The following is a 51,206-nucleotide window of genomic DNA, read 5'->3' as shown; positions in this document are numbered from 1 at the left end:
GTTGGTACCACCCCTTCCCATCCCGAACAGGACCGTGAAACGACTCCACGCCGATGATAGTGCGGATCTCCCGTGTGAAAGTAGGTAATCGTCAGGCTCTTCATGCAGCAACAAAAACCCCACCCCCAAACCAGGTGGGGTTTTTGCGTTTCTGCGGCATTGGGCTGATACGCCAGATTCGATCAGCCGTGCATGCCTTGATCGCGCGATAAAATCAGCAAAACATTGCGCAGCCGATTGCCATTCGAGTTCCCATGCTACGTTTAAGCGAAATCAAGCTTCCGCTCGATCATCCCGATTCGACCATCGAGCCTGCGGTCATCGCACGCCTTGTAGAAATCGGCGTGACGTCAAGCGAACTCGTGCGCTTCCATGTCTTTCGCCGCGCGCACGATGCACGCAAGCGCGCCGACATCAAGCTTACGTACATCATCGATGTGGAGTTGGCAGATGAAGCGTCGGTGCTCGCGCGACTAAAGGCTCGGCCGCATCCGCATGTCGGCATTACGCCGGATATGGCTTACCACTTCGTGGCCAAGGCGCCTGAAGCATCGAGCCAGCTTCGCCCCGTCGTCATCGGCATGGGGCCGTGTGGGCTGTTTGCCGGGCTAATTCTCGCGCAAATGGGTTTTCGCCCGATCATCCTCGAGCGTGGAAAAGCCGTGCGCGAGCGGACGAAAGACACTTGGGGTCTGTGGCGCCGAAACGAACTCAATCCGGAGTCCAATGTGCAGTTCGGCGAAGGCGGCGCCGGCACCTTCTCCGACGGCAAGCTCTACAGTCAAATCAAGGATCCGAAGCACTACGGCCGCAAAGTCCTCGACGAGTTCGTCAAAGCGGGCGCGCCTGAAGACATCCTGTATTTGAGCCGGCCGCATATCGGCACGTTTCGACTGGTCAGCATGGTCGAAAAGATGCGCGCGAATATTCATCAACTCGGCGGCGAAGTACGATTCGAGCAGCGCGTCGAGGATATCGACATCGACGATGGCAAAGTGCGCGGTCTACGTCTGTCGAGCGGAGAAACGCTGCGTTGCGATCACGTTGTGCTTGCCGTCGGACATAGCGCGCGCGATACCTTCCAGATGTTGCACGATCGCGGCGTTTTCATGGAGGCGAAGCCGTTTTCGCTCGGGTTTCGTATCGAGCATCCGCAGGGCATTATCGATCGGAGCCGTTTCGGCAAATTCGCCGGTCACGAACGGCTTGGCGCCGCGGACTATAAAGTCGTCCACCATTGCAGCAACGGCCGCGCTGTCTACAGCTTTTGCATGTGTCCTGGCGGAACGGTTGTCGCGGCGACGTCGGAGCCCGGCCGAGTCGTGACCAATGGCATGAGCCAGTACTCGCGCGCCGAACGTAATGCGAACGCGGGCATCGTCGTCGGCATCACGCCGGAAGATTATCCGGGCGGTCCACTCGCGGGCATCGCCTTCCAGCGCATGTGGGAAGAGCGTGCGTTCGAACTGGGCGGCGGCGATTACAGCGCGCCTGCACAGCTTGTGGGCGACTTCATCGCGAGGCGCGCTTCGACATCGCTTGGATCGGTCGTGCCTTCGTACACGCCAGGCGTCAAGCCGACCGATCTCAGCACAGCGTTGCCCGATTATGTGATCGAAGCCATCCGAGAAGCACTGCCTGAGCTCGATAAGAAGATCCCCGGCTTCGCGATGCACGACGCCGTTCTCACTGGCGTCGAGACGCGCACGTCGTCGCCGCTGCGGGTGCGCCGCAATAATGACGATTACCAAAGCGTCAATGTCGAAGGCTTGTATCCGGCGGGCGAGGGCGCGGGTTATGCGGGCGGGATCTATTCAGCGGCGATCGACGGAATCGAAGTCGCGGAGGCCGTCGCGTTGAGGATGATGGCGGAACATGAGGCGGCCGTCCGGTAACGTCGCGACTCATTTGCTGTCCATGCAAACGTCGAAGAGACATAACCACCGCCCATTGCCTCTAAAACGAAAAAGGGCGCATCGTCACCGTTGCGCCCTTTCGTCCGCATCCAAAGAACCTCAAGTAACCACGCCCACCTGCCAGGGCACGAACTCACTCTGCCCATACCCGTGCAGTTCGCTCTTCGATGCCACGCCCGACGCGCAATCCAGCATCATCTGAAAAATCTGGTCGCCGAGTTGCCCAATGCTCGCCGTTCCATCGATCACGCCGCCGCAGTTGATATCCATATCCTCTTCCTGCCGCTCCCAGAGCGCGGTGTTCGTCGCGAGCTTGAGCGATGGCGAAGGCGCGCAGCCGTAAGCCGAACCACGTCCGGTCGTGAAGCAGATGAGATTCGCGCCCGAAGCAACCTGACCCGTTGCAGACATCGGATCGTAGCCGGGTGAATCCATGAACACGAAGCCCTTGGCGTCGACGCGCTGCGCGTACTCATAAACCTCGACGAGATTGGTCGTGCCGCCCTTGGCCACCGCGCCAAGCGACTTTTCGAGAATCGTGGTCAGCCCGCCGACCTTGTTGCCCGCCGATGGATTGTTGTCCATCGCCGCACCGTTGCGCGCGCAATAGTCCTCCCACCACTTGATACGCGTCAGCAGTTTCTCGCCGACTTCACGGCTGACCGCGCGCCGCGTCAGCAAATGTTCCGCGCCATACACTTCCGGCGTCTCGGAGAGAATCGCCGTGCCGCCATGCGCGACGAGTTTGTCGACGGCCGCGCCGAGCGCCGGATTCGCCGAAATGCCCGAGTAGCCATCCGACCCGCCGCATTGCAAACCGACGATCAGATGGGACGCCGGCACCGGCTCGCGCTTGACGCGATTCGCTTCCGTGAGCATCTCCTTGACCAATGCGATGCCGTGCTCGATCGTCTTTCTCGTCCCGCCGCTGTCCTGAATCGTAAAGCTGCGCAGACGCTCGCCGTCTTTCAGTCCGCTTGCTTCGAGCACGCCGGAAATCTGATTGGTCTCGCATCCCAGGCCGACGAAAAGCACCGAATAGAAATTCGGATGCACCGCGTATCCGGCCAGCGTGCGACGCAAGATGGCAAGGCCATCGCCCTGCATGTCGATGCCGCATCCCAAGCCATGTGTGAGCGCAATCACGCCGTCGACGTTCGGGTAGTCCGCCAGCGCTTCCGGATGAACGTCGCGCCGAAAGTGATCAGCAATCGCGCGCGCGACGGTCGCCGAGCAATTGACGCTCGTCAGCACGCCGACGAAATTGCGCGTCGCCACGCGGCCGTCGTCGCGGCGAATGCCCATGAACGTCGCAGGTTCATCGACGAAAGGCGTCGGATGCTTGTCGATGCCGAACTCGTGCTCGCGCGCGAACTCGGCCATCGACAGATTTTGCGTATGGACATGCTGGCCGCGTGCGATGGCGTCCTTCGCCACGCCGATGATCTGGTTGTAGCGCTTGACGGGCTCGCCCGCGGCGATGGCGCGCGTCGCGATCTTGTGGCCCGGCGGAATCAGGCCTATGACGACGAGATCCTCCGACGCGATGCGCGCGCCGGAGAGCAGCTGACGTGTCGCGATGACGACATCGTCTTTGGGATGCAGCCGGATGACCGCATGGTCGGTGGATGTGGTGGACATGATGTTTTCTTAGATCGTGGAGGGAGCGCGCTTGTTGGCGAGGGCTTCCGTTTCGGCGCGGTTGAGCGGTTCGATCTTGCCGACAATTACAAGATAGCTGAACGCGCCGAGAAAGCAGAAGCCGCCTGCAACACACAGCGGAATGGTGAACGAGCCTTTCGTCATTTCGACCATGACGCCCGTGAACGTCGTGATGACGATACCCGCCAGATTCGACGCGAAGTTCTGAATGCCACCGATGGACGCGACGTGTCCCGGCGTCGGTGCAACATCGCCCGGCAGCGACCAGATGCTGGCCGCGGCGAACGCGAGGCTGCCGTACGCAACGCCGAAAAAGCCGAGCATCAGATAGATGTTCGTGGTGAACGCCGAAAGCGTGATGACCGACGACAGCAGCATGCCGCCGACCATGCAGGTCTTGCGCGCCGCCGTGAGGCTCCAGCCGCGCTTGAAGAGCGAGTCGGACACGACGCCGCCGAGCCAGCCGCCGGGGATCGACATCAGCGCCGGAATCATGCCGAGCGTGCCGAGCGACTTGAGCGAGAAGCCATGCGTCTGCACGAGATAGCTCGGGAACCAGGTGATGAAGAAATAGATCACGAAGTTCAGGCAGAAAAAGCCGAGCATCATGCCCCACAGCGTGCGGTACTTGAAGAGCGAGCCCCACGAGACCTTGTTCTTCGGCGCGACCGGTTGCGGCGGGACATCCACGGGACCGGTGAGGTCGCCGAGCGACTTATTACGGTAAATGAGGAACCAGCCCAAGATCCACACCGCGCCGAGTGCGCCAGTAATGACGAACGACGCTTCCCAGCCCACCGAGCTGATGATGAGCGCAACGACGGGAATCGACAGCGCGGAACCGACACGCGAGCCGCTATCGAAGATGCTGGTGGCAAACGCGCGCTGCTGCGGCTTGAACCACTGCGCGACGAGCTTCGCGCACGACGGATACGCACCCGCTTCGCCGACGCCCAGCATCAGCCGGCAGCCGAACATGCCCGCGACGCTCGTCGCGGTGGCGGTGAGCGCCGTGAACACCGACCACCAGCCCACCGCAAGCGGCAGTGCGATTCGCGCGCCCACGCGGTCAACGAACCAACCGAAAGGCATCTGCATGAGCGCGTAGGTCCAGAAGAAGCCGCTCAGGATGAAGCCCATTTCCGCCGGCCCGATGCCGAGCGCCTTCTCAATCTGCGGTGCAGCCACGGCCAGATTCGCGCGATCGATGTAATTGATCGCGATGGCCAGAAAGGCCAGAAATATCACTACCCAACGCATTTTGCGCATCGTTTGTCTCCTCGGGATGATGGCATTTCATTTCTGCCGGCCCGAACCGCCATGCCGACGCGGTGAGCCGTGATTCAAAAACGGTGTGACGGGAGTCCGCGTTCTTTGGCGGATCTCAATGCGCGTTCAATGCATCGCGCAGGCGCTTTTGTTCGATATCGAGTTCGAGTTCGGCGGCGAAATCGATCACAGGTTGAAAACGCCGCGCTTTCTTCTCGTCGTGATTGCGCGCGATATCCGCGAGCTTGTGCACGAGAAACGGGTTCTCGAAGCGGTCGCGCACGCTCGCGAGGTAGTCGCTTGCCACGTCGCCCTTGCCGAGTGCGACAAACACCGGCAGCACTTCGTCGCGCCAGGTGGCTTCGAGCGGCTCGCGGTACGCGGAATCGCGCATCGCGTCGAGCACGGTCATGTCGGGCGCGCCGCCGCGCGTGCGCCAGATTTCCGCGAGCATCGTGTGGCCGAGGTTGAGCAGCAGCAGTTTCAGGCGCTCGTAGTGCGCGAGGTCGTCGGTGACGACGATGTCTTCGTGTTCGCACGGCAAGGTCATGCCCGCTTGCCGCTCGATTGCCCACAACGCGTAAGGCTCGGCAATCGCGCCGACCGGCAGGATCGGCTCCGACACGATGCGGTCCACGAGCGAATTCACCCAGACGCAATCGTTCGACAAGTAAGCGATGAACGCGTCGTCCGCATTCCATTTGCGCGCCAAGTCGAGCACGAGGTCGCGCAAGGTGTCGCCGTTACGCGAGACGAGTTCGCACGGCAACAGCGTGATCGGCGCTGCGCTCGCCTTGAAGCGTGCGTGCAGCAGCACGGCGAGCTTGGCCGCGAATCCGCGCGGCGTACGCGCGCCATCGAGCAGGTCGGCCGTGTCTTCGTCGAAAAGGGCGTAACCCGTGTCGGCCGTGTTCGAGACGATCACCTTCACGTCGCGTTCCATGCGTTTTAGCAACAGGGGCCAGTCGTCGTTTGCGTGCAGCGCTTCGGTGATCGAATCGCATTCGATGGTGGTGTCGACGGTCGCGTCGCGCTCGCGTCCGCGAATGCGTACCGGATAGCGGCCCGTGGCGCGCAGCGCATCGACGCGCGCGCGGCTGTCGGGACTCGACGTGGTCTGCACGACGGTGATCTTGCCGAGCGCTTTCGCAGGATCGCGCCGCGCGGCTTCGGCCACGAAGAAGTCGACGTGCGCTTGCAGAAAACGGCTCGTGCCGAACTGGAGAATCGGATTGGTCATGTCGGGCGGCTATCGCGCCATCGCTCGATGCGACGGCGAAGTACATGGGGTTTTGTCGTTGGGAACGGTTCCAGACAGCCGTAAAAAATATGGCCCATCTGGCCTTACCGAAATGCATACTAGTGGCTTGAATTGGAATTGGTCAAGCCACTTGTAAGCGTATGAAAACCGTCGAACGCGCTTCGTACGGTGCGTCAACCCTTCCGCTGATTACAATCCACGTTTTCCCCGAGACATGCAGGAGTGTGCACGTGAGTGTCAAACCAGTCGAAACGCGTCGCCTCTACCTTCAGATCGCCGACAAACTGCGCGCTCTGATCGAACAGCAGGACTTTGCGCCGAACGGCCGGTTGCCCTCCGAGCGCGAACTCGCGCAGACGTTGGGCGTGTCGCGGCCTTCGGTGCGCGAGGCGCTGGTTGCGCTGGAACTGGAAGGGCGAGTCGAGATTCGCATGGGCTCGGGCGTCTATATCTGCGCGACGCCCGTGGCGAAGCCGCCCGCCACCGAGGCGGAACTGGGCGAGAGCCCGATCGAGATCATGAATGCGCGCAGCGTGATCGAAGGCGCGATTGCCGCGAATGTCGCGCCGTTTGCCAAGCCAAAGGCATTGAAGACGCTACGCGCCGTCTACGAGACCATGGCGCGCGAAGTCGAAGCGGGACAAGTGCCGATGAGCGCCGACCGCGCGTTTCACGTTGCGATCGCGCAGATGTCGGGCAACGACGTGCTGGTCAGGACAGTGGGCAGTCTCTATGACGAACGGCATAGTCCGCTGTCATCCACGTTACGCGGACATTTCGAGGGGGAGGAAACCTGGGCGGCCGCGCTTGGCGAACATCTCGAGATTCTCGAGGCGCTCGAAGCGCGGGACGCGGTGCAGGCTCAAGCCGCGATGCAGCGGCACATGCGCAAGTCGGCCGAGCGTCTGATGACACGGCGCAAAGGCTGAAACCGGCGCGCCTTCAAAGACGAACCGGTTCTCTCGAAAGTTAGCCCGCGTTAGCCGGGATACGCTTCATCGACCTTCAGGCCAGCCAGCTTGAAGATCACGCGCAGTGTCTGCGGCGCGATCTCGCGGCGCGAGGCGAGCGTGGTCAGGACGAAGTCCATCACCTTGGCGTACTTCAGCATGGTCAGACACGATTCGATATCCGTGGAGCCGTCGCGCATCGATTCGGCGAGACGCAGCATCTCCACCGAAATCTCTCGAGCCATTTCGAGTTCGAGTTGTTGCTTCTCGCTCCAGGCGGGCATCGTGGTCAGCGCCGCGAGCATCTCCTGAAACTGCTTTTCTGCTTTCTTGTCGGGGATCGCGTCCATCGCCGTCCTCTCCATGTTCATGGCGCCGGCGAGTCGCAATCGCCGCGCTGAGTGTTAGGTGTTACGTAACGAAAGCCGCTCGCGGGTGACGACGCGTACTGCGTTGTCGAGGCGTGGCTTTGCTACCTGCTTGTTGCTCTTCCTTGCTGCATTGGCGCGCCGGGCTTCTTCCCCACGCTGTGCATCGTCCCGGCCAGATCCGCATACCGGACAATGCACGAAGTGTTCCAAGCGTTTTCTAGCCGTCTTGCATCGCCGGTCGGCTTGGGCGGGACAAGAGCGTCTTCGCGCTTTTGGGTAAACTTCTCCTTTCGAGTCGGCAGAACCAGCGGTTAGCGCACATTCGGCGCAAACTAGCCTCGTTTTTTAATTACCACGTCACTTTCACGATGGCCAAGAAGTCCTCCGCGTCGGCTCCGGGCACCCCCGACCCCACTACGAAGCACGAAATCCGTCCAGGTCAGTCGATCGAACTGCTGAAGGAACTTCATATCCTCACGCGCGACGGCAAGATGAATCAGGACAGCCGCCGCAAACTGAAACAGGTCTATCACCTCTATCAGTTCATCGAACCGCTGCTTGCCGACGTTCACGAACGCCAGGGTTCGGTGTCGCTTGTCGACCATGGCGCGGGGAAGTCTTACCTTGGGTTTATTCTCTACGATCTGTTCTTCAAGACTCTGCGCGATCGGTCACACATCTACGGTATTGAGACGCGTGAGGATCTTGTTCAAAAATCGGAGGAATTGGCGAAGCGGCTGGATTTCGAGGGAATGTCGTTTCTGAATCTGTCGGTGGCCGAATCGATTGAATCGAATCTGCTGCCGGATTCCATCGATATCGTGACCGCGCTGCACGCCTGCAATACCGCGACGGACGACGCCATCCAGTTCGCTCTGCAGAAGAACGCGAAGTACATCGTCGTGGTGCCGTGTTGTCAGGCGGAAGTCGCGTCAGTGCTGCGCAAGAACAAGGGGCATGCGCTGTCGAAGAACGTGCTGACGGAGATGTGGCGGCATCCGCTGCATACGCGCGAATTCGGCAGCCAGATTACGAATGTACTGCGCTGCCTGCAGCTCGAATCGCACGGATATCAGGTCAGCGTGACGGAACTCGTAGGCTGGGAACATTCGATGAAAAACGAGCTCATCATCGCTCAGTTCAAGGACTTGCCGCGCGCCCGGCCCGCGCAACGGCTGTCGGATGTGCTCGAAACGCTCGGGCTGGACGAGTTGCGCGAGCGCTTCTTCGCGCACTGATCAGTCACTTTTCATCCACGCCGCGAAACCTTCGTGGCCGAGGCGACGCAGCGTTTCCATGTTGCGTTCGTAGATTTCGGCGGCGTCGGGAAAGGCATCCACTGCGCGGTCGATGCTCGCTTCGCGCAGCAAATGAAAGATGGGATACGGCGCCCGATTCGTATAGTTCTCGATGTCGTCGGGCTCGCTGCCTTCGAATCGATATTGCGGATGAAAGCTCGCGATCTGCAGTTCTCCGGCAAGGCCCATGTCGTTCAACAAGCGGTCGGCGAAGAACAGCGCGTCGTTGTAATCGGTGAAGTGCGCAAAGGCGTGCGGCGTGATGAAAAGCGTCGTGTCGATGTCTTTTGCATCGCTTTCGCGCAAAAGGCGCAGTTCGTCCGCGAGTTCCGCGACGACATCTTCCACGCCGCGCGCGTCGCTCACGACATAGCGAATCTGTCCCTTCACATGCACGCTCTTGGCAAAAGGACACAGGTTCAAGCCGATGACAGCGCGGGTGAGCCAGTGGCGCGTGGCCGCGATCACTTCTTCTTCGCGGGTGCTACGGTCGTTCATGGTGCATCCTGATAAGCGGCTTGCAGGCCGCGTCGATCAAAGTGCGCGCAATGCGAGGCGCCGCGCGCATCGGCCCCGAACCGGGACCGTAAGTCTGGCTCGTCGCGTAGACGCCATCGACGAGCAACGCCAGCGATTCTGCCAGTTCGACGGGATCAGCGGCGCCCGCAGCAACCGAAATCTCGGTGAGCCGCGTGATCAGATAGTGCTTGTTGCGCTCGACGGATTGCCGCGCGGGATGCGCTGGATCGCCGAATTCGCACGCGATGTTGAGAAACGGACAGCCGCGATAATCCGGCGCCGACGCGCGCCCGACGAGATCCTCGAGCGATTGAACGAGTTGCTCGGCCGGCGCGCCCGGATGCTTCTCGACGCTTGCCTCGAAGCGCTTGCGGAATCTTTCGTCCATGCGCTGCAGATACGCGGTGACGAGTTCGTCTTTCGAAGCGAAGCGCCGGTACAGGCTCATCTTGTTGACGCCCGCGCGTTCGACGACGGCATCGACGCCAATCGCGCGGATGCCATCGCGATAAAACAGTTCCTGCGCGGCATCGAGCAATTGTTCCCGAGCCTGCACGCCGTCGGTTCGCACACTGCGGCGAGCAGGGGTTTTCGGCTGGTCGGCGGGAGTTCGTGTCACAGTCGCATCCTTGAATATTGCTTGGGTCTTGACATGTTACCGATCGGTAACTAAGCTCGCAACTCTGATGTGACAGGTCGGTAACGTCACGGCGCGTAAAACACGAAATTCACGGAACGGAGCAGCGATGAATTGGGTAGCGAGACGGCTTGGCGGCCGCGTGCATTATGGCTGGATCGCAGTGGGCGTCGTTTTCCTGGTGTTGCTGGCGGCGGCCGGCACGCGCGCGACGCCGAGCGTGATGATGTTGCCGCTCGAAAAACAGTTCGGCTGGTCGCGCGGAACCATTTCGCTCGCCATCTCGATCAACCTTGCGCTTTACGGCCTGACCGGACCGTTCGCCGCTGCCGCCATGCAGCGCTTCGGCGTGCGTCCGACCTTGCTCGCCGCGCTTGCGACCTTGGCCGCGGGCGTCGGCCTCTCCTCGATGATGACCGCGCCCTGGCAGATGATCGTGATCTGGGGCGTGATGGTCGGCGGCTCTACGGGCGTTGCGGCGCTCACGCTTTCGGCGACGGTGGTGAATCGCTGGTTCACGACGCATCGCGGGCTTGCAATGGGCATTCTCACCGCTAGTTCGGCGACCGGGCAGCTCGTGTTTCTGCCGTTTCTCGCGGCGTTGTCGGAGCATCACGGCTGGCGGCCGGTGGTTTTCGTCGTGGCTATAGCAGCCGCAGTCGTCGTGCCGCTCGTCGCGTGGCTGCTGCCGGAGCGTCCGTCGGATGTCGCGCTGCGACCCGTCGGCGAAAGCCCGGACGCGCCGCCCGCCGTCATTCCGCCGCCGAAAAATCCGATCAAGGTCGCATTCGGCACGCTCGGCATGGCGAGCAAGACGCGCGATTTTTGGCTGTTGTTCTTCAGCTTTTTCGTGTGCGGCGCGAGCACGAACGGTTATGTCGGCACGCATCTGATCGCGATGTGCTCCGACTACGGCATGACGCAGGTGCAAGGCGCGACCTTGCTCGCGGCGATGGGCATTTTCGATTTGTTCGGCACGACGCTTTCCGGATGGCTTTCGGATCGCTTCAACGCGCGCTTGCTGCTGTTTTGGTACTACGGCCTGCGCGGGTTGTCGTTGATCTATCTGCCGTATGCGTTTGGCATCGACTTCTTCGGCTTGCCGCTTTTCGCGGTGTTTTACGGGCTCGACTGGATCGCAACCGTGCCGCCGACGGTGCGCCTCGCCACCGATGTCTACGGCAAGGAGTCGGCGCCGATCGTCTTCGGCTGGATCGTGGCGGGGCACCAGCTCGGCGCGGCGTTCGCGGCGCTGGGCGGCGGCATGCTGCGGTCGAGCCTCGGCAGCTACACCGTGGCGACGATGATCTCCGGCGGTCTTTGCCTCGTCGCAGCCGTTACGGTGCTGCGGATCAATCGCGCGGGGCGGTCGATGGGCGTCGCCGCCACTTGAGCACTTTTGCGGACGTGTGAGTCCGTGACTTATCCTTGTCGTTCGATACCTGAACGGCGCGCATTGGGCCGATGCGCGCCGTTTGCCCTTTTGAGGGCGGCGCGAGGCAACGGTGCTGTATTGAAGTGGTAGCGTTGTGCGGTTGACTGCTGCAAACCGTTATCGTGATGGGCAGGCCTCGCTTCTTCCAATCGCTGAAGGATTTCAATGATGACCGCCAAACCCGCCGCAACCGAAGTCGATATCCACGAACTACTCGCAGGCCGCTGGAGCCCGCGCGCGTTCGCCGACGCGCCGCTGAGCCGCGAGCATCTGCATAGCCTGCTCGAAGCGGCGCGCTGGGCGCCTTCATCGAGCAATTTGCAGCCTTGGCGTTTCATCGCGTTCGATCGGCATCGCGACGAAGCCGCGTTCCAGCGCGCGTTCGAAACGCTCGCGCCGTCCAATCGGACATGGAATGTTCGCGTGCCCGTGCTGGTCTGCGTGACTGCGTCGACGCTCACGCCGAAGGGCGATGTCAGCCGCACCGCGCTCTACGACACCGGCGCGGCCGCGATGGCGCTCGTGCTCCAGGCACACGCTCTCGGGCTCGCGACGCATCAGATGGGCGGCTTCGATCGCGACGCGTTCCGCGCGGCGTTCGAGATTCCGCCGGAGGTGGAGATCATCGCGATGATCGCAATCGGTCATCACGGCGACGCGAATCTTCTCGACGACGCGCTTCGCGAACGCGAGGCCGCGCCGCGAGCACGCAAGGCGCTGGGCGAGACCTCGTTCGACGGCGCGTGGGGAAAGGGTTTCGAGTAAATCCAGGTTTACGCGGCGCGGGTGCGCTTAAATGCGGATGTGTACGACATCACCCCTCATCCGCCGATGACAGCGGCCGCGCAACATCTTCCAGAGACTTGCGCTCCGCCGCCACGCCCCAGATGCCGGCCACGACGGCGGCCGCGATCATCAGCCCCGAGCCGATCAGATAGCCGACGAACACCGCGCCGCGCTGATGCGTATCGATGAGTTGCCCGAACAGCGCCGGCCCGATGATCCCGCCGAGCGCCGTACCGAACGCATAAAACACGGCGATGGCAAGCGCGCGAATCTCAAGCGGAAACGTCTCGCTGACCGTCAGATAGGCCGAACTCGCCGCCGCCGACGCGAAGAAGAAAATCACCATCCACGCTATGGTCTGCGTGGTCACGGAAAGCATTCCGTGCATGAACATCCATCCGCTGATCGTGAGCAGCACGCCCGAGATCGCGTAAGTGAAGGCGATCATCCGGCGTCGGCCGAGCACGTCGAATAGCTTGCCGAGCAGAACGGGGCCGAGGAAGTTGCCTGCCGCGAACGGCAGCACGTACCAGCCGATGTGATCGCCCGGCACGTGATAGAAGTCCGTCAGCACAAGCGCGTAAGTGAAAAAGATTGCGTTGTAGAAGAACGCCTGCGCGGTCATCAACATGAGGCCGACCAGCGATCGGCTCCGATGCACATGAAACAGCGTGTGCGCGACTTCCGAAAGTGGCGTGTGCTCGCGCATCTTTAGGCGCAGCGGCTTGATCGGCGTGTTCGGTATTTCGACGCCGTGCTTGCGAAAATGCGCTTCGATGTCCTCGACAATCTGCTTCGCTTCATCGACGCGGTTATGCGTGATGAGCCAGCGCGGACTTTCCGGCACCCACATCCGCATGAAGAGAATGGTGAGACCGAGCGCTGCGCCGATCAGAAAGCACCCGCGCCAGCCCCAATCGGGCGGCATCAGGCCCGGATCGAGCAAAACGAGCGAACCGGCCGCGCCAATGCCCGCGCCGATCCAGAACGTGCCGTTGATGGCGAGATCGGTCCAGCCGCGCAAACGTGCGGGCGTGAATTCCTGGATCGTGGAATTGATGGCCGTGTATTCGCCGCCGATGCCCGCGCCCGTCAGAAAGCGGAACAGCACGAAACTTGCGAGATCCCATGAGAACGCGGTTGCGGCGGTCGCGGCCACATAGAGAAAGAGCGTGATGAAGAAGAGCTTGCGTCTTCCGAGCCGGTCGGTGAGCCAGCCGAAGCCAAGCGCGCCGACCACCGCGCCCGCAATATATGCGCTGCCGGCGATGCCGACATCCGTGTTGTTGAAGTGCAGCGCCGGGCTCGACTTCAATGCGCTCGCCACCGCGCCCGCGAGTGTGACTTCGAGCCCATCGAGCAGCCACGTGATGCCGAGCGCGAATACGATCAACGTATGAAACCGTCCCCAGGGCAGACGGTCGAGCCGTCCCGGTAAATCGGTTTCTATGATGTCGGATCGATCGCTGGCGCTCGCAGTCGAACGATTTTCCTGCGGTAAGGTAGTGTCGTTCATTAGCTCGTGCCCGCCGCATCCGCGCGCGCAACAGTGAATAAATTGCCGCTTTGGCGAGCAAGTTGCATTCCGCGCCGGTTGAAGCGTCGTGGCGGTTCCAGACGGGTTCGAATGCGGTTGATGCATGCCGCCGAACATGCTACAAACCCTGTCCACTTTTGAATGCGGCGTTGCCTCGTAACGCTGCCTCGATGTCCATGACCTACTGTGCGATCGATTTTGGCACGTCGAATTCCGCCGTCGCCGTGCCTGCCGCGATTCAGGCGCAGACGCAGGGTGGCCATTCGATCCGGCTGGCTCCCGTCGAGGGCGAGGCAACCACGCTTCCGACGGCCGTCTTCTTCAACACGGACGAAAACAGCCAGTCCTATGGCCGCGCCGCGCTCGAAGCGTATATAGACGGCTTCGACGGCCGCCTCATGCGTTCGATGAAAAGCATTCTCGGCTCGCCTCTCGCCGACACTAGCACCGATCTCGGCGACGGCTCCGCCATCAAGTACACGGACGTCATCACGCTTTTTCTGCAGCATCTGAAGCAGAAAGCACAGGCGGTCTCGCCAAGTCCGCTCGATCGCGCGGTTCTCGGCCGTCCGGTCTTTTTCGTCGATGACGATCCGCGCGCCGACCGCCTCGCGCAGTCGCAACTCGAAGCGTGCGCGCACGCCATCGGCTTGCGCGAGATTCACTTTCAATACGAACCGATCGCCGCCGCATTCGATTACGAAGCGCGCCTGACACAGGAAGGGCTCGTGCTGGTCGCGGATATCGGCGGCGGTACGTCCGACTTCTCACTCGTTCGCGTGGGGCCCGAGCGCGCTCGCCAGCTAGACCGAAAAAGCGATGTCCTCGCGCATCACGGTGTGCACGTGGCCGGCACGGATTTCGACCGGCGCGTCGAGCTGACGACCGTTTTGCGCGAACTCGGTTATCAGACGCTCGATCCGCAAGGGCGCGAAGTGCCAAACCGCGTGTATTTCGATCTGGCGACGTGGCATCTGATCAATACCGTCTACACGCCCAAGCGCGTGAGCGAATTGCAACTGATGCGCCACCTTTACACCGAACCGCGTCTGCATGACCGGCTAATGCGCGTCGTCGATCGCAGGCTCGGGCATGCGCTGACCGCGCACGCTGAGGAAGCGAAGATCGACGTGGCGGCGGGCGGCGTAACCGAGATCGACATGGAAGAGGTGGAGGAAGCGCTGCGCGTCGCATTCGACGAAGCGCAGCTGATCGAAGCGGGCGCGGACGAGACGCGGCGTATCGTCGAAGCGGCGCTGGAAACGGTGAAACGCGCGGGCGTGGCGAACGCGGATGTCGGCGCCGTGTACTTCACGGGCGGCACCACCGGTTTGCGCTTTCTGTCCGATGCGCTCGCGGCGGCTTTTCCCGGCGCACGAGCCGTATTCGGCGATCGACTTGCCAGCGTGGCGACGGGCCTCGGTATTTACGCGCAACGCGTCTTTACCTGATCGCGCTCGTTCCAGATGCAAAAAACCCCGCCGAGGCGGGGTTTTCTTTAAGCCGGATAAAAACTTACGCCGGCTTGATGTTCGCTGCTTGCTTGCCCTTGGGGCCAGTCTTCACTTCGTAGGTAACCTTTTGATTTTCTTGAAGTGTCTTGAAACCCTCAATGCGGATTTCCGAGAAGTGTGCGAACAGATCTTCGCCGCCGCCATCCGGGGTGATGAAGCCAAAGCCCTTTGCGTCATTAAACCACTTGACGGTACCGGTTTCCATGTTACTTATTCCAAAAAATTGATGAATGAGGCCGAAGCCAAGGGTGCATGAAGATCAAGGAAGGGGCAATGGGACCAACCGGAGCACCGCGATGGCGAACTACGAAAGAACCACAAGTCACTCGCCACTTGAAATCCTGCAAGAAGGTTTATACGGCTAATCGTTTTCGCGGTCAAATAATATCCGACTGCCGCGCAGGGACTTTTTGAGATATCGCAACGTATCTTACGAATCTTTCATAATTTCACTGCCAACTGTCTATCACCGCCGTGTGGTAGCTTTCATCGCGCAAAAACTGATGAAAGCTGACAATCCTTCGCTGCATTCGAAAGGTGCAACCGTTACACTACGCGCCAACCTGCCAAGGTTGCACCAAAATCGCCCTATCACCGGACCGTAGGCCGGCATCGCGCGCGGCTGATGTGCATTCGTGCGCCTGACCTCCAAGCGCAAGGCGAGAGACACTGGAGAACAATGTGAAGAGTTCGATACAACGAAATATCGGGCCGATAGCACTCATGCTTACCGGCCTCGGTTCCATCATCGGTTCAGGCTGGTTGTTCGGCGCGTGGAAAGCGGCCAAGATCGCCGGTCCCGCAGCCATGGTCGCGTGGGTGATCGGCGCGGTCGTCATCATGGCGATCGCTCTTACTTACGCGGAGTTGGGCGCGACGTTTCCCGAATCCGGCGGCATGGTGCGTTACGCGCGCTATTCGCATGGCGCGCTCGTCGGTTTCATCAGCGCGTGGGCGAACTGGATTGCCATCGTCTCGGTCATTCCGATCGAGGCCGAGGCATCCATTCAATATATGAGCACGTGGCCTTATGAATGGGCGCATGCGCTCTTCGTGAACGAAACGCTCACGACTTCAGGGCTGATCCTCTCGGCGCTGCTCGTGGTCGTGTACTTCATGCTCAACTACTGGGGCGTGAAGGTGTTCGCGCGCGCCAACTCGACAATCACTGTTTTCAAGTTCCTGATTCCCGGCCTGACCATCGCGGGCCTCATCTATACAGGGTTCCATTCCGAGAACTTCGGCACGGCGTCGAGCTTCGCGCCCTATGGCTGGCCGGCCGTGCTGACGGCAGTGGCGACGAGCGGCATCGTATTCAGCTTCAACGGCTTTCAGAGCCCGGTCAATCTCGCGGGCGAGGCGCGCAATCCGTCGCGGAGCATCCCGTCCGCTGTGATCGGCTCGATTCTGATCGCGCTCGTGATCTATGTATTGCTGCAAGTGGCCTACATCGGCGCGGTCAATCCCGCCGATGTCGCGAAGGGCTGGTCGCATTTCAACTTCGCGTCGCCGTTCGCGGAACTGGCGCTGGCGCTGAATTTGAACTGGCTCGCTGTGCTTCTTTATGTCGATGCTTTCGTGAGCCCGAGCGGCACCGGCACCACCTACATGGCGACGACCACGCGCATGATCTACGCGATGGAGCGCAACAACACGATGCCGAAGATATTCGGCAACGTGCATCCGTTCTACGGCGTGCCGCGTCCCGCGATGTGGTTTAACCTGTTCGTCGCGTTCGTGTTCCTGTTCTTCTTCCGGGGTTGGGGCACGCTGGCGGCGGTGATTTCGGTGGCGACGGTCATTTCGTATCTCACCGGGCCTGTGAGCCTGATGGCGCTGCGCCGCGCCGCGCCGGATCTGGAACGGCCGGTCCGCTTGCCCTTAATGGGCTTGGTCGCGCCGTTCGCGTTCGTTTGCGCGTCGCTCGTCCTGTACTGGGCAAAGTGGCCGCTGACCGGCGAAATCATCCTGTTGATGGTCGTCGCGCTGCCCGTGTACTTCTACTTCCAGGGCAAGACCGGCTTCGCGGGATGGGGCCGCGATCTGAAAGCCGCGTGGTGGCTGGTGGCGTATCTGCCGACGATGGCCGTCATGTCGCTCATCGGCAGCAAGGAATTCGGCGGAAGTGGCGTGTTGCCGTATGGCTGGGACATGGCGCTCGTCGCCGTGCTCGCGCTCGTGTTTTACTTCTGGGGCGTGCACACCGGTTATAGGACGGACTATCTGGATGAACGCGAAGCGCACGAAGACATTCAGCACGAAGTCGGCGCGTAAACAGATCGTCGACGAGAAGCGGTAAAACGAAGCCCGCCTGAGCAATCAGGCGGGCTTCGTTCTTTCCTGCGCGGCTCGTGCGTTCAGGCCTCAGGCGTCCGCGAACACGTAGTTCGTCATTGCGAGCGCGCGCTGGAAAGTGCCGAGCGACTGTATGCGCAACTGATAGTCATCCGCCGCAGCGCCTAGTGCGCCAAATACTGGCAGCAGATGCTCGTCGGTCGGATGCATCAGCGCGGCGTGCGGCGCGCGGGCGCGATAGTCGAGCAGCGCGTCGATGTCGCGATCGGCAAGACGCGCCTCGAACCATTGCGTGAACTCATCGACGCGCGGATCGGCATCTTCAGGACGCGCGCCGAAATCCGCCATGCGCAGGTTATGCGTGATCTGCCCGGAACCGACGATCATCACGCCGTCACGCCGCAAATCGCGCAGCGCCCGGCCGATACCAAAGTGATGCGCGGCATCGAGGCGCGGTTGAATGGAAAGTTGCGCGACTGGGATGTCGGCGTTGGGAAACATGAGCAGAAGCGGCACCCACGCGCCGTGATCGAGGCCGTGCTCCGTCGTGCTCGCAGCAATGCCGTGCTCGCCGAGCAGCGCGGCGGCGTTGCGGGCGAGATCGGGCGCGCCGGGCGCGGGATAGCGCAGTTCATAGAGCGCGCGCGGAAAACCGTAGAAATCGTGGATGGTTTGCGGCCGCTCGGCGATGCTCGCAACGGGTTGCGTCGTGCCCCAATGAGCCGAAAGCATGAGGATGGCGCGTGGGCGCGGCAGCGTTTCAGCGAGCGAGGCGAATTCGCCGGAAGGCATCGACGGGTCGATAGGCAGCGTCGGCGCGCCGTGAGAAATGAAAACGGAGGGAAGGGAAGTCATGGCGTCGCGTATTGAGTTGGATGCCACCAATGTACGGCCGGTATTAGCGGAAATAAACGGCCGGTGAAGCAATGAATTGTGTCGTCGGAGTTTGCAATCGAATCGACGCTCAGTCCGCTTCGCCGCGCATTCCTTCCCATGCAGCGGCGGCCGGCGATGCGATCTGGAACAGATCGATCACCCGCGCGACGGTGTGATCCACCATCTCGTCGATGCTCGCCGGCTTCTGATAAAACGCCGGCAGCGGCGGAAAAATTACGCCGCCCATTTCCGTCACGGCGGTCATATTGCGCAGATGCGCGAGGTTGAGCGGCGTTTCGCGCACCAGCAGCACCAGACGGCGACGCTCCTTGAGCACGACATCCGCCGCGCGCGTGATGAGATTGTCGGAGAGTCCGTGTGCGATGCTTGCCAGCGATCGCATGGAGCACGGCGCGACGATCATGCCTTCCGTGGAAAACGAGCCGGACGCGATGCTCGCGCCGACATCGCGCACGTTATGAACAACGTCCGCGAGCGCGTGAACCGTGGATTTATCGAGTTCCAGCTCGTGCTGGATATTGAGCCAGCCGGCGCTGGAAACGAGCAAATGCGTTTCCACGCCGGAAACATGGCGCAACGTTTCAAGCAGACGCACGCCGTAAATCGCGCCCGTGGCGCCCGTGATGGCGACGATGAGCCGTCGTCGGGCGGCAGGCGCGTTCACTTCGAAGATGACTTCAGGCAGCGGCGAAGAGCTGTTGCAGTTCGCCGGATTCGTACATCTCCATCATGATGTCCGAGCCGCCGATGAACTCGCCCTTCACGTAAAGCTGCGGAATGGTCGGCCAGTTCGAGAATTGCTTGATGCCCTGACGAATTTCGTTGTCTTCGAGCACGTTCACGGTCGTGATCTGATCGACGCCACACGCCTTCAGCACCTGGATGGCGCGGCCGGAGAAACCGCACATCGGGAACTGCGCCGTGCCCTTCATGAAGAGGACGACCGCGTTTTGATCGACGAGTTGCTTGATGCGTTCTTGCGTTTCCATGATGTTCCTGCGCTTTGATGTCGGTGGGGACTAAGTGTTGAAATGATAGCGGATTTCGCTATTCCGGGCTGACCGCTGCCTCGCTCGCCCGCCGCGCTCAGGCATTGAAAACGCCGCCGCTGATGCGCTTGATTCCCGCCAGATCGCGCAGCGAATGCACATCGGTGAAACCGCGCGCCGTGAGCAGTCGGCGTACGGCGTCGGACTGATCGTAGCCGTGTTCGAGCCACAGCACGCCACGGCGCGCAAGCAGAAACGGCGCTCGCTCGATAATGGTCCGGATGCAGGACAAACCGTCGGCGTCATCGGTGAGCGCGTCGCGCGGCTCGAAGCGCAGATCGCCTTGCTGCAAATGCGGATCGTCGCTTGCGATATACGGCGGATTGCTCACGATGGCTTCGAAGAGCAGCGAAGGATCGACCTTCGCGGTCCAGTCGCTTTCGACGAACGCGAGCGGCCCGCCCGCGCGCGCCGGATCGAGCAGCCGTTCTGCATTGCGACGCGCGACATCCAGCGCGGCGCCTGAGCGGTCCACGGCCCACACGCGCGCGTCGGGCCGTGCATGCGCAAGCGAAACCGCAATGGCGCCGGTTCCCGTGCCGAGATCGAGCACGCGCGCGTTCGGCGTATTCGCGATGGCGTCGAGCGCCGTTTCCACCAGCAATTCGGTTTCCGGGCGCGGAATCAGCACATCGGGCGTCACGTCGAATTCGAGCCCGAAAAATTCACGCGTTCCAGTCAGCTGCGCGATCGGTTCTCCCGCGACACGGCGCGCGACGAGCGCCTCGAAGCGGCTAACCGCGATGGCGCCAAGCGCTTCGCGGTCGCGCGTGATGAGCTGCGTGCGTCGCCAGCCGAGCACGTGCATCAGCAAGACGCGCGCTTCGAGCGCGGGCAGCGCACACGCACGCAGCAGATCGACTGCGGTCGTCACTCGGTTTCCCCGAGCGCCGCGAGCAATTCCGCCTGATGCTCGCTCACGAGCGCGCCGATCAGTTCGTCGATATCGCCGTCCATGATGTATTCGAGCTTGTAGAGCGTCAGATTGATGCGGTGATCCGTCATGCGCCCTTGCGGAAAATTGTAGGTGCGAATGCGCTCGGAGCGGTCGCCCGAACCGATCAGACTCTTGCGCGTCGCCGCTTCCTTCGCGTGTTGCTCGTGATACTGCTTGTCCTTGATGCGCGCGGCGAGCACCTTCAGCGCGCGATCCTTGTTCTTGTGCTGCGAGCGGTCGTCCTGACATTCGACGACGATTCCGGTCGGCAAGTGCGTGACGCGCACGGCCGAATCGGTCTTGTTGATGTGCTGCCCGCCCGCGCCCGACGCGCGGAAGGTATCGATACGCAGATCCGCCGGATTGATCACCACTTCGCTGATTTCATCGGCTTCCGGCATGACCGCGACCGTGCACGCAGACGTATGGATGCGCCCCTGCGTTTCCGTCGCCGGCACACGTTGAACGCGATGCCCGCCCGACTCGAACTTGAGCCGCGAGAAGGCGCCGTGGCCCGCAATCCGCACGATCACTTCCTTGTAGCCGCCCAAGTCGGACACGCTCTCGGACATGGTTTCGGCGGTCCAGCGGTTGCGCTCCGCATAGCGCAGATACATGCGCAGCAGGTCGCCCGCGAACAGCGCGGATTCGTCGCCGCCCGTGCCCGCGCGAATTTCGATGAAGATATTGCGCTCGTCGTTGGGATCGGTCGGCAGCAGCATGGTCTGCAGATCGCTTTCGATCGTCGCCATGCGTTCGCGCGCTTCGCCGATTTCCTCTTCGGCGAAATCTCGCATCGACGGATCGGACAGCAATTCCTGCGCGGTCGCTTCGTCGTTGAGCGCCTGACGCCAGAGCGCGTACTGCTCGACGACCGGACTGATTTCCGCATGTTCGCGCGTGAGTTTCCGATACTGATCCATATCGGCGGTCACGTCTTCGCGGCTCAACAATTCGTTGAGTTCGACCTGCCGTTTTGCAAGCTGGTCGAGCTTGCTTTGCATGCTCGTTTTCATCGGGCGGAGTTGGAGCGATGCTCCGGAGAATTGTGGAATCAGAAATGCCTGCGCGTCAGCGCCGCGCGGCATTGGAGAACAGCAAGGAAAGCCGCTAACGGTCCGGAGACTGCGACGATTCAGGCGCCGAAGGCGTGTCGTCTTGCGGCTTGTCGGACGAACCGTGGCGGTAGAAGCCGCTCATCAGGTCGATGAGCTGGGCGCGCTCTTCCGTGGTCGCGCGATTGAGCGCGTGCGTCGGACCATGAATGAGCTTGTTGGTGAGCGATTGCGACAATGCTTCGAGCACGGCGGCGGGATCGTCGCCGCGCGCGAGCAGCTTGCGCGCGCGTTCGACTTCGGCGCGGCGCAGCGCGTCGGCTTGTGTATGCATGTGGCGGATGACCGGCACGATACTGCGCGCATCCAGCCACTGCATGAAATTCTGCACACGCGTTTCGATGATCGCTTCGGCTTGCGCGACGGCAGCTTGCCGCGACGCATTGCCTTCGCGCACGATCGCGCCGAGGTCGTCGACGGTATAGAGGAACACGTCCTGCAGATTGCCGACTTCCGGCTCGATATCGCGCGGCACGGCGAGATCGACCATGAAGATTGGCCGATGCCGGCGCGCGCGCACCGCGCGTTCGACCGCGCCCAGCCCGATGATAGGCAGCGTCGACGCCGTGCACGACACGATGATGTCGAACTCGTGCATGCGCGTGGGCAGCTCGGAAAGCGGAATAGCGCGGCCGTTGAAACGTTCGGCGAGCTTTTCGCCGCGTTCGGCCGTGCGGTTTGCGACCACCAGTTCGCGCGGATTTTGCGCGGCGAAGTGCGTGGCGCAGAGTTCGATCATTTCGCCCGCGCCGATGAAAAGCACGCGCTGACTCGAAATGTTTTCGAAGATGCGCTGGGCGAGTCGCACGGCGGCGGCGGCCATGGAAACGGACTGCGCGCCGATCTCGGTCGTCGAGCGCACTTCTTTGGCCACCGCGAAGGTGCGCTGAAACAACTGGTTGAGATAAGTACCGAGCGCGCCCGCTTCCGACGCGGTGCGCACGGCATCCTTCATTTGTCCGACGATCTGCGTTTCGCCGAGCACCATGGAATCCAGCCCCGAGGCGACGCGGAAGGCGTGACGCACGGCCTCGGACTGCGGCAGCGCGTAGACGTGCGGCGCGAGTTCCGAAACCGGGAGATTGTGGTACTTCGACATCCACTGAATGGCAGCGTCGCGCGCGGCGGCGTCGTCGGTGGCGCAGTAAAGTTCGGTGCGATTGCAGGTCGAGAGGATCGCCGCTTCGGGCGAAACCTTGGCGAGCGGCCCAAGCCAGATGTCCTTCAGCGCGCCCAGAGCGGGCTTCAGCTGTTCGAGCGGAAACGCCACGCGTTCGCGCAAGGCGACAGGCGCAGTGTGGTGATTGATTCCGATCGTGAGGAGCTGCATGTAATGGGCCTAAGCCGATGGCCTTTCAGATAGCGCAATATTATAGCGTTTTACCAATCTCTTCATTTATAGGCGGCATAGGGGATGGCTGGTGTTCGCTCGCGCCGCTTGCAGCTGGCGCGAAGCCGCACGCTCGTGCGACGCCAGGACGCAGCGCCGCGCTCAATCGAAGTACTTTGCCAGCTCGGCGGCGCGCGCTTCGAGTTCCTCTTGCGACAATGCATGCGTCTCGGCAGCCGCTTCGCGATTTCGTTCGGCGGCGGCAATGGCCGCGTGCCGCGAAGTATTGTCGTGATGCAGATGGAACAGCGACGCGTTTGCATCGGGCACGGAATGCCAGCGAACGCCGAGCCGCACCGCGCGCGTGAGCAGGTCGTCATCTTCGCCGCCCCAGCCAATGAAGCGCGGATCGTAGCCGCCGACGCGCATGTAATCCGAGCGTTTTATGAGCACGATGGCGCCCGGCGTATTCGCATAGAGAATTTCCATTTCTTCGGGCCGGTCGCTTTCGAGAAACGGTTTTAGTATTGCGTAATCTCCGGAAACAATGAATGCATCGCGATAAACACCCGTAACGTTAATTACGTTCGTGAATGGGCAAAGTGCGTCGCTTGCCGTTCCATGACGAATTGCGTTGATGCAAAGCGGCAGATAATCCGGATTGGAAATCATGTCCGCGTCATGGAAACAAATGATGTCGCCGGTGCACATTCGCGCGCCCAGATTGCATAGGCGCGCCTTTGGAAAGGGGCCGTTGTCGCATACGAAGACATGCCTGATCTTTTCGTCGCCGAGGCCCGACCAGTGAAAGGTGGGCGTGGCATCGGCTTCGATGAGATAAACCGTGTAGTCGGAATAAGTCGAATCGAGATGGCGCAATATGCCGCGCAGATTTTCACGCCGCTCCAGCGTGGAACCGCGGTAGGTCATGATGAATTCCAGACCGTTTAGCGATATGAGGCTTTTCTCAAACATGGTGCTTTATTTCCGCTGTAAACCCATTAAATCGATGCCGCGAACTTGGGCAATGACTCCTTAGAGTATCGCCCTTAAATCAGCGTGGCTAAAGCGGTCATTTTACCGGCCCGGCATATTTTCATTTTTAAGCTTAGTCGCATAAATCGTTCAAGGAAACGCACTTGCCATCGCCAACCTGGCCCCCTAAACTCGACCGCTAACGGCGCGCGGCGCCGGTTCAAACGCAATCAAAGGGGCGCGGTAGCTGATGGGCTGGACGGGCTTGATCTTTTTGGGCGCGGTAATCGGCGCGACGGGTTGGTGGCTGCATCCGCTGCGGCGCGCGGGGCGCGTGGGCACAGGCGCGGCGGGGCGCATCTGGACGGCCATCGTCGCGGGCATATTGGCGATAATCGTCGCGCGCATGTTCGGCAATATCATCAACCTGTATCACGACGGCGATACGCTTGAATGGTTCGCGTGCACGGTGTTCGCGCTCGTCGTCGTGACGGTGACAGTCGGCCTTGCCGCGCGTCGCTAAACCCGCGCTCGCCGGCGCTTCCTCACGCATTCCATGCAGGTGACTTCATGAACGACCGCATCGCATATTCCGCCATTCCCGACGCAGCCGAGTTCGCCCGGCGCATTGAATCGCTGCGCGGCCAGATGGCGCTCGACAATCTTGCCGCCGTGCTGATTCCGTCGGCAGACCCGCATCTTTCCGAATATCTGCCGGAGCGCTGGCAAGGGCGGCAATGGCTGTCCGGCTTCACCGGTTCGGTCGGCACGCTCGTGGTGACGGCGGATTTCGCGGGCGTCTGGGTGGACAGCCGCTATTGGACGCAAGCCGAGGCGCAACTGGCGGGCACCGGCATCGTGCTCATGAAGATGATGGGCGGCCAGCAAACCGCGCCGCACGTCGAATGGCTGGCGGCGCATGTCGATTCGGGCGATGTCGTCGGCGTCGATGGCGCCGTGCTCGGCGTGGCGGCGGCGCGCTCGCTTGCGGATGCGCTGAAGGCACGCGGCATCGTACTGCGCACGGATGTCGATCTGCTCGATTCCATCTGGCCGACGCGTCCCGGTTTGCCTGACGCGCCCATCTACGAACATGCCGCGCCGCACGCCAGCGTGAGCCGCGCGGACAAACTCGCCCAGGTGCGCGAAGCCTTGCGCGCAAAAAACGCGCAGTGGCACTTCGTGTCCACGCTCGACGATCTCGCGTGGATCTTCAATCTGCGCGGCGGCGATGTCAGCTACAACCCCGTGTTCGTCGCGCACGCGTTGATCGGCACTGACGACGCGACGATCTTCATCGCCGATGGCAAGGTGTCGGCCGAGCTCGAGGAATGGCTCGCGCGCGACAACGTGCGCGTCGCGCCTTACGCCGATGCGCCCCGCGCACTCGCCGCGCTGCCCGCCGGCGCCACGCTCCTGATCGACCCGCGCCGCATCACGCATGGTTTGCTGGAGCAAGTGCCCTCGGCGGTGACGATCGTGGAAGGCGTGAATCCGTCCACCTTCGCGAAGTCGCAAAAGACGGCGGCGGAAGCCGAGCATATCCGCGCGACGATGGAACGGGACGGCGCGGCGCTCGCGGAATTCTTCGCCTGGTTCGAGAATGCGCTGGGCCGCGAGCGCATTACGGAACTTACCATCGACGAAAAGCTCACGGCGGCGCGCGCGCGGCGTCCGGGCTTCGTGACGCTGAGCTTCGGCACTATCGCGGGCTTCAATGCCAACGGCGCGATGCCGCACTACCGCGCAACCGAAGCGTCGCATTCGGTGATAGAAGGCAATGGCTTGCTCTTGATCGATTCGGGCGGACAGTATGTGAGCGGCACGACGGACATCACACGCGTGGTTCCCGTCGGCGAGATCACGGCTGAACACAAGCGCGATTTCACCATCGTGCTGAAAGGAACGATGGCGCTGTCGCGCGCACGCTTTCCGCGTGGTATCCGTTCGCCAATGCTCGATTCCATCGCGCGCGCGCCGATCTGGGAAGCCGGCGCGGACTACGGCCACGGGACCGGGCACGGCGTCGGCTACTTTCTGAACGTGCATGAAGGCCCGCAGGTCATCTCGCACTACGCGCCCGCCGAAAGCTGGACGGCGATGGAAGAGGGCATGATCACGTCTATCGAGCCGGGCATCTATCGGCCGGGCAAGTGGGGCATTCGCATCGAGAATCTGGTGCTGAACCGAAGCGCGGGCAAGACCGAATTCGGCGATTTCCTCGACTTCGAAACGCTCACGCTCTGCCCTATCGATACCCGCTGCATCGACCTGGCCTTGCTGCGCGAGGACGAGCGTGCGTGGCTCAACGCTTATCACGAGGAAGTGCGCCGGCGCGTGTTGCCGCATGTGTCGGGCACGGCGTTGGCGTGGCTCGAAAAACGCACGCAGGCTATCTGATCCGAAACAAGAAGGAGCAGCAAAACCATGACCATCAAGGCAGTCGTATTCGACTTCGGCGGCGTGTTGATCGACTGGGACCGCGAGTATTTGTACCGGCAACTGATTCCGGACGAAACCGAGCGCCGCTGGTTTCTCGACAACGTCTGCAAGATGGATTGGGTCGTACAACAGGACGGCGGGCAGACCATAGAAGAAGGCACCGCCGAACTGATCGCGCGCTATCCCGATCACGAAGCGCTGATTCGCGCGTTCTATGCGCGCTGGCACGAGATGGTGTCGGGCGTGCTGGAAGAGGGCGTGGCGCTCGTCGACCGGCTGGACGCGGAAGGCGTGCCGCTATTTGGCCTGACGAACTGGTCGGCGGAGACGTTCCCGTATGCGTGGGAACGCTTCGACGTGTTGCGGCGGTTTCGCGAGATCATCGTTTCGGGGCGCGTGGGAATCGTCAAGCCCGACCCGCAAATTTTCGCGTTGATGCGCGCGGAGATCGAAAAGCATCTGCCGGGCATTCAGCCGCACGAACTCGTCTTCATCGACGACAACGCGAAGAACGCGCAGGCCGCCACGGATCTCGGCTGGCACGGCATCCACTACACGGGCGCGATGGAAACCGAAACGAAGCTGCGCGCGCTCGCCGTGCCTATCTGACGCTTACTGACCGAGCAAACTCTTGAGCGCGTTGCCAATACCGCGCACGGTATCGCCCGTGCCTTTGGCCACGCCTTCGACGCTCACACCGAGCGCCTTCGCAAAACCGGCGGCGAGTTTCTTCGACAGACTTTCCTGCAGCGAAAACTTCGGATCGCGCAGATCGCCGTCGAGCACGAAGTCGAGCTTGATCTGATCCTTGCGGTCTTTCAGCGCGGCGACTGCGGCTTTCGTCGGAATGGAGAGGAAGGTGTCGAGTCCGTTGCCGGTGTCGCTGATCTGCAAGTGATTCAGCGTGAGCGTGCCGGGCGCATGAATGCGGTAATCGTGGATGTTCGCGTCCACGGTGAGGTCGATGGTCCCGCCCGTCACCGCCGCACGCGCGCCGGCCTTTTTCAGCAGATAAGGGTCGAGCGACGCGATATCCACGCCGCTCAGCACGGCGCGCGTCTGCGAATCCTTGTTGGCGATGACCATCCAGCCGCCCCACGAAACCGTTCCCGTATGCGACGGACCCTTGATCGAACCGGACATCGACAGATTGGTGCGGTCGGTGAGCGCGGGGAGATGCAGATGGTCGATGGTCGCGCGCGAATCGCTGATCAACACGCGATACGGCGGCTTTTGCACCGATGAATCGAAGAACTCCATCGAGCCGCGTTCGAACGACACGCGATCGATGAGCTTCTCTTCCTGCGAGCGCGCGTCTTCCTTCGCGTCGGGCTTGGCGTCGGCGACGCGCGCGGTTTCCTTGAGACCGGGCAGAATCTGCACGCGGCCATCGGCGGAACGCACGATCGACAAATAGTAGTTGTCCACGCTCACGCCATGCAGATGCACGCGGTTTCGCAGCGCTTCGTGCATGTCGATGTCGAGCACGATGCGCTCGGCGCGCATGGCGTCGCTCGCGGGCCAGTCCTGCGGGCCGCGCAGACGCACGCGCGACAGTGTGACGTGGCCGAAGCCGACATCGATCTCTTCGGCCGAGCCGTTCGGCCCGAGCGTTTCGAGAATGCGCTCCTTCATCTGATGCGCGACGAAGAGCCACCCGCCAACCGCCACGACGATGATCGCCACGACGATTCCGACTGCCCAAAGCGCTCCCCGTTGCGCTTTCGATCGCGCCATCTGCAATGTCTCCCGAATACTGGTTCTGCCTGAGGCTCACTCGGCGGTAAGCCGTTTCGCGTGCATCGTTTTTTTAAGTGAGCGCGTACTTTTCAGCCTCTGTCGCGCCGCTAGCGTGTTGCAAAGATGCCGTGAAGACTGGCGGCGACGTGCCTCAGACAGTCGCCGCATTCGTGTCCGATGTCGGTGCGCGCGCGCGCATAGGCACGCGCGTTCCTCGTCTCATCCGTTCACGCAAAGGATCAGCGCGTGATCGGCTTGTAGCGCAGACGCTTCGGCCTCGCGGCTTCTTCGCCGAGCCGCTTGCGCTTGTCGGCCTCGTATTCCTGATAGTTGCCGTCGAAGAACTCGACGTGCGAGTCGCCTTCGAACGCGATGATGTGTGTGGCGATACGGTCCAGGAACCAGCGATCGTGCGAGATCACCATGACCGAGCCGGCGAATTCGAGTAACGCGTCTTCGAGCGCGCGGAGCGTTTCGACGTCGAGGTCGTTGGACGGTTCGTCGAGCAGCAAGACGTTGCCGCCCGCGATCAGCGTTTTCGCCAGATGCAGACGTCCGCGTTCGCCGCCCGACAGATTGCCGACGAGCTTCTGCTGATCGCTGCCCTTGAAGTTGAAGCGGCCGATATACGCGCGCGACGGCGTTTCGTACTTGCCAACCGTGAGCACATCCGCGCCGCCGGAGATTTCCTCGAACACGGTCTTGTCGGCGCCAAGCGCGTCGCGGCTTTGATCGACATAGGCGAGCCTGACCGTCGGCCCTTGCACGATCTCGCCGGAATCCGGCTGCTCCTTGCCGGTCAGCATGCGGAACAGCGTGGACTTGCCCGCGCCGTTCGGCCCGATGATACCGACGATCGCGCCCGCCGGAATCTTCATGCTGAGGTTGTCGATCAGCAGCCGGTCGCCATACGCCTTGCTGACGTTTTTGAACTCGATGACTTCATTACCGAGACGATCGCCCACGGGAATGAAGATTTCCTGCGTTTCGTTCCGCTTCTGATATTCCTGGCTGTTGAGTTCCTCGAAGCGTGCGATGCGCGCCTTCGACTTCGCCTGACGTCCCTTCGGATTTTGGCGCACCCATTCCAGTTCCTTCTTGATGGCTTTCTGGCGGGCGGATTCGCTCGATTCTTCCTGCTTCAGGCGCTCTTCCTTCTGGTCGAGCCAGCTGCTGTAGTTGCCCTTCCACGGAATGCCGTGACCGCGGTCGAGTTCGAGAATCCATTCGGCGGCGTTGTCGAGGAAGTAGCGATCGTGCGTGACCGCGACGACGGTGCCCGGATAGCGCGTCAAGAACTGTTCGAGCCATTCGACGGATTCGGCGTCGAGGTGGTTGGTCGGTTCGTCGAGCAGGAGCATGTCGGGCTTTTGCAGCAGGAGCTTGCACAGCGCGACGCGGCGCTTTTCGCCGCCCGAAAGATGTTCGATGGTCGCGTCCCACGCGGGCAGGCGCAGCGCATCGGCGGCGACTTCGAGTTGCTGCTCGGGGCTGCCGCCGTCGCTCGTCGCGAGGATGGCTTCGTACTTCGCCTGCTCGGCGGCGAGCTTGTCGAAGTCGGCGTCGGGCTCGGCGTAAGCGGCGTAGATTTCGTCGAGCTTCTTGGTTGCCTGGAAGACATCGCCGAGACCTTCTTCGACTGCCTGACGCACGGTTTGTTGCGGATCGAGTTGCGGTTCCTGCGGCAAATAGCCGATGTTCAGATTGGGCATCGGCGTGGCGTCGCCTTCGATGTCCTTATCGACGCCCGCCATGATCCGGATGAGTGTGGACTTGCCTGAACCGTTGAGACCTAGCAGACCGATCTTCGCGCCGGGGAAGAACGAGAGTGAGATGTCTTTCAGGATCTGACGCTTCGGCGGGACGATCTTGCCGACGCGGTTCATGGTGAAGACGTATTGGGCCATGTCGATGTTGTCTGTAATGGTGTGGTGAAGAGTGCGAACGCCGGGCGCGGGCGGCTGCGTGCGGGACGCGCACGCCGCGTTATCGGCATTCGACGCGAATCGTCGGCGCGGGATGACGCGCTTCCCGGCGCGTGTGCCGCGCGGGATCGAATGTCATTGTACTTCGGGCGTGCTCAGGCTATTGCCAGCGCGCCACGCCGCCATGCCGCGAACACGTTCCGCCGTGGTGGCGGCTGAAGCTGTACGAGCCGTCGCGGCACTGCGCGGTCGCGCCTTCGGGTACCGCACCCGAACGCGAGCGAGAGGGCGCATGGATTACGTTGCCGTCGCGGTTGACGTAATGGCCATGTCTGTCGAGGTCGTTTTCGTCAGGTTGCGGGTTGAAGTTGTTCGCGTTCGCGCTGTTCGCGTACGCGTTCGCCGGTGTGCAAGGGATGACGCTCGCGGACAATGCAATGCAACACGTCGCAGCGAGCGAACGCAGAAACGCGGGTCCTTTCATCTTCTTTTTGTCTCTCTTTATTTTTATCGGGTACCGCTCATGAAAAAGCGGAGCCCCGTTTATCGGGCGCTCCGCTTTTTCATGCAAGACGATTTGACGATTCTTGACGCTTGACGGCGCTCAAACGTTGAACAAGAAGTTCATCACGTCCCCGTCGTGCACGACGTATTCCTTGCCTTCGGCCCGCATCTTCCCGGCTTCCTTTGCGCCTTGCTCGCCCTTGAACGCGACGTAGTCATCGAACGCGATGGTCTGCGCGCGAATGAAGCCGCGCTCGAAATCGGTATGGATGGCGCCAGCGGCCTGAGGCGCCGTATCGCCGATATGAATGGTCCACGCGCGCACTTCCTTCACGCCAGCCGTGAAGTACGTCTGCAAACCAAGCAACTTGAAACCCGCCCGGATCACGCGGTTCAAACCCGGCTCGTCCATGCCCATGTCGGCGAGGAAGTCCTGCTTGTCCGCGTCGTCCAGATCGGCGATTTCCGCTTCGATTGCCGCGCACACCGCGACGACCGGCGCGTTCTCCGCGTCCGCATGCTTGCGAACGGCGTCGAGATACGGGTTGTTCTCGAAACCGTCGTCCTTCACGTTCGCCACATACATGGTCGGCTTCGCCGTGATGAGGCAAAACGGCTTGATGAGCGCCTGCTCGTCTTCGTTCAACGAAAGCGCACGCACCGGCTTGGCCTCGTCGAGCTGCGCGCGCACCTTTTCGAGCACGGCGACGAGCTTGCCCGCTTCCTTGTCGTTGCCCGACTTCGCCGCCTTCGAATAACGCGTGAGCGCTTTTTCGACCGTCGACAGATCCGCAAGCGCGAGTTCCGTGTTGATGACGCCGATATCGTCCAGCGGATCGATCTTGCCCGCGACGTGGATCACGTTCTCGTCGTCGAAGCAGCGCACGACGTGCGTGATGGCATCCGTCTCGCGGATGTTCGCGAGGAACTGATTGCCGAGACCTTCGCCCTTCGACGCGCCCGCGACGAGACCCGCGATATCCACGAACTCGACGACGGCCGGCAGGATACGCTCGGGCTTCACGATTTCGGCGAGCGCGGTGAGGCGCGCGTCCGGCACTTCGACCACGCCGACATTCGGCTCGATGGTGCAGAACGGATAGTTCTCGGCGGCAATACCCGCCTTGGTCAAAGCATTGAATAGAGTGGACTTGCCGACGTTAGGCAAGCCGACGATGCCGCATTGGAGGCTCATGGAATCCTTCGAACTGGTGAGACGGCGCAGGCCGCGCGGGTTTCGTCAAAAGTCGCGCGCCGGGCAAAGGCTGAATTGGCAAAAACGCCCGCCAGCGCAACGGCCGCGTCGAGCGGCCAGGCAAACCGCCATTGTACCGCCGCGCCGGGCAGCGGCGTTTCGCGCCGCCTTCCGCGACGGCCCGCCGCAGCGCCGCGCAGGCGCCAAATACGCTGCAATCCTCACGGCTATAATGGCCGGATGACTTCGCATCCCTTGACCTTTCATGCAGTTGTCGTCGGCGGCGGGCTCGTCGGCAAGACCGCCGCGCTCGCGCTCGCGCAATCCGGCTTGCGCACCGCGTTGCTCGCGCCGCAAGCTGCCGCCTTGCCCGCGGGCGCCGCGTTCGATTCGCGCATCTACGCGCTCTCGTCGAGTTCGCAGACGCTGCTCGAACGGCTGCGCGTCTGGCAAGCGCTCGATCGCACGCGGCTCGGGCCCGTCTTCGACATGCGCGTGTTCGGCGGCACGCACGCGGAACTGCACTTCTCCGCGTTCCAGGCCTCGGTGCCGCAGCTCGCGTGGATCGTCGAGTCGAATCTGATCGAACAGTCGCTCGACGCCGCGCTGCGCTTCCAGCCGAGTCTGTCGTGGTTCGAATCGCGCGCGCAGGGCATGACGGTCGAGGACGATGCCGCGCACGTCACGCTTGCAAGCGGCGAGACGCTCGAAGCGGATCTGATCGTCGGCGCGGATGGCGCGCATTCTTGGGTGCGCGCGCAAATGGGCGCGAAGGTCGACCGGCGCGATTATCGGCAAACGGGCGTGGTCGCGAATTTCAAGGCGGAGCGGCCGCACGGCGAAACCGCCTACCAATGGTTCCGCGACTCGGAAATCATCGCGCTGCTGCCGCTGCCGGGCGATCACGTCTCACTCGTCTGGTCCGCGCGCACCGAACACGCCGACGAACTCCTCGCGCTCGATCCCGCGCAACTCGCGGCACAAGTCGAACAGGCCACGCAAAACATGCTCGGCACGCTCGAATGCGTGACGCCCGCGCAAGGCTTCCCGCTCGCGTTGCAAACGGTCGACAAGCTGATTGCGCCACGTGTCGCGCTTATCGGCGACGCCGCGCATTTAATTCATCCGCTAGCCGGGCAAGGCATGAACCTCGGTTTGCGCGATGTCGCCGCGCTCGCGGATGTCATCGCCAATAAAGAAGGTTTTCGCAATCTTGGCGATCCCATTTTGCTGCGCCGCTACGAACGCGCGCGCCGCGAAGACATACAAAAACTCATGTTGGCGACAGACGGCTTGCAACGGCTTTTCTCGGTGCCGGGCACGCTTGCGCGCGCGGTTCGCAATACCGGCATGGCGCTCGTGGGCGCGCAGCCACTCGTCAAGCGCTGGCTGGTTTCGGCCGCGCTCGGTTAAAGACACGCCAGGCACATACAGGAAAAGAACATGAAACGCACACTTCGAACGGCACTCGCAGCGGCCGCGGCACTCGCCGTGACACTTGGTCTCGGCTGTACGGCGCAGGCCGACCAGACCACCGACAAGATCAAGTCCACGCTCGAATCGCGCATGGGCGACGCGAACATCAAGAGTGTCGACAAGACGCCCATTCCAGGGCTCTATGAAGTGAACCTCGGCTCGCAGATCGTCTATACCGACGCCACCGGCAACTACGTGCTGATCGGCGATCTCGTCGATACGCGCAGCAGCAAGAATCTCACGGAAGCGCGGCTCTCCGAGACCAACAAGATCGACTTCGCGAAGCTGCCTTTCGAGAACGCGGTGAAAGTGGTGAAGGGCAACGGCAGCCGCAAGATCGCGGTGTTCTCGGACCCGAATTGCCCGTATTGCAAGCAACTCGAATCGACCTTGAAGTCCATCGATAACGTCACCGTGTACACGTTCCTGTATCCCGTGCTCTCGCCGGATTCGACCGCGAAATCGAAGTCGATCTGGTGCTCGAAAGATCGCGCGATGAGCTGGGAAGGCTGGATGCTGGACCGCAAGGCGCCGACCACGGCCGCCTCGTGCGACACCACCGCCATCGACAAGAACCTGAAGCTCGGTCACACGATGAACGTGAGCGGCACGCCGACCGTGTTCCTCGCGGACGGCCGCCGTCTGCCAGGCGCCGTTCCCGCCGACCGGCTGGAGAAGGAACTTTCGACCGCGCATTGAGGCGGCCCGAACCCCCGACGAGAGGCGCATGAGAGGCGCCTCTTTTGGTTTCAAAGGCGCACCGACCGCGCGCCCACAACAAGAACAAAGGACACGACATGGCAACGACTACGCTCGATCGACCGGTGCGCTACAGCATCGTTCCGAAGAACCCGGCCGCGCATATCTTCGAAGTCACGCTCACGGTCGCCGCGCCGGACCCGGCGGGACAACGCTTCATGCTGCCGGTGTGGATTCCGGGCAGCTACATGATTCGCGAATTCGCGCGCAATATCGTCACCTTGCAGGCGTTCAACGCGGCAGGGCGCAAGATCGGTATCGAAAAAATCGACAAGCACGCGTGGCAAGCCGCGCCGGCGGATGGCCCCATCACGCTGCGTTACGAGGTGTACGCGTGGGACATGTCGGTACGCGCCGCGCATCTGGATGACAGCGTCGGCTTCTTCAACGGCACGAGCGTGTTTCTCGCGGTGGAGGGGCAGTCGGCTGCGCCGTGTATCGTCGATATTCAAGCGCCGCAGGGCGGAGCGCTGCGCAACTGGCGCGTCGCCACGGCGCTTGCCGAAGCGCGTGGCACGAAGCGCCATGGTTTCGGCGCGTACGAGGCCGCGAATTACGACGAACTCGTCGATCATCCGGTGACGATCGGCGAATTCGCGCTCGGCGGCTTCACCGCGCATGGCGTGAAGCACGACATCGTGATCTCGGGACGCGTGATCGGGCTCGACATGAACCGGCTCGCGGCCGACCTCAAACGCGTGTGCGAAGCGCAGATCGCGCTCTTCGAACCGCGCACGAAGAAAGCGCCGGTGGATCGCTACGTGTTCATGACGGTCGCCGTCAGCGATGGTTACGGCGGGCTGGAACATCGCGCATCCACGGCGCTGATCTGCAATCGCGGCGACTTGCCGGTGCTTGGCCGACCCGAAGTCAGCGAAGGTTATCGCACGTATCTTGGCCTTTGCAGCCACGAATACTTCCATACGTGGAACGTAAAGCGCATCAAGCCGGCGGCGTTCGCGCCGTACGATCTGTCGCAGGAAAATTACACGTCGCTTTTGTGGCTCTTCGAAGGTTTCACGTCGTATTACGACGACCTGATCCTCGTGCGCACCGGCCTTATTTCCGCGAGCGATTACTTCTTGATGCTCGGCAAGACCATCGGCGGCGTGTTGCGCGGAAGCGGGCGGCTCAAGCAATCGGTGGCGCAGAGTTCGTTCGACGCATGGGTGAAGTACTACCGCGCCGACGAGAACGCATCGAACGCCATCGTCAGTTACTACCAGAAGGGTTCGCTCGTCGCGCTGGCGTTCGATTTGTCGATCCGCGCGCAGACGGACAACCGTAAGTCGCTCGACGATGTCATGCGTCTCTTGTGGCAGCGCTACGGACGCGACTTCTATCTCGGCAAGGCACGGGGCATCCGCGAGGACGAAGTGGAAGCGCTCTTCGCCGAGGCCACCGGCGCGGATCTGCGCTCGCTGTTCCGCGACGGCGTGCGCGGCACGCGCGACTTGCCGCTCGACGCGCTCCTCGAGCCGTTCGGCATAGCACTCGCGCCCGATCTGCCGACGAGCGGCACGGCCGGCAAGCCGTCGCTCGGCGTGCGCGTGCGTGGCAGCGCGGAGTGCACGCTGGCGGTCGTGCACGACGGCAGCGCCGCACAGAAGGCGGGGCTTTCGGCGGGCGATGTTCTCGTGGCCCTCGATGGTCTGCGTGTGACGGGATCGAATCTGGAGGCGCTGTTGTCGCGTTATCTGCCGGGTGCGAAGGTCGAAGTACACGCGTTTCGCCGCGACGAACTGCGTCGTACCGAAGTGAAGCTCGACGGCCCCGAAGTGTCGCGTTACGTGCTGACGGCTATCGACGGGCGCGGACCGTCGAAACAATGGCGCGAGCGCTGGTTGAAGGGCTGAAAGGCTGCGCCCACCGGGGATTGTCCTACTGGTGCAACGATCCTTCACGGCCGGACGGCTTTTTCCGGAACGCCGAACAACGAAGAATGCTTCCAACGCGGGCGCCGACGGCTCCCGCTCCTCCATCAAGGAAGCCATCATGACGACGATTCTCCAGATCAACTCCGCAGCCCGCTCGCAAGGCGCTCAATCGACGCTGCTCGCCGACGAACTCACCGCGAAGCTGCAACAAAGCAATCCGGGCGCGAACGTGGTCGTCCGCAATCTGCTCGCCGACCAGCTCACGCACCTCGACGACGCCACGCTCGGCGCGTTCTTCACGCCCGCCGAACAACGCACGCCGGAACAAGTCGCCATCAACGCGAAGAGCGAAGCGCTGATCGACGAACTGCAAGCGGCCGACATCGTGGTGATCGCGGCGCCGCTTTATAACTTCGGCGTGTCGTCGCAACTGAAGGCTTATTTCGACTGGATCGCGCGGGCCGGAATCACGTTCCGCTACACCGCGACCGGCCCCGAAGGCCTGGTGAAGGGCAAGAAGGTGTTCGTGGTGTCGGCGCGTGGCGGCAAGTACGCAGGCACGCCGAACGACTCGCAAACGCCGTATCTCAAGACGTTCCTCGGCTTCCTCGGCATGACTGACGTGAACTTCATCTACGCCGAAGGCTTGGCGATGGGGCCGGAGGCCGCGAGCGCAGCGCTCGCTTCGGCACGCGATTCGATCGCGGCGCTGTAAGGCTTAAGCTCGACGCCGAAGTAAAAGAGCCCGCCCGGTCTTCGGACTGCGGCGGGCTCTTTGCATTGCGTTGCATTGATGCGGATGCTCAGGCGAGCAACTGTGCCTCGGCGGGCAAGCGCCAGTCGATCGGCTCGCGCCCATGCCGCTTCAAATATTCGTTCGCGGCGACGAAATGCCCGCACCCCAGGAACCCGCGATGCGCCGACAACGGCGACGGATGCGGCGCTTCCAGCACGCAATGCGCCTTTCCCGTGCCGTCGATCAGCGCGCGTTTTGCCTGAGCGTGCGCGCCCCACAACATGAACACGACGCCATCGTGGCGCTCGGCAATTTCGTGGATCAGCGTGTCCGTGCACTGTTCCCAGCCCCGCTTGGCATGGCTTCCCGCTTTATCGCGCTCGACGGTCAGCGACGTGTTGAGCAAGAGCACGCCTTGTTTCGCCCACGAATCGAGGCAGCCGTGAGCGGGCGCGACGATATCCAGACTCGCGGCGATCTCCTTAAAGATGTTGCGCAATGACGGCGGCGGGCGCACGGGCGCGGGCACGGAGAACGCAAGCCCGTGCGCTTGCGGCGCGCCTTTGTCTTCACCGTGATACGGGTCCTGACCGAGAATCACCACTTTGACCTCGCCAGGACTGGTGAGGCGCAATGCGCGGAAAACATCGGCGGGATAAACGGTCTTGCCGGCGGCGCGCTCGGCATCCACGAAAGCGCACAACGACGCATAGCGCGGACTGTCGATAAATGCTCTTAGATGCCGCCGCCATTCAGCGGGCAGCGCTTCGAACTGGCTTTCGAGCGTGATGAAGCCGCTAGCGTGCGTGCGAGGCTCGTCAAAAAGAGAAGGCTGCTGGCTCATGCTTCGGCGTCGTCTACCGCGCTTTCCGGACGCTCGCGCAGCCGATAACCTCGCTCCGCCTTGCTCAAATCTTCCGGGTCGAGTTCGGGAAACGCGCCGCGCAATTCGGCGGCGAGCGTGGAGAGCGCTTTGGCGTCGCCGGACTTGATTTCGAGTTCCAGCTCGCTGATTTCCGCGTGATGGTTTTCGCCATCCACGTCCGCCGTGATCTTGCCGGCGTCGAGCGCGACTTCGATCTGCGAACCTTCACGCTCGATGTCCCACACGATGCGCCGGAAGTCCGTGCGAAACAGGGCGATCAGATTCGGCGCGGCGTCCTGCAACGCCTTGCGGGCCGCTTCGTCTTCGCAGGAAACGAGGAGCGCATCGATTTCAAGCGATTCGCCCGCCACCGGCATCTCCCATTCGTGACGACGGCTCAAGCCGGCCTTCGATTCGCCCAGCACCTTGTACGTCTGCAGCCACTGGTCGGGCGTGCGGCGCAGGCGCAATGCAGACTTCGCCTTGGCGAGCGCGCAATCCGGCGTGTCGAAATAGACGTTCGCCAGTTCCATCGGCTTGCCCGCACCGGTGCGCTCGTCGAAAAAGCGCGCCACGTCGTCGTGCTGCGAAGGCGGCAGCGCGAGCTTGATTTCCTGTTCGATGCCCAAAATTCGGTCCCGTCTTTAGAGTCAGAAGAACATTCGCGCGAGTTCCGTGCCCGGATCGTCGGCGCGCATGAACGCTTCGCCGACGAGGAACGTGTGTACGTGCATCGCTCGCAGCCGGTCCACGTCGTGGCGCGAGAGAATGCCCGATTCCGTCACCACGATACGGTCGTCCGGCACCGCTTCCAGCATGCCGATGGTCGTATCGATAGTCGTCTGGAACGTGCGCAGATTGCGATTGTTGATGCCGATGAGCGGCGTTTTCAGCGTGAGCGCGTCTCGCAGTTCGTCGGCGTCGTGCACTTCGACCAGCACCGCGAGTCCGAGCGAATGTGCATAGGCTTCGAGATCTTGCATCTGCGAAAGTTCGAGCGCGGCGGCTATCAGCAGAATGCAGTCGGCGCCCATCGCGCGCGCTTCCATGATCTGATAAGGGTCGACGATAAAGTCTTTGCGCAGCACCGGCAGGCTGCACGCGGCGCGCGCTTCTTCGAGATACGCGACGCTGCCTTTGAAGAACTGCACGTCAGTGAGCACGGAAAGGCACGCGGCGCCGCCTTGCTCGTAGGAGCGTGCAATTTCGCCCGGCACGAAGTGCTCGCGCAGCACGCCTTTGGAAGGGCTCGCCTTCTTCACTTCCGCAATGACCGCGGCCCGGCCTTCAGCATGCTTCGCACGCAGCGCGCCGACGAAATCGCGCAAGTCGCGCGCGCTCGCTTCGAGCCTGAGTTCTTCGAGCGGCGCGCTTTGTTCGGCGGCGCGGATTTCCTCGCGCTTCACCGCGATGATGCGATCCAGAATGTCGCTCATGGTGATGTCCGTTATTTGGTGAATTGCTGCGTGAAGCGCACGAGAGCTTCGACCTTTTCGCGCGCCGCGCCGCTGGCGATGGCTTCGCGCGCGGCCGCCATGCCCTCGGCGATCGAATCGACGATGTCGGCCGCGTAGAGCGCCGCGCCCGCGTTCAGCGTGACGATCTCGCGCGCTACACCCGCCTTGTTGTTCAGCGCGCCGAGCAGCATGGTTTTCGATTCCTGCGCGTCCTGCACTTTCAGCGAGCGGTTCGAGACCATTTGAAGACCGAAGTCTTCCGGATGAATCTCGTACTCGTTCACTTCGCCGTTCTTCAATTCGCCGACCTTGGTCGCGGCGCCAAGCGACACTTCGTCCATCCCGTCCTTGCCGTACACGACAAGCACGTGGTTTGCGCCGAGCCGCTGCATCACACGAACCTGGATGCCGACGAGGTCTTCATGGAACACGCCCTGCAGCTGATTCGGCGCGCCCGCCGGATTGGTCAGCGGCCCGAGAATATTGAAGATGGTCCGCACGCCGAGTTCGCGGCGCACGGGCGCGATGTTCTTCATTGCCGGATGATGGTTCGGCGCGAACATGAAGCCCATGCCGGTTTCGGCAATCGAGGCGGCGACTTGTTCCGGCGTCAGATCGATATTCACGCCGAGCGCTTCGAGCACGTCCGCGCTGCCCGACTTGCTCGACACGCCGCGATTGCCGTGCTTCGCGACCTTCGCGCCGGCGGCGGCGGAAACGAACATCGATGCCGTGGAAATGTTGAAAGTGTGCGAGCCGTCGCCGCCCGTGCCGACGATATCGACAAAATGGGAGTTGTCCGCCACCTCGACGTGATTGGCGAACTCGCGCATGACAGTCGCGGCGGCCGCGATCTCGCCGATGGTTTCCTTCTTCACGCGCAAGCCGGTGATGATCGCAGCGGCCATCACAGGCGACATCTCGCCGCGCATGATGGTGCGCATGAGATGCAGCATTTCGTCGTGGAAGATTTCGCGATGCTCGATCGTGCGTTGCAGCGCTTCTTGTGCGGTGATCGTCATGGCAGTCACGCTCGCTTTCCCGATGCCGTGTTTTTCACGAAGTTTTCGAGCAGCGCGTGACCATGCTCGGAAAGAATGGATTCCGGATGGAACTGCACACCTTCCACTTCGAGTTCCCGGTGGCGCACGCCCATGATTTCACCATCAGGCGTCCATGCGGACACTTCGAGACAGTCGGGCAAAGACTCGCGTTCAATCGCCAGCGAGTGATAGCGCGTGACGTTGAAGTGTTTTGGCAGGTCGGAGAACACGCCTTTACAGTCGGTTTCGATCGCGCTCACCTTGCCGTGCATGATGGTCTGCGCGCGCACCACGCGTCCGCCGAACGCTTCGCCAATGGCCTGATGGCCGAGGCACACGCCAAGAATGGGCAGCTTGCCGGAGAACTCGCGCAGTACGTCGAGCGTGATGCCCGCGTGCTGCGGATTGCTCGGTCCCGGCGACAGGCAGATGCGTGCAGGATTGAGCTTGGCGATTTCATCGAGCGAGATTTCGTCGTTGCGAAACGTCTGCACGTCCTCGCCGAGTTCGCCGAAGTACTGGACCAGGTTATAGGTGAACGAGTCGTAGTTGTCGATCATCAGCAGCATGGTCTTTTCTCCTCAGAAGTCGCTGTCGAGGCCATCTTGCACTTGCTCGGCGGCACGCAACACGGCGCGCGCCTTGTTCTCCGTCTCTTGCCATTCGGACTCGGGCACCGAGTCGGCAACGACACCCGCCGCTGCCTGCACATAGAGATTGCCCTTGTGAATGAGGCCGGTGCGAATGGCAATCGCCAGATCCATTTCGCCGCTGAACGACAAATAACCGACCGCGCCGCCATACAAGCCGCGCTTCACGGGTTCGAGTTCGTCGATCAATTCCATCGCGCGCACTTTCGGCGCGCCGGAAAGCGTGCCGGCGGGGAAGGTCGCGCGCAATACGTCGAAGTTGCTCATGCCGGGCTTCAACGTGCCTTCGACCGAACTCACGATGTGCTGAACGTGCGAATACTTTTCGATGATCATCTTGTCCGTCACCGAAACCGAGCCGGTCTGCGCAATACGGCCCACGTCGTTGCGCGCGAGGTCGATCAGCATCACGTGCTCGGCGACTTCCTTCGGATCGTTCAGCAGTTCGGTGGCGAGTTCGGCGTCGCGCTCGGGCGTGTTGCCGCGCGGTCGCGTGCCGGCAAGCGGACGTATGGTCACTATGCGCTCGCCCGCGCGCTGTTCCTGACGCACGAGAATTTCCGGCGATGCGCCGACCACGTGAACGTCGCCGCCAAAGTTGTAGTAGTACATGTACGGCGACGGATTGAGCGAACGCAGCGCGCGATACAGCGAGAGCGGGTTGTCGCGGAACGGCTTGACGAGCCGCTGGCCGACTTGCACCTGCATTAGTTCGCCCGCCGCGATGTATTCCTTCGCGCGTCGCACGGCGTTCAGATAATCCTCTTTAGCGAACTCGCGGAACGTTTCGGTGCGCACACTCGCCGACGTCACGGGCGGCTGGACGGTAGCACGCAGACGCGCCCGCAGTTCGCGCAGCCGATGCTTCGCCTTGGCATACGCCTCGGCCTTGGTGGGATCGGCATAGACGATCAGGTAGAGCTTGCCCGCGAGGTTGTCGATGACCGCGACTTCCTCGGTCAGCAGCAGCTGAATGTCCGGCAGGCCGAGATCGTCGTGCGGCGCCGTATGCGCGAGCTTTTTCTCGATATAGCGCACCGCGTCGTAACCGAAGTAGCCCGCCAGGCCGCCGCAGAAGCGCGGCAAACCAGGACGCATGGCAACCTTGAAACGCTTCTGGAAGCGTTCGATGAACGCGAGCGGATCGCCTTCATCGGTCTCGGTGACGTTGCCGTCGGTCACGACTTGCGACACGCCGTTCTGTACGCGCACCACCGTGCGCGCCGGCAGGCCGATGAACGAATAGCGCCCGAAGCGCTCGCCGCCCACGACGGATTCCAGCAGGAACGAGTTGGCGCCATTGCGCTCGGACTGCGCGAGCTTGAGATAAAGCGACAGGGGCGTTTCGAGATCGGCGAGCGCTTCTGCGATGAGCGGAATGCGGTTATAGCCTTCGTTCGCCAGCGATTGGAATTCGAGTTCGGTCATGTTGCGATCCTTTGCGTGCCGCGCATTCTTTTGATTGAGCGCGGCATCGGGACAAGCGGGGCACTGCGATCGGCCGGTTTTCCGTGCTGTCGAACGGTGCGCGACGACACGCGTTTTCGCGGGCGTTTCTCGCAAGGAGAGACGTCTTGAAGAACGACGCGGTTATCGTGCGTTGCGCCGGAATGGTTCCGAAGCAAGCGGTGCGACAAGTCAGAGGAAACGGCGCGGGAATGCGCAGCGAAACAAAAAACGGATGCTGAAGCGTGCTCGAACATGATGGCTTCAGCGTACCTCGGGCGAGGTTAGCGCGACCAGCGACGCCAGGGCCAGGCTCCCCGGTCGATGCTGCTCAGACTCCGTTTTCTGTTGAGAAACATGAGATGGACTATTCAGTCAGTGTGGTATTGGGCGGCGCCAGCGTAGTGGAAATGGCCATTGCGGCGGCGCGCAGCGTGGAAACTATACCATCGGATTTCACCGATTGCACATCTTTCCCGTGGTTGTAGCCGTAGGGGACGGTGAGCGTCGCCATGCCCGCGGCGCGGCCCGCGAGAGCGTCGTTTTCGGAGTCGCCGACCGCCACGGTTTCGCGCGGCAGCACGTCGAGCCGCTCGCACGCGGTGAGCATGGGAAGCGGATCGGGCTTCTTCTGCGCGACCGAATCGCCGCCGAGAATGACCTTGAAATACTCGGCAATGCCGAAGTGCGCCAGCAACTCCACGGCGAACCGATGCGGCTTGTTGGTCACGCACGCGAGCGCGATGCCGAGTTCGCGCATGGCTTCCAGGCCTTCCTTCACTTCGGGAAAGAGCGCCGAGTACTGGCCGTTGATCTTCGCGTATTCGCTTTGATAGATAGCGAGGGCGTCGTCGAATTGCGCGGCGGCTTCGGTGCGCGGCAGGCGCACGGCGAGCACGCTGCGGATCAGATTCTCCGAGCCCTTGCCGACGTAACCCACGACTTCATCGCGCGTGACCGGCTGCTGTTCCAGACCGATGCGCACGAGCATGCCGTTGATCGCGGCGACGAAGTCGTCGGCTGTATCGACCATGGTGCCGTCGAGATCGATGATGGCCGCGCGAATCGGTCGCGCGGGTCGTATCGAAAAGGTGGTGAGTTCGCTCACTGCGCGTTCCCCACTTTGGCAAGTTCGGCGCGCATGGCGTCGATTACTTGCTTGTAGTCGTGCTTGCCGAAGATGGCCGAGCCCGCGACGAAGCTGTCCGCGCCCGCCGCCGCGATCTCGCCGATGTTCTCCACCTTCACGCCGCCATCCACTTCGAGATGAATATCGCGGCCCGTTCGCTCGCGGTAAGCGTCGATACGCGTGCGCGCTTCGCGAATCTTGTTCAACGCTTCAGGAATGAACGACTGTCCGCCAAAGCCGGGGTTCACCGACATGATGAGCACGAGATCGACCTTGTCCATCACGTGATCCAGATAAATGAGCGGCGTGGCCGGATTGAACACGAGGCCCGCCTTGCAGCCGTGATCGCGAATGAGCGACAAGGTCCGGTCGATATGATCCGAACCTTCCGGATGGAAACTGATCTGATTAGCTCCGGCTTTTTCAAAGTCCGGCACGATGCGGTCGACCGGGCGCACCATCAAATGCACGTCGATGGGCACGTCCACATGCGGGCGAAGCGCCTCGCACACCACCGGGCCGATCGTCAGGTTCGGCACATAATGGTTGTCCATCACGTCGAAGTGAACCCAGTCGGCGCCGGCCGCGACGACGTTACGGACTTCTTCGCCAAGGCGCGAGAAGTCGGCGGACAGGATGCTAGGAGCGATATGGAATTGCTTCATGGACGTGTGGAGTGAGTTGGCCCGCGTTCGGCGAAAGCATTGCCGGATTAAGGCTCGATGTCTGGAACACCGATTCTAACCCGTGTTTTTTCAGCACGTTACCCGGCTGAACGGCCTAATACGTGCTACTCGGAATGAAATGGCGCGAGTTTTGGATTTGACTCGAGCACGCAATTCGTATTGCGAGTGTGAATTGCATAAAGCAGAATGCTTGACCAGTGGAAGCAAAGCGATGAAACAATGAGGCACCTGCGCGCTAAATGGCGGCGCAGCGACGAATAGAATTGGAACAACGATGAGCCAGTACGAATTCAGCGTCGCGGTCGAGACGCGCTACCTGCCGGACCAGTCAGATCCCGACAACCGTCAATACGCGTTCGCCTACACGTTGACGATCCGTAACACGGGTCAGGTCACCGCTCAACTGATCTCCCGTCACTGGATCATCACCGATAGCGACGATCACGTGCAGGAAGTAAAAGGGCTCGGCGTGGTCGGGCATCAGCCGCTTTTGCCGCCGGGCGAGCGCTTCGAATATACGAGCTGGGCCGTCATCGCGACGCCCGTGGGCACGATGCGCGGCTCGTATTTCTGCGTGGCGGAAGATGGCGAGCGCTTCGAAGCGCCGGTCGCGGAGTTCGCGCTGCACATGCCGCGCACCCTGCATTGAACGCGGAGTTTTAGTGGTAATCAGCGGCGCTTCGCAGCGTCGTTTTGGCGGTTCCGGTGTTTCTTCTTGCCCGAATTCGTCCACACGACGATAAAAATCAGCAAGCCGAGCGCAACCAGCGACTCGAGCCCGAAAACCAGCATTGGATATTCGTCGAACAGATCAGACATGGCGGTTCCCATCAAGAACGAGCATTGTATGCGTTTCACGCGGTCAGCCGCGCGCGTGGCGGCGCTGGCCGCATCGATTGCAACCGCGGTCCTCGTCGCCTCGTGCGGAGGCGGCTCTTATACGAAGCCAGGCGCGAATGCACCGACTGGCGCGCCGATCATCACGGGACAGCGCGCGGCTTCGCGTCTTTCGCCGGTGAGCTGGCAGCAAGTGCCGGGCTGGCAGGACGATTCACTCATCGGCGCGACGGCCGCGCTGCGTCAGAATTGCAGCCGTCTCGCGCGTCAGGCGCCGTGGCAGCGAGCATGCGCGGCGGCACAGCAGCTCGACGATCTGGACATGTCGGCGGCGCGCAGCTTCTTCGAGAGCTACTTCACGCCTTATCAGCTCGCGAATACCGACGGCACGCTCGACGGTCTCGTAACCGGCTACTACGAGCCGTTGTTGCGCGGCGCGCGTACGCGGCATGGCATCTATCAGAACGCGCTTTATCGATGGCCGTATCGCTATAAGCAAGGCTCCGCGTTGCCTGCGCGCGCGCAGCTCGAACGTTCGGGCGCGTTGACCGGCAACGAACTCGTCTGGGTCGACGACCCGATCGAAGCGTTCTTCCTGCAGGTTCAGGGTTCGGGACGCGTCGTCATGGAAGACGGAAGCGTGATGCGCGTTGGCTTCGGCGGCACGAACAACCAGCCGTATCGGTCGATCGGCAAGGAGTTGCTCGATCGCGGCGAAATCACGCCGGTGCAGGCGACCATGCAGGGCATCAAGGCGTGGGCGAAGGCGAACCCCGCGCGCGTCGATGCGCTCCTCGACGTGAATCCGCGCTTCGTGTTTTTCCGTGAGATGCCGTCGGCCGACGTGGTGTCCGCGAGTCTCGGCGACGGCCCGGTTGGCGCCTTGGGGGTGCCGCTGACGCCCGAACGTTCGATCGCCGTCGATCCGTCCGCGATCCCCCTCGGCACGCCCGTGTTCCTCCAGACCACGCGTCCGCTCAGCAATCAGCCGATGAACCGCCTCGTCTTCGCTCAAGACACCGGCAGCGCAATCAAGGGCGGCGTGCGCGCCGACTACTTCTGGGGCCTGGGCGACGACGCCGGCGATCTTGCCGGCCGCATGAAGCAGGGCGGCCGGATGTGGCTCTTGCTGCCGAATTCCTAGCGGGCGCGTTTGTCGACGACGCGTCGCGCCTTGCCCACCGAACGCTCGATGCCGTTCACCGCGAGCACATTCACGATAGCGCTGACGCCTATCAGCGCCTTGATGTCGTAGGTAAGCGCGTCCCTGGCGCCGTCGAGCGCGACGGTATCGGGCGCGGATTCGGGGCAAGGCTCGACGTTCAGCGTCAGGACGTCGAGCGGACCTTCCTTCGTCAGTACGATCTGGTAGTGCGGCGCGAGCACGGGGCGCTTGAGCAGCAACTCTTCTATCTGCGTGGGGAACACGTTGACGCCGCGCACGATCATCATGTCGTCCGAGCGGCCGGTGATCTTTTCCATGCGGCGCATCGTGCGCGCGGTGCCCGGCAAAAGCCGTGTGAGATCGCGCGTGCGATAGCGGATGATCGGCAGCGCTTCCTTTGTCAACGAGGTGAAGACGAGTTCGCCGAATTCGCCATCCGGTAACACTTCGCCCGTTTCCGGGTCGATGATCTCGGGATAAAAATGGTCTTCCCAGATCGTCGGGCCGTCCTTGGTTTCCGCGCACTCCGAAGCCACGCCTGGCCCCATCACTTCCGAAAGCCCGTAGATGTCGACCGCGTCGATACCCATGCGCGCCTCGATCGCGCGACGCATGTCGTTCGTCCACGGTTCCGCCCCGAAGATGCCGAGACGCAGCGAGCAACTCGCCGGGTCGACGCCTTGCCGCTCGAGTTCATCCGCGATCGAGAGCATGTAGCTCGGCGTCACCATGATGATGTCCGGACGAAAGTCCTGGATCAGTTGCACTTGCTTTTCGGTCTGACCGCCGCCGAAGGGAATTACCGTGAGTCCCGCGCGTTCGGCGCCGTAATGCGCGCCGAGGCCGCCCGTGAAGAGACCGTAGCCGTAGCTCACGTGGACCTTATCGCCGCGTCGCGCGCCGGCTGCGCGGATCGAGCGCGCCACGAGATTCGCCCAGATGTCGATATCGGACGCCGTGTAACCCACAACAGTCGGCTTCCCGGTCGTGCCGGACGAAGCGTGGATTCGCGAAATTCGCTCTTGCGGCACGGCGAACATGCCGAACGGATAACTGTCACGTAAATCTTTTTTCGTCGTGAACGGGAAGCGGGCGAGATCGGCGAGCGACTGCACGTCCTCCGGATGCACGCCGGCTGCATCGAACTTGCGCCGATACACCGGCGAGTTCTCATAGGCGTGCTTGAGCGTCCATTTCAGACGGTCGAGTTGCAGCGCCAGAAGTTCGTCGCGGCTCGCCTTTTCTATGGGCTCGAGCGGCAGCGTCGTGGTCATCGTTGTCTCCTTCATGCTCGCCATGCAGCGGGGCCATGTCTGGCGCGTCCGCCTGCTCGGGTCGGTCCAGTCAGACTGGTATGACGGTGCCGCGGATCTGCGCGGACTTGCCGCGAAACATCGCGACCGTTTCGCCTTCGCGGTTGGTCAGGCGAATATCGTAGATGCCGGCGCGGCCGCTCAAAGTCTGCTCGATCGCTTCGGCGGTCAGTCGATCGCCGCCTTGAACCGGACGCAGAAATTCGATCGAACAGCCCGCCGCGACCGTGCTGAGGTTGTACGAATTGCATGCAAAGGCGAATGCGGAATCGGCAAGCGTGAACATCAAGCCGCCATGACAGATCGCGTGGCCGTTCAGGAAGTCGGGGCGCACGTTCATCTGCAGCCGCGCATAGCCAGGCCTGATTTCGACGAGTTCGATGCCGAGCGAGCGCGTGCAGGCGTCTGCTTCATACATTGCCTTGGCGGTCGCTTCCGCCAGTTGTTGAGGCGTCACGGGTTTCTCCTTGCGGCTCTCACAGACCTTCGAAGCGCGGTGCGCGCTTTTCCTTGAACGCGGCGACGCCTTCCATGAAATCGTGGGACGCGCCCAACTCGCGTTGAACATCGCGTTCGAGGTCGAGTTGCTGATCGAACGTGTTGTTGGCGCTCGCGCGAAGCGCCTGCTTGATCGCCGCTATCGCCTTCATGGGCTGCTGCGCGAGTTGTGCGGCCAGTTGCGTCGCGGCGTCGGTCAAGTCGGCGTCTTCCACCACGCGCCAAACGATGCCCCACGCTTGCGCTTTTTCCGCGCCGAGCTTCTCACCCGTCAGCGCGAGCCCGAGCGCGCGCGCTTCGCCGACACGTCGTGGCAGAAGCCACGTTCCACCTGAGTCGGGCACGAGACCGATCTTCACGAACGCCTGAATAAAGCTGGCCGAGCGCGCGGCAATGACCAGATCGCACGCCATCGCCAGATTCGCGCCGGCGCCGGCGGCCGTGCCGTTGACAGCGGCGATGATCGGCAATGGCATTGCCTGGAGACGTCGCACGAGCGGGTTGAAGTGCGCTTCGATCAGCTCGCCGAGATCGGGTGTGGCGCCTTGCGTGAAGTCGAGATCGGCCAGATCCTGACCCGCGCAAAAGCCGCGTCCCGCGCCGGTGATGATGACCGCGCGCGCGTTGCTCGCTTCGACTTCGTTCAACGCGTCGTTCAGCTCGACATGCATCTCGCGGGTAAAGCTGTTCAGCTTGTCGGGACGATTGAGCGTCACCGTTGCCACGCGCGTCGTTGCATCGATATGAAACAGGACGGACTTCCCGGACATGGCGTCTCCTCAATCACCAATCGTTCGAATCGATACTAGCCGTGCGTCCGAGCCCTTGCCAGTCGGCCGAATGGCATAGGCCTTTTGCACCGTCGCGTTTGCCTATGCCGTTTGGCTAGCTTTCGCAGTCGCGGCCTTCGGCGCAACATGGACTCTGCTTTGCACGACACGAAAGCGATTGGCGACGTAAGCCGCGTCGGACAGCGCAGCGTTGGCCGCGGGATTCGCGCCGGTGCCATGGAAGTCCGAGTACGCCGCGGTCTGATTGACGAAAACGCCGCCCGTCAGATTGATGGACAGGGCGACGCCGCCGCGAATGGCTGCGTCATAGGCCGCTTCGATCACTGCGTCGTCCGTGCTGTACACGGCGAAGGTCAGCGCGCCGTGTTCTTGCGCGATCGAGCCGGCAAGTTCCAGCGACTGCGCGGTCGAGTCCGTCGCGACGACGAAGGAGATCGGGCCGAACCATTCCTTGGTGAAGCTGGCTTCATCGGCGCGCGCGTCGAGTTTGAGCACGAGCGGCGTATGCACTCGCGCTTCGGGAAATGCCGGGTGCGCGAGCATCTGGCTATCAAGGAGAACCGCGCCGAGTTCGCGTGCTTGGGCTACACGATTGACGACGCCATCGTTTTGAATCGCGCCGGTCAGTTCGACCGCGCGCGCCGGATCGGAGGTCAGTTTTTCGACGGAAACGGCGAGCGCCTTTGCGACATCGTCGAAGCTCACGTGTCCGTCGGCCGTGCGGATACCCTCACGCGGCACGTAGATGTTTTGAGGCGCCGTGCACATCTGGCCGGAATAGAGCGCGAGCGAAAACGCAATGTTCCGTGCCGCTGCCTTCAGATCGTCCACGGAATCGATGACGATCTGATTGACGCCCGCTTTTTCCGTATAGACCTGCGCCTGATGCGCGTTGCGTTCGAGCCAGGTGCCGTTCTGCGTGCTGCCCGTGAAGTCGATCAGCTTGATTTCGGGCCGCACGGCGAGTTCTTGTACGAGCGGGCCGTCATTCGGAGCGGTGGCGAGCAACGTGACGACATTCGGATCGAAGCCCGCATCCCGCAGTACTTCGCGCGCGATGCGAACAGTGATCGCAAGCGGCAAGATTGCACCCGGATGCGGTTTGACGATGACGGCGTTGCCGGTCGCGAGATCGGCGAACAGGCCGGGGTAACCGTTCCACGTCGGGAACGTGCAGCAGCCAAGCACGAGGCCCGTGCCGCGCGGAACAATGGTGAAGCGCTTTTGCATCGCGAGCGGCGGATTCTTGCCTTGTGGCTTTTCCCAATGCGCTTCGGAAGGGATTCGGCGCATCTGGTCCCACGCATAGACCACGGCTTCGAGCCCGCGATCCTGCGCGTGCGGGCCACCTGCCTGAAAGGCCATCATGTATGCCTGACCGGTCGTATGCATCACGCTTTGCGCAATTTCGAAGCTCGCGCGGTTCAGTCGCGAAAGAATCTCGAGACTCACGCCGACCCACGCTTTCGGTCCAGCGGCGCGCCACGCAGATTGCGCTTCAGAAGCGGCCCGAATGAGCGCGTCGGGATCAGACTTGGGATACTTGATGCCAAGCCCAATGCCGAACGGCGATCGTTCGTCACCGACTGTCTCTCCCGTCGAGGGCTGGTCGAGTTCGAACGTCTTGCCGAGATGCGCCTTGAACGCGGCTTCGCCATTCGCGGCTGCCGTTTCCCCGTACACTTTGGGGCTCGGCATTTCGGCGAACGGGCTCCAATAGCCGCGTGTCTCGATGGCGGCAAGCGCTTGGTCGAGCGTCGCCTCATGTTTCGTAAAGAGCGGATGTGTCATGGTCGCGAGCAGTAGGAACGGCGGATGGCGGCGGATCGAATAATTAACCGACCGGTTGGTTGGTAATGTTAGCATTATCGAGATAGCGCGAAGCAAGTGATTTCATTAGGGCTTACCTGAGGATCGAAAGGAGGAGTGCATGGCTTACGAGAATCTGTTGGTAGAGACGCGCGGGCGGGTTGGACTGATCACGCTCAATCGGCCGAAGGCGCTCAACGCGCTGAACGACGCGCTGATGGATGAGTTGGGCGCGGCGTTGAAGGCATTCGACGCCGACGAGGATATCGGCGCGATCGTCGTGACCGGCAGCGAGAAGGCGTTCGCAGCGGGCGCGGACATCGGAATGATGGCCGGCTATTCCTATATGGACGCCTACAAGGGCGACTACATCACGCGCAACTGGGAAACCATCCGCTCGATTCGCAAGCCGATCATCGCGGCGGTCGGCGGCTTCGCGCTGGGCGGCGGCTGCGAACTCGCCATGATGTGCGACATCATCATCGCCGCGGATACCGCGAAGTTCGGCCAGCCCGAAATCAAGCTCGGCGTCATCCCGGGTGCGGGCGGCACGCAGCGGCTGACGCGCGCGGTATCGAAGTCAAAAGCGATGGACATGTGCCTGACGGCGCGCATGATGGACGCGAGCGAGGCGGAGCGGGCGGGTTTGGTGTCGCGCGTCGTCGGTGCGGAGCGTCTGATCGATGAGGCCGTCGAGGCCGCGACGATCATCGCTTCCTTTTCGCTGCCGGCGGTCATGATGGCGAAAGAGGCGGTCAATCGCGCTTACGAAACAACATTGGCGGAAGGCGTTCATTTCGAACGTCGCTTGTTCCATTCGCTCTTCGCGACGGAAGATCAAAAGGAAGGCATGGCCGCGTTCGTCGAGAAGCGCAAGCCCGTCTTCAAACACCGTTAAGTTTCTTCGACGCAAAGGGCTTGCGATTCTCGCCGGCGCCCACTAAAATTCCGTTCCTTCGCGATTCGATGAACGCGAAGGAAGCGGGAGGTGGTTTCAGTAGGCGAGGCGGGCAAAGGTGGTATTCGCTCCGAAGCGCGGTGGGCAAGAAAAGAAAGCTTCAAATTCTTGTTGACAGTAACTGAAACGACGTACATAATCTCGTTTCTCTG

General features: G+C 62.0%; 49 protein-coding genes. 17 read left to right on the top strand and 32 right to left on the bottom strand.

Features of this window, described 5'->3' with window-relative positions:
- The first annotated feature begins 254 nt into the window (after positions 1 to 254).
- Entirely contained in the window at positions 255 to 1,895 is a 1,641-nt protein-coding gene (locus QCE79_RS12685) for an NAD(P)/FAD-dependent oxidoreductase (RefSeq protein ID WP_309844541.1), read from the top strand.
- Between the two features lie 120 nt (positions 1,896 to 2,015).
- Here QCE79_RS12685 and QCE79_RS12680 read toward each other — a convergent pair whose 3' ends face one another.
- The 3 genes from QCE79_RS12680 to QCE79_RS12670 form a co-directional block, all read right to left on the bottom strand.
- Entirely contained in the window at positions 2,016 to 3,557 is a 1,542-nt protein-coding gene (locus tag QCE79_RS12680; protein WP_309844538.1) for an altronate dehydratase family protein, read from the bottom strand.
- 9 nt (positions 3,558 to 3,566) lie between these two features.
- A complete protein-coding gene (locus QCE79_RS12675) occupies positions 3,567 to 4,847 on the bottom strand; it encodes an MFS transporter (RefSeq protein ID WP_309844535.1) in 1,281 nt (426 codons plus the stop codon).
- Positions 4,848 to 4,962: 115 nt separating this feature from the next.
- Positions 4,963 to 6,087, bottom strand: coding sequence for a mannitol dehydrogenase family protein (locus QCE79_RS12670; RefSeq protein WP_309844532.1), 1,125 nt, complete (start codon positions 6,085 to 6,087; stop codon positions 4,963 to 4,965).
- A 251-nt stretch (positions 6,088 to 6,338) separates the two neighbouring features.
- Here QCE79_RS12670 and QCE79_RS12665 point away from each other — a divergent pair, with 251 nt between their 5' ends.
- The gene (locus tag QCE79_RS12665; RefSeq protein WP_250465782.1) at positions 6,339 to 7,037 is read left to right on the top strand and encodes a FadR/GntR family transcriptional regulator; all 699 of its coding nucleotides are present in this window, start codon (positions 6,339 to 6,341) and stop codon (positions 7,035 to 7,037) included.
- Positions 7,038 to 7,087: 50 nt separating this feature from the next.
- Here QCE79_RS12665 and QCE79_RS12660 read toward each other — a convergent pair whose 3' ends face one another.
- Entirely contained in the window at positions 7,088 to 7,408 is a 321-nt protein-coding gene (locus QCE79_RS12660) for a DNA-binding protein (protein ID WP_244826352.1), read from the bottom strand.
- Between the two features lie 389 nt (positions 7,409 to 7,797).
- Here QCE79_RS12660 and QCE79_RS12655 point away from each other — a divergent pair, with 389 nt between their 5' ends.
- Positions 7,798 to 8,667, top strand: coding sequence for an SAM-dependent methyltransferase (locus tag QCE79_RS12655; protein ID WP_309844526.1), 870 nt, complete (start codon positions 7,798 to 7,800; stop codon positions 8,665 to 8,667).
- On the opposite strand, the gene QCE79_RS12650 is transcribed toward QCE79_RS12655, so the two are convergent.
- Together QCE79_RS12650 and QCE79_RS12645 are read right to left on the bottom strand one after the other, a co-directional pair.
- Entirely contained in the window at positions 8,668 to 9,225 is a 558-nt protein-coding gene (locus tag QCE79_RS12650; RefSeq protein WP_309844524.1) for a DUF1415 domain-containing protein, read from the bottom strand.
- The gene (locus QCE79_RS12645) at positions 9,212 to 9,865 is read right to left on the bottom strand and encodes a TetR/AcrR family transcriptional regulator (protein WP_404989348.1); all 654 of its coding nucleotides are present in this window, start codon (positions 9,863 to 9,865) and stop codon (positions 9,212 to 9,214) included. The genes QCE79_RS12650 and QCE79_RS12645 overlap by 14 nt, the downstream gene beginning before the upstream one ends.
- 127 nt (positions 9,866 to 9,992) lie before the next feature.
- On the opposite strand from QCE79_RS12645, the gene QCE79_RS12640 reads away from it, so the two are divergent.
- Both QCE79_RS12640 and QCE79_RS12635 read left to right on the top strand, forming a co-directional pair.
- The gene (locus tag QCE79_RS12640; protein WP_250509544.1) at positions 9,993 to 11,276 is read left to right on the top strand and encodes an MFS transporter; all 1,284 of its coding nucleotides are present in this window, start codon (positions 9,993 to 9,995) and stop codon (positions 11,274 to 11,276) included.
- Positions 11,277 to 11,486: 210 nt separating this feature from the next.
- Complete coding sequence (locus tag QCE79_RS12635; protein WP_309845303.1) at positions 11,487 to 12,083, top strand: nitroreductase family protein; 597 nt, start codon at positions 11,487 to 11,489, stop codon at positions 12,081 to 12,083.
- Between the two features lie 49 nt (positions 12,084 to 12,132).
- Here the strand turns inward: QCE79_RS12635 and QCE79_RS12630 are convergent, their stop codons facing one another.
- Complete coding sequence (locus tag QCE79_RS12630) at positions 12,133 to 13,620, bottom strand: MFS transporter (RefSeq protein WP_309844522.1); 1,488 nt, start codon at positions 13,618 to 13,620, stop codon at positions 12,133 to 12,135.
- Between the two features lie 197 nt (positions 13,621 to 13,817).
- Between QCE79_RS12630 and QCE79_RS12625 the strand changes: the two genes are divergently transcribed.
- Positions 13,818 to 15,092: an Hsp70 family protein gene (locus QCE79_RS12625; RefSeq protein ID WP_309845302.1), complete on the top strand. Its 1,275-nt coding sequence runs from the start codon at positions 13,818 to 13,820 to the stop codon at positions 15,090 to 15,092.
- Positions 15,093 to 15,156: 64 nt separating this feature from the next.
- Here the strand turns inward: QCE79_RS12625 and QCE79_RS12620 are convergent, their stop codons facing one another.
- On the bottom strand, positions 15,157 to 15,360 hold the full coding sequence (locus QCE79_RS12620) for a cold-shock protein (RefSeq protein WP_016346375.1): 204 nt from the start codon (positions 15,358 to 15,360) through the stop codon (positions 15,157 to 15,159).
- A 476-nt stretch (positions 15,361 to 15,836) separates the two neighbouring features.
- Between QCE79_RS12620 and QCE79_RS12615 the strand changes: the two genes are divergently transcribed.
- The gene (locus tag QCE79_RS12615; RefSeq protein WP_309844520.1) at positions 15,837 to 17,429 is read left to right on the top strand and encodes an APC family permease; all 1,593 of its coding nucleotides are present in this window, start codon (positions 15,837 to 15,839) and stop codon (positions 17,427 to 17,429) included.
- A 90-nt stretch (positions 17,430 to 17,519) separates the two neighbouring features.
- Here QCE79_RS12615 and QCE79_RS12610 read toward each other — a convergent pair whose 3' ends face one another.
- The 7 genes from QCE79_RS12610 to QCE79_RS12580 all read right to left on the bottom strand — a co-directional run bounded on the left by QCE79_RS12610 (position 17,520) and on the right by QCE79_RS12580 (position 23,708).
- On the bottom strand, positions 17,520 to 18,305 hold the full coding sequence (locus tag QCE79_RS12610) for a class III extradiol ring-cleavage dioxygenase (protein WP_309844517.1): 786 nt from the start codon (positions 18,303 to 18,305) through the stop codon (positions 17,520 to 17,522).
- A gap of 109 nt (positions 18,306 to 18,414) precedes the next feature.
- Positions 18,415 to 19,011 carry a UbiX family flavin prenyltransferase gene (locus QCE79_RS12605; protein ID WP_309844515.1) on the bottom strand — a complete coding sequence of 199 codons (597 nt, stop codon included), beginning with the start codon at positions 19,009 to 19,011 and terminating at the stop codon, positions 18,415 to 18,417.
- A gap of 13 nt (positions 19,012 to 19,024) precedes the next feature.
- Complete coding sequence (gene grxD, locus QCE79_RS12600) at positions 19,025 to 19,336, bottom strand: Grx4 family monothiol glutaredoxin (protein ID WP_244826344.1); 312 nt, start codon at positions 19,334 to 19,336, stop codon at positions 19,025 to 19,027.
- Positions 19,337 to 19,433: 97 nt separating this feature from the next.
- Positions 19,434 to 20,270 (bottom strand): peptide chain release factor N(5)-glutamine methyltransferase, encoded by an 837-nt coding sequence (gene prmC / locus QCE79_RS12595; RefSeq protein ID WP_309844513.1) that lies wholly within the window; start codon positions 20,268 to 20,270, stop codon positions 19,434 to 19,436.
- On the bottom strand, positions 20,267 to 21,349 hold the full coding sequence (gene prfA, locus QCE79_RS12590; RefSeq protein WP_244826342.1) for a peptide chain release factor 1: 1,083 nt from the start codon (positions 21,347 to 21,349) through the stop codon (positions 20,267 to 20,269). The genes prmC and prfA overlap by 4 nt, the downstream gene beginning before the upstream one ends.
- Before the next feature lie 94 nt (positions 21,350 to 21,443).
- On the bottom strand, positions 21,444 to 22,778 hold the full coding sequence (gene hemA, locus QCE79_RS12585) for a glutamyl-tRNA reductase (protein WP_244826341.1): 1,335 nt from the start codon (positions 22,776 to 22,778) through the stop codon (positions 21,444 to 21,446).
- Positions 22,779 to 22,940: 162 nt separating this feature from the next.
- Positions 22,941 to 23,708, bottom strand: coding sequence for a glycosyltransferase family 2 protein (locus tag QCE79_RS12580; RefSeq protein ID WP_309844508.1), 768 nt, complete (start codon positions 23,706 to 23,708; stop codon positions 22,941 to 22,943).
- A gap of 295 nt (positions 23,709 to 24,003) precedes the next feature.
- On the opposite strand from QCE79_RS12580, the gene QCE79_RS12575 reads away from it, so the two are divergent.
- From QCE79_RS12575 to QCE79_RS12565, 3 genes are read left to right on the top strand one after another with little or no spacing between them, the layout of a single operon-like run.
- Complete coding sequence (locus tag QCE79_RS12575) at positions 24,004 to 24,276, top strand: hypothetical protein (RefSeq protein WP_244826339.1); 273 nt, start codon at positions 24,004 to 24,006, stop codon at positions 24,274 to 24,276.
- Between the two features lie 47 nt (positions 24,277 to 24,323).
- Positions 24,324 to 26,153, top strand: coding sequence for an aminopeptidase P family protein (locus QCE79_RS12570; RefSeq protein ID WP_309844505.1), 1,830 nt, complete (start codon positions 24,324 to 24,326; stop codon positions 26,151 to 26,153).
- Between the two features lie 27 nt (positions 26,154 to 26,180).
- Positions 26,181 to 26,804 (top strand): HAD family hydrolase, encoded by a 624-nt coding sequence (locus tag QCE79_RS12565; RefSeq protein WP_244826338.1) that lies wholly within the window; start codon positions 26,181 to 26,183, stop codon positions 26,802 to 26,804.
- A 3-nt stretch (positions 26,805 to 26,807) separates the two neighbouring features.
- Here QCE79_RS12565 and QCE79_RS12560 read toward each other — a convergent pair whose 3' ends face one another.
- The 4 genes from QCE79_RS12560 to ychF form a co-directional block, all read right to left on the bottom strand.
- Positions 26,808 to 27,932, bottom strand: a complete 1,125-nt coding sequence (locus QCE79_RS12560) for a DUF748 domain-containing protein (protein ID WP_244826337.1) — start codon at positions 27,930 to 27,932, stop codon at positions 26,808 to 26,810.
- 242 nt (positions 27,933 to 28,174) lie between these two features.
- Positions 28,175 to 29,842: an energy-dependent translational throttle protein EttA gene (gene ettA, locus QCE79_RS12555; RefSeq protein ID WP_244826336.1), complete on the bottom strand. Its 1,668-nt coding sequence runs from the start codon at positions 29,840 to 29,842 to the stop codon at positions 28,175 to 28,177.
- Positions 29,843 to 30,020: 178 nt separating this feature from the next.
- Positions 30,021 to 30,344 carry a DUF3761 domain-containing protein gene (locus tag QCE79_RS12550; RefSeq protein ID WP_309844502.1) on the bottom strand — a complete coding sequence of 108 codons (324 nt, stop codon included), beginning with the start codon at positions 30,342 to 30,344 and terminating at the stop codon, positions 30,021 to 30,023.
- A gap of 120 nt (positions 30,345 to 30,464) precedes the next feature.
- Complete coding sequence (ychF, locus tag QCE79_RS12545; protein WP_244826334.1) at positions 30,465 to 31,559, bottom strand: redox-regulated ATPase YchF; 1,095 nt, start codon at positions 31,557 to 31,559, stop codon at positions 30,465 to 30,467.
- A 240-nt stretch (positions 31,560 to 31,799) separates the two neighbouring features.
- Here ychF and QCE79_RS12540 point away from each other — a divergent pair, with 240 nt between their 5' ends.
- From QCE79_RS12540 to QCE79_RS12525, 4 genes are all read left to right on the top strand, one after another.
- Entirely contained in the window at positions 31,800 to 32,972 is a 1,173-nt protein-coding gene (locus tag QCE79_RS12540; protein ID WP_309844501.1) for a UbiH/UbiF family hydroxylase, read from the top strand.
- A gap of 30 nt (positions 32,973 to 33,002) precedes the next feature.
- Positions 33,003 to 33,734 (top strand): DsbC family protein, encoded by a 732-nt coding sequence (locus QCE79_RS12535; protein ID WP_244826332.1) that lies wholly within the window; start codon positions 33,003 to 33,005, stop codon positions 33,732 to 33,734.
- Positions 33,735 to 33,832: 98 nt separating this feature from the next.
- Complete coding sequence (locus QCE79_RS12530; protein ID WP_309844500.1) at positions 33,833 to 35,650, top strand: PDZ domain-containing protein; 1,818 nt, start codon at positions 33,833 to 33,835, stop codon at positions 35,648 to 35,650.
- A 139-nt stretch (positions 35,651 to 35,789) separates the two neighbouring features.
- Positions 35,790 to 36,386, top strand: a complete 597-nt coding sequence (locus QCE79_RS12525; protein ID WP_250465758.1) for an FMN-dependent NADH-azoreductase — start codon at positions 35,790 to 35,792, stop codon at positions 36,384 to 36,386.
- Positions 36,387 to 36,474: 88 nt separating this feature from the next.
- On the opposite strand, the gene QCE79_RS12520 is transcribed toward QCE79_RS12525, so the two are convergent.
- The 8 genes from QCE79_RS12520 to rpe form a co-directional block, all read right to left on the bottom strand.
- Positions 36,475 to 37,251, bottom strand: a complete 777-nt coding sequence (locus QCE79_RS12520) for a uracil-DNA glycosylase (protein WP_309844498.1) — start codon at positions 37,249 to 37,251, stop codon at positions 36,475 to 36,477.
- A complete protein-coding gene (locus QCE79_RS12515; RefSeq protein ID WP_244826328.1) occupies positions 37,248 to 37,901 on the bottom strand; it encodes a CYTH domain-containing protein in 654 nt (217 codons plus the stop codon). Before QCE79_RS12515 ends, QCE79_RS12520 begins: the two co-directional genes overlap by 4 nt.
- Before the next feature lie 21 nt (positions 37,902 to 37,922).
- Complete coding sequence (gene trpC, locus QCE79_RS12510; RefSeq protein WP_250509530.1) at positions 37,923 to 38,708, bottom strand: indole-3-glycerol phosphate synthase TrpC; 786 nt, start codon at positions 38,706 to 38,708, stop codon at positions 37,923 to 37,925.
- An 11-nt stretch (positions 38,709 to 38,719) separates the two neighbouring features.
- The gene (gene trpD / locus QCE79_RS12505) at positions 38,720 to 39,751 is read right to left on the bottom strand and encodes an anthranilate phosphoribosyltransferase (protein ID WP_244826326.1); all 1,032 of its coding nucleotides are present in this window, start codon (positions 39,749 to 39,751) and stop codon (positions 38,720 to 38,722) included.
- A 5-nt stretch (positions 39,752 to 39,756) separates the two neighbouring features.
- Complete coding sequence (locus tag QCE79_RS12500; RefSeq protein WP_244826325.1) at positions 39,757 to 40,341, bottom strand: aminodeoxychorismate/anthranilate synthase component II; 585 nt, start codon at positions 40,339 to 40,341, stop codon at positions 39,757 to 39,759.
- A gap of 12 nt (positions 40,342 to 40,353) precedes the next feature.
- A complete protein-coding gene (gene trpE / locus QCE79_RS12495) occupies positions 40,354 to 41,850 on the bottom strand; it encodes an anthranilate synthase component I (RefSeq protein WP_250465751.1) in 1,497 nt (498 codons plus the stop codon).
- Between the two features lie 385 nt (positions 41,851 to 42,235).
- On the bottom strand, positions 42,236 to 42,976 hold the full coding sequence (locus QCE79_RS12490; protein ID WP_250526289.1) for a phosphoglycolate phosphatase: 741 nt from the start codon (positions 42,974 to 42,976) through the stop codon (positions 42,236 to 42,238).
- Entirely contained in the window at positions 42,973 to 43,662 is a 690-nt protein-coding gene (rpe, locus tag QCE79_RS12485) for a ribulose-phosphate 3-epimerase (protein WP_309844496.1), read from the bottom strand. Before rpe ends, QCE79_RS12490 begins: the two co-directional genes overlap by 4 nt.
- A gap of 295 nt (positions 43,663 to 43,957) precedes the next feature.
- On the opposite strand from rpe, the gene apaG reads away from it, so the two are divergent.
- Positions 43,958 to 44,332 carry a Co2+/Mg2+ efflux protein ApaG gene (apaG, locus tag QCE79_RS12480; RefSeq protein ID WP_244826321.1) on the top strand — a complete coding sequence of 125 codons (375 nt, stop codon included), beginning with the start codon at positions 43,958 to 43,960 and terminating at the stop codon, positions 44,330 to 44,332.
- A 20-nt stretch (positions 44,333 to 44,352) separates the two neighbouring features.
- Here the strand turns inward: apaG and QCE79_RS12475 are convergent, their stop codons facing one another.
- Positions 44,353 to 44,502, bottom strand: a complete 150-nt coding sequence (locus tag QCE79_RS12475) for a hypothetical protein (RefSeq protein WP_309844495.1) — start codon at positions 44,500 to 44,502, stop codon at positions 44,353 to 44,355.
- On the opposite strand from QCE79_RS12475, the gene QCE79_RS12470 reads away from it, so the two are divergent.
- Positions 44,501 to 45,664, top strand: a complete 1,164-nt coding sequence (locus tag QCE79_RS12470; protein WP_284507758.1) for a murein transglycosylase A — start codon at positions 44,501 to 44,503, stop codon at positions 45,662 to 45,664. The genes QCE79_RS12475 and QCE79_RS12470 overlap by 2 nt on opposite strands.
- Here QCE79_RS12470 and paaK read toward each other — a convergent pair.
- From paaK to paaN, 4 genes are all read right to left on the bottom strand, one after another.
- Entirely contained in the window at positions 45,661 to 46,959 is a 1,299-nt protein-coding gene (paaK, locus tag QCE79_RS12465) for a phenylacetate--CoA ligase PaaK (protein ID WP_250509524.1), read from the bottom strand. The two genes, QCE79_RS12470 and paaK, sit on opposite strands and share 4 nt — an antisense overlap.
- A 70-nt stretch (positions 46,960 to 47,029) precedes the next feature.
- On the bottom strand, positions 47,030 to 47,416 hold the full coding sequence (gene paaI, locus QCE79_RS12460) for a hydroxyphenylacetyl-CoA thioesterase PaaI (RefSeq protein ID WP_250509548.1): 387 nt from the start codon (positions 47,414 to 47,416) through the stop codon (positions 47,030 to 47,032).
- A gap of 58 nt (positions 47,417 to 47,474) precedes the next feature.
- A complete protein-coding gene (gene paaG, locus QCE79_RS12455) occupies positions 47,475 to 48,266 on the bottom strand; it encodes a 2-(1,2-epoxy-1,2-dihydrophenyl)acetyl-CoA isomerase PaaG (RefSeq protein WP_309844492.1) in 792 nt (263 codons plus the stop codon).
- Between the two features lie 102 nt (positions 48,267 to 48,368).
- Entirely contained in the window at positions 48,369 to 50,078 is a 1,710-nt protein-coding gene (gene paaN / locus QCE79_RS12450; protein ID WP_309844489.1) for a phenylacetic acid degradation protein PaaN, read from the bottom strand.
- 139 nt (positions 50,079 to 50,217) lie between these two features.
- Between paaN and QCE79_RS12445 the strand changes: the two genes are divergently transcribed.
- Positions 50,218 to 50,994: an enoyl-CoA hydratase gene (locus QCE79_RS12445; RefSeq protein WP_250465743.1), complete on the top strand. Its 777-nt coding sequence runs from the start codon at positions 50,218 to 50,220 to the stop codon at positions 50,992 to 50,994.
- The last annotated feature ends 212 nt before the right edge of the window (positions 50,995 to 51,206 follow it).

Origin of the sequence: Caballeronia sp. LZ003 (genome assembly GCF_031451465.1) — a bacterium.
GTDB lineage: Bacteria > Pseudomonadota > Gammaproteobacteria > Burkholderiales > Burkholderiaceae > Caballeronia.
This window is presented reverse-complemented; position numbering and strand designations above follow the sequence as displayed.

Bases quoted from the DNA above. Each gene is read 5' to 3' on its own strand.
- QCE79_RS12635 (WP_309845303.1), top strand. From the start codon at position 11,487: ATGACCGCCAAACCCGCCGCAACCGAAGTCGATATCCACGAACTACTC.
- trpD (WP_244826326.1), bottom strand. From the start codon at position 39,751: ATGACGATCACCGCACAAGAAGCGCTGCAACGCACGATCGAGCATCGC.
- QCE79_RS12685 (WP_309844541.1), top strand. From the start codon at position 255: ATGCTACGTTTAAGCGAAATCAAGCTTCCGCTCGATCATCCCGATTCG.
- QCE79_RS12660 (WP_244826352.1), bottom strand. From the start codon at position 7,408: ATGGACGCGATCCCCGACAAGAAAGCAGAAAAGCAGTTTCAGGAGATG.
- QCE79_RS12630 (WP_309844522.1), bottom strand. From the start codon at position 13,620: ATGAACGACACTACCTTACCGCAGGAAAATCGTTCGACTGCGAGCGCC.
- trpC (WP_250509530.1), bottom strand. From the start codon at position 38,708: ATGAGCGACATTCTGGATCGCATCATCGCGGTGAAGCGCGAGGAAATC.
- QCE79_RS12560 (WP_244826337.1), bottom strand. From the start codon at position 27,932: ATGGCGCGATCGAAAGCGCAACGGGGAGCGCTTTGGGCAGTCGGAATC.
- QCE79_RS12530 (WP_309844500.1), top strand. From the start codon at position 33,833: ATGGCAACGACTACGCTCGATCGACCGGTGCGCTACAGCATCGTTCCG.
- QCE79_RS12610 (WP_309844517.1), bottom strand. From the start codon at position 18,305: ATGACTTCCCTTCCCTCCGTTTTCATTTCTCACGGCGCGCCGACGCTG.
- paaI (WP_250509548.1), bottom strand. From the start codon at position 47,416: ATGTATGAAGCAGACGCCTGCACGCGCTCGCTCGGCATCGAACTCGTC.
- QCE79_RS12675 (WP_309844535.1), bottom strand. From the start codon at position 4,847: ATGCGCAAAATGCGTTGGGTAGTGATATTTCTGGCCTTTCTGGCCATC.
- QCE79_RS12670 (WP_309844532.1), bottom strand. From the start codon at position 6,087: ATGACCAATCCGATTCTCCAGTTCGGCACGAGCCGTTTTCTGCAAGCG.
- QCE79_RS12500 (WP_244826325.1), bottom strand. From the start codon at position 40,341: ATGCTGCTGATGATCGACAACTACGACTCGTTCACCTATAACCTGGTC.
- QCE79_RS12550 (WP_309844502.1), bottom strand. From the start codon at position 30,344: ATGAAAGGACCCGCGTTTCTGCGTTCGCTCGCTGCGACGTGTTGCATT.
- paaG (WP_309844492.1), bottom strand. From the start codon at position 48,266: ATGTCCGGGAAGTCCGTCCTGTTTCATATCGATGCAACGACGCGCGTG.
- ettA (WP_244826336.1), bottom strand. From the start codon at position 29,842: ATGGCCCAATACGTCTTCACCATGAACCGCGTCGGCAAGATCGTCCCG.
- apaG (WP_244826321.1), top strand. From the start codon at position 43,958: ATGAGCCAGTACGAATTCAGCGTCGCGGTCGAGACGCGCTACCTGCCG.
- QCE79_RS12655 (WP_309844526.1), top strand. From the start codon at position 7,798: ATGGCCAAGAAGTCCTCCGCGTCGGCTCCGGGCACCCCCGACCCCACT.
- QCE79_RS12520 (WP_309844498.1), bottom strand. From the start codon at position 37,251: ATGAGCCAGCAGCCTTCTCTTTTTGACGAGCCTCGCACGCACGCTAGC.
- QCE79_RS12540 (WP_309844501.1), top strand. From the start codon at position 31,800: ATGACTTCGCATCCCTTGACCTTTCATGCAGTTGTCGTCGGCGGCGGG.
- trpE (WP_250465751.1), bottom strand. From the start codon at position 41,850: ATGACCGAACTCGAATTCCAATCGCTGGCGAACGAAGGCTATAACCGC.
- QCE79_RS12625 (WP_309845302.1), top strand. From the start codon at position 13,818: ATGACCTACTGTGCGATCGATTTTGGCACGTCGAATTCCGCCGTCGCC.
- QCE79_RS12650 (WP_309844524.1), bottom strand. From the start codon at position 9,225: ATGAACGACCGTAGCACCCGCGAAGAAGAAGTGATCGCGGCCACGCGC.
- QCE79_RS12525 (WP_250465758.1), top strand. From the start codon at position 35,790: ATGACGACGATTCTCCAGATCAACTCCGCAGCCCGCTCGCAAGGCGCT.
- QCE79_RS12535 (WP_244826332.1), top strand. From the start codon at position 33,003: ATGAAACGCACACTTCGAACGGCACTCGCAGCGGCCGCGGCACTCGCC.
- QCE79_RS12570 (WP_309844505.1), top strand. From the start codon at position 24,324: ATGAACGACCGCATCGCATATTCCGCCATTCCCGACGCAGCCGAGTTC.
- ychF (WP_244826334.1), bottom strand. From the start codon at position 31,559: ATGAGCCTCCAATGCGGCATCGTCGGCTTGCCTAACGTCGGCAAGTCC.
- QCE79_RS12475 (WP_309844495.1), bottom strand. From the start codon at position 44,502: ATGTCTGATCTGTTCGACGAATATCCAATGCTGGTTTTCGGGCTCGAG.
- grxD (WP_244826344.1), bottom strand. From the start codon at position 19,336: ATGGAAACGCAAGAACGCATCAAGCAACTCGTCGATCAAAACGCGGTC.
- QCE79_RS12620 (WP_016346375.1), bottom strand. From the start codon at position 15,360: ATGGAAACCGGTACCGTCAAGTGGTTTAATGACGCAAAGGGCTTTGGC.
- paaK (WP_250509524.1), bottom strand. From the start codon at position 46,959: ATGACCACGACGCTGCCGCTCGAGCCCATAGAAAAGGCGAGCCGCGAC.
- QCE79_RS12575 (WP_244826339.1), top strand. From the start codon at position 24,004: ATGGGCTGGACGGGCTTGATCTTTTTGGGCGCGGTAATCGGCGCGACG.
- hemA (WP_244826341.1), bottom strand. From the start codon at position 22,778: ATGCAGCTCCTCACGATCGGAATCAATCACCACACTGCGCCTGTCGCC.
- paaN (WP_309844489.1), bottom strand. From the start codon at position 50,078: ATGACACATCCGCTCTTTACGAAACATGAGGCGACGCTCGACCAAGCG.
- QCE79_RS12565 (WP_244826338.1), top strand. From the start codon at position 26,181: ATGACCATCAAGGCAGTCGTATTCGACTTCGGCGGCGTGTTGATCGAC.
- QCE79_RS12445 (WP_250465743.1), top strand. From the start codon at position 50,218: ATGGCTTACGAGAATCTGTTGGTAGAGACGCGCGGGCGGGTTGGACTG.
- QCE79_RS12680 (WP_309844538.1), bottom strand. From the start codon at position 3,557: ATGTCCACCACATCCACCGACCATGCGGTCATCCGGCTGCATCCCAAA.
- QCE79_RS12580 (WP_309844508.1), bottom strand. From the start codon at position 23,708: ATGACCTACCGCGGTTCCACGCTGGAGCGGCGTGAAAATCTGCGCGGC.
- prfA (WP_244826342.1), bottom strand. From the start codon at position 21,349: ATGAAAACGAGCATGCAAAGCAAGCTCGACCAGCTTGCAAAACGGCAG.
- rpe (WP_309844496.1), bottom strand. From the start codon at position 43,662: ATGAAGCAATTCCATATCGCTCCTAGCATCCTGTCCGCCGACTTCTCG.
- QCE79_RS12470 (WP_284507758.1), top strand. From the start codon at position 44,501: ATGGCGGTTCCCATCAAGAACGAGCATTGTATGCGTTTCACGCGGTCA.
- QCE79_RS12640 (WP_250509544.1), top strand. From the start codon at position 9,993: ATGAATTGGGTAGCGAGACGGCTTGGCGGCCGCGTGCATTATGGCTGG.